Raw genomic sequence first — 57671 nt, 5'->3', positions numbered from 1 at the left:
ATCTTCACGAGAAAGAATGCGACCTGCATTTGAAGCCAACAACCACAATAAGTCATATTCAGCACTGGTAAAATCGACAAGTTCACCATTCAAAGTAACTGAACGTCCACCATTATCAATCACTAGATCATCAAATTCGATACGTTGTGCCACTTCATCTTCAGGTGCTTTGTCCGTACGACGTAATAAAGCACGAATACGTGCAAGTAAAACACGTGGCTGTACAGGTTTAGCGACATAGTCATCTGCACCCATTTCCAGACCAAGGACTTGATCCATATCTTCTGTACGTGCTGTTAACATCAAAATCGGTTGATGATAATGTGGACGCACTTCACGACAAACAGTTAAGCCATCGGCACCTGGTAACATTACATCAAGTACAACTAAATCTGGTTGTTCGGCAATGATTCGACGAATTGCACGATTACCATCAGGCTCTACCCCAACTTCCAATCCATTGCGAATTAAATATTCTTGAGTCAAGCGAGCCAGACGCTCATCATCTTCAACGATTAAAATTTTTGGTAACTTTTCTTCTTGGCTCATCTATTTGCCCCTGTATTTAATTACGGTATCTGCGTACAAATCTCGCAGATTCAACACACTATGTTTTGCAATATACACACGTTTACAATGTAAACAAGACCTCATTCACCAAACTGATACATGAGTGCATCAATTTGTTATATTTTTATTAATGATTGAATTATTGGCACTTTTCTTTTACAAACAGACATGCCGCTTAGATTCTTGTTTACATGCTTTAACCAGATAGTTTTTTAAACAAAATATTTCATTGTTCATATTATGTCTAAACAGTTTATCTCTTTTTGACTTATCCACACACTTATCTATAAGCACTCTTTGCGGACTTTGTTATGCTATGCCCTTGTCAAATAAGGCATATAACAAAAACGGTTCTTTTAGGAAGAAAGAAGCAAATAAAAATTTATTGTTTAGGGATAAAACATTCTTAAAATGTCAATATTGATCTACCTTAAAAATTACCGTATCTTGTGTTCTAAATTAAATTAAACCACTAAGTATTGTGTTTAGTCCTCAAACATCGTGATAATATTTTGTACAATATATCCGATTCAAATGGTCCATAAACATAACAATGATGACAATGGAGCTACGCTGACAATGAACGCCATTACAACCCCAGGTCAACTGCAAGTGATTAAACGCACTGGTGACGTTGCCGCTTTTGATGCAGATAAAATATCTGTAGCGATTGGTAAAGCTTTTTTAGCTGTTGAAGGCCAACAAAGTGCTGACTCAAGCCGAATTCATGACCGTATTACACAATTAACAGAAATGGTTATGAATACTTTTAATCGCCGTTTACCTTCGGGTGGAACAATTCACATTGAAGAAATTCAAGATCAAGTTGAATTGGCACTTATGCGTACTGGCGAACAAAAAGTTGCTCGTGCTTACGTGATTTACCGTGAGCAACGCTCTGAAGCACGTAAACAAACAGGTGCTCATCATCATCCAACCTTACAAATCTTAGATACGAATGGTCAGCTTCAGCCTCTAGATTTGGGTAAACTTCAAGCGACGATTGCAAAAGCAAGCGAAGGCTTAGAAGGGATTGACGTTCAAGCCATTGTCGATGAAACAGTTAAAAACTTATATAACGGTGTAAAACAGTCAGACATCTCAACTACGATGATGATGGCGACACGTACTCGTATCGAACAAGAACCTAACTACACTTATGTGACTGCACGTTTATTACGTGATGATTTGGTGGTAACTGGTCTTAAATTCTTAGGTTTGGCTGTTGATACCAATGAAGGTGATGCGCTTGAAACTTACCTGAAAAAAGGGATCGAGCTCGAACTTTTATCTCCTGAACTTTTAAACTTTGACCTTGCGAAATTGGCTGCTGCGATCAAACCTGAACGCTCAAATCAATTTACATATTTAGGTTTACAAACTTTATTTGACCGTTACTTTATTCATTCTAATGATGTGCGTTTCGAACTTCCGCAATTGTTCTTCATGCGTGTATCGATGGGTCTGGCTTTAAATGAAGACAACCGTGAAGAACGTGCAATTGAATTCTATGACTTATTGTCTAGCTTCGATTATATGGCGTCTACACCGACCTTATTTAACTCAGGTACATTACGTCCACAGTTGTCTAGCTGTTATTTAACGACAATCCAAGATGATCTTTATGACATCTATGGTGCGATGCGTGACAATGCGCTTCTTTCAAAATGGGCAGGTGGTTTAGGCAATGACTGGACGCCAGTTCGTGCATTGAATTCATACATCAAAGGAACCAATGGTAAATCACAAGGTGTTGTACCATTCCTTAAAGTTGCCAATGACACTGCTGTTGCGGTAAACCAAGGTGGTAAACGTAAAGGTGCAGTATGTGCATACCTTGAAACTTGGCACTTAGACATTGAAGAATTCCTAGAGCTTCGTAAAAACACCGGTGATGACCGTCGTCGTACCCATGACATGAATACTGCGAATTGGGTTCCAGACTTATTCATACAACGTGTTTTTGAAGATGCTGAATGGACATTATTCACACCATCTGAAACTCCTGACCTACATGATTTGACGGGTGTCGAATTCGCTGAACGCTATGCGTACTACGAAGGTATTGCCAAAGAAAGCAATATGCTTCATAAGAAAATCCGTGCGAAAGACTTATGGCGTAAAATGCTGTCTATGTTGTTTGAAACAGGCCATCCATGGATCACATTCAAAGACGTATGTAACTTACGTTCACCGCAACAACACGTCGGTGTCGTACATTCATCAAACTTATGTACTGAAATCACATTAAATACCAATAAAGATGAAATCGCAGTATGTAACTTAGGTTCGATCAACCTTGTTCAACACGTTCAAGGTGGTGCATTAGACCGTGAGAAATTGGCACGTACAGTGAAGACCGCTGTTCGTATGCTCGATAACGTGATTGACATTAACTACTATGCCGTTGAGCAAGCACGTAATTCAAACATGAAACACCGCCCAGTGGGTATGGGTATCATGGGCTTCCAAGATGCTTTATATGAATTGGGTATCGGTTATGGTTCAGATGAAGCTGTAGACTTTGCTGATGAATCTATGGAAGTGATTAGCTACTTCGCGATCCAAACTTCGAGTGATTTGGCTGTTGAGCGTGGTGTTTATTCAACATTTAAAGGTTCATTGTGGGATCAAGGGATTCTACCAATCGACTCTTTAGACATCGTTGCGAAATCTCGCCCTGAACGTATGTTTGAAGTTGACCGTACACAACGTTTGGATTGGGATACATTACGCAGCAAAGTTCAAAAAGACGGTATGCGTAACTCAAACGTGATGGCAATTGCACCAACAGCAACCATTTCGAATATTTGTGGCGTTTCTCAGTCAATCGAACCGACTTTCCAAAATCTTTATGTAAAATCAAACCTTTCTGGTGAATTTACAGTGATCAACCCGTACTTAGTACGTGCGTTGAAAGACCGTGGTCTTTGGGATTCAGTCATGGTCAATGACTTGAAACACTTTGAAGGTTCAGTACAAAAAATTGCACGTATTCCTGAAGAATTAAAAGCAATCTTTGCAACTGCATTTGAAGTGGATACACGCTGGATCGTAGACGCTGCTTCTCGTCGTCAAAAATGGATTGATCAAGCTCAGTCTCTTAACCTTTACATCTCGGGTGCAAATGGTAAGAAATTGGACATTACTTATAAAATGGCATGGTTACGTGGTCTTAAAACCACTTATTACCTCCGTGCATTAGGTGCAACATCTGCTGAGAAATCTACGATCAACACAGGTGCATTGAACGCTGTTAAACCGACAACTGTTGCTGCTCCAGTCGCTGCGGTAGCCCCAGAAGTTAAGGCTGAAGTTGCTGCTGAAGAAGATGGTTTCTCTCAAGCGGCTCCAGTACCAATGGCATGTTCAATCGACAATCCTGATTGCGAAGCTTGTCAGTAATTTTTTAATCCTCCCCTAACCCCTCCTAGAAGGAGGGGGACAAGGCTCATTTAAAACAGTGTTGAGTCCCCTCTCCTTTTTTAAAGGAGAGGGTTAGGGAGAGGTTTTCAAAGAGGCTAAGAAATGTTCAATTTAAGTCATAACTACGAGTTAGGCGTAATCGCACTGATCTTAGCCTTTTTAATTTTTTACGTGCCTGCGGTCTATGCGTTCTTTGCAATCCGTAAGCAGCAAAAGCGTAATCAAAATAAGTAGTGTAGATATCTGTTGTTTCGAACAAGAACAGCTCAGCGATCGGTAAAACTTAATTTTGCTTACACAGAATAAGCGTATAGTAGTGACATCTTCGTTTAAGAGATGTCAAACACAGATATTAACAACGAAGAGAGAACAACGATGTCTATCCTAAGTTGGGACGATTTTGAAGATGATGAACCGAAACAAGCTGCACAAGCTCACCAGCCTGCGCCCGTCGAACAGAAAAAAACGACTGATTCGCAGGTGGTATCTGATGCAAAGCAGCCATCGCAGAATTTGGCAGCTGCACAACCCACTGGAACCAGTGCAAGTCGAGCAACAAATCCAACCGATTCGTTGGCAAGAGCATCTCACGCCTTAGAAAGCTTAGATGTTGCACCAGGCTTAGAAGAACTTGAAATGGGTGCGCAACGTGTACAAGTTGATGATAAAGCAATGATCAACTGTCGTGCAGACTTAAACCAACTTGTACCATTTAAATATGAATGGGCTTGGCAAAAGTACCTAGACGGATGTGCAAATCACTGGATGCCACAAGAAGTCAACATGAACCATGACATCGCACTTTGGAAGTCTGAAAATGGCTTAACTGAAGATGAGCGTACCATTGTGATGCGTTCTTTAGGTTTCTTCTCAACTGCGGATTCATTGGTAGCCAATAACTTAGTACTGGCGATATACCGTCATATTACCAACCCTGAATGTCGCCAATATATTTTGCGTCAAGCATTTGAAGAAGCGATTCATACACATGCTTACCAATACTGTATCGAATCTTTAGGCATGGACGAAGGCGAAGTCTTCAATATGTATCGTGAAGTTCCATCGGTTGCGCGTAAGGCAGCTTGGGGCTTGAAGTATACTCAATCTTTAAGTGATCCTACTTTCAAAACAGGCACCCCTGAAAACGATCAAATCTTACTTCGTAACTTGATTGCTTTCTATTGTGTTCTTGAAGGTATCTTCTTCTATTGTGGTTTCAGTCAGATCTTGTCTATGGGCCGTCGTAATAAAATGAATGGTGTTGCTGAGCAATTCCAATATATTTTACGTGATGAATCTATGCACTTGAATTTTGGTATCGATATGATTAACCAAATCAAGATTGAAAACCCGAGCTTGTGGACTGCTGAGTTCCAAGAAGAAATCATTCAAATGATTCTTGAAGGGACAATGCTTGAAATCGAATATGCTCGAGACACGATGCCACGTGGTGTATTGGGTATGAATGCCGCGATGATGGAAGAATATTTGAAATTCATCTGTAACCGTCGTTTAGCTCAGTTAGGTTTACCTGAGCAGTTTGCTGGTGTAAACAATCCATTCCAATGGATGTCTGAAATGATGGACTTACGTAAAGAGAAGAATTTCTTCGAAACGCGTGTAACAGACTATCAAACTGGCGGTGCGCTGAGCTGGTAAGTTTTTTTAATCGTCACGTGACACATAAGTTGTCATTTGCGACACATAAGTTGGCAAAGAACGACACATAAGTTGTCATAGACGACCAAATGAAAAGGCTGCAATTCGCAGCCTTTTTTACTATCAATAATAAATTATATGATTCAAAACCCAATAACGACCGTTGAACGACATGACAGGTGTCATTTAAATTTGGATTTCTAAAATAAAATTAAATGGTGTTCTACAAGAACTTTCGCTAAATGACAGCGCTGAAAGACAATTGATGTGAGATTTTTCGCACATATTTCGAGATTGTTACAAATTTCATTAATTTCACGAAATCAAAAAAAATAGAGCCATTAGGCTCTATTTTTTAGTCTTTATAAGAGAAGATAATTTGTCTGGGGAGTTACTGTATTCCAACTTCAGTATCAGCACACATTTACATTTCCTCAATTCATGATTGGAGAAGCATTTAAACTAATGAGCACATTATCAAAAATTGTATTTCACCATAGTACTTAATCGACTATCTTTACCTTTTTCACCTGTAAAAGTCTCTCTTTCACCATATATGTATTCCACACCAAATGTTAAAGGTGCTATTGGCGAATACATCAAATTAATCCATGCTTGTTGTAATTCTTTATTCTGAGAGGTGTCTGCGTCATTCTTAGCTATCTCTGCAAACTTGTTACTATCATCCGAAAACATAGCACCATAAGCAATTGTACCCAGAAGCTTAGGATTAATTTGATAACTGAGGCCTACAGAAAATGCATCAAATTCATTCAAATTAATGGCATTTTGATTTTGCTCAGAGTTGTATGCAGCATTAGTGTATAAAAGAAAAGTAGAATCTCCTTTAACATGGGAATAGTCCGCATTGACTTCTAAATCATTGGTGATTTTATAATTTGCACCTATTCCGATACCCCAACTGAATTCAGTCGCATTATCGAGTTCACGTGATCGAACTTCTTGTGCTAATCCTCTAATAGAAGCAGATCCCTTATCATCTAAAAGACTATATTTTAATTTTGAAGTAAAGGAAGGTAGTCGATTGTCAGTTTGGCCTTGCTCTAAACCAAGGAAGAATTTAGTTTGGGCATTTAAGTTATCTGCATATCGGAGCATGGGTGTACGTTTAGTACCAATACCAAGGGGTGATCCAAAATCAAGCATGGCTGGATTATTATCGGTATCTAAGAAACTAGATGTAGTTTGACCAATCAAAAGATTTTTATAATTTAAATAGGCATGTCGAATTCTGACCGTATCATTATTTGATCCTCCTCGAAAGTCGATCTCTAACTTGCCTGAAACTGGTTGGTCTTTCTGTTCGCTCTTAAAATCCAACCCCAATCTACTCGTTGTAACGGTACTATAGAAACGATCTTCATTTTTATTGCTTCCTTCTAGTTCAACTTTATTTATACGGTTAAAAATTCCATTACCACCTTTGAATTGATAAGAAGCATCTCCGCGAATAAATCCATAAAGCTTTACACTAGATCCAGATTTTGTAACGAATACTGGTGCAGGAATTAATTTCTGTGTTTGTGTCGTATCAGCCTGTAATTTATCTGATTGTGTAGAAATCGTATCTATACTTTTCTTAGAATCAAAACTCTGCTGTTGCACGATTTTTTTTAATTCTAAGATTTCTGCTCTAAGCTCTTTGACTTCATCATCGATATTTTCTGCATGTACCATTACAGGAGAAAACACTAAAACACTTAAAAATACTTTTTTAAAATCATTCACAGATTTTTTGAACATGATTTTCATCATCAACTTTTCCTTGCTTTTTTAGTCATCCTGACTAATTTTTAGACGAGTTAGTACAACCCTATGAATCAATAGAGCAATACTTTTTTATTAAAAAGGCCGCCTTTAACTGAGAATTAGGATTAAAGGCGGTAAGGTAAAAGATTGAAAAAAAGAGTCGGAATTTATACCGATTCTCTTTTCATAAAGAAATTTAATACCAATGTCATGAATACTGCGAAGAACAAGATGCTACCCATTATCATGAAACCACTATTAAACGAGTTAGTTGCTGTTTTTAAATAACCCATTAAGAATGGTCCAACAAACCCACCGAATGCTCCAATTGAGTTAATTAAAGCAATACCTCCTGCTGCGGCTTGCCCTGATAAAAACTTGCCTGGAAGTGTATAAAAAATGGTTTTTGCAGAAATTGTACCGACTAATGCAATGGTAATACCGATCAATGCAGGGACTAGTCCTGACAAATTAACAGCCACTAATAATGCAATACCAGCCAATAAAAGTGCGATAACAAGGTTTTTGATTGGTTTACCTGTTTTATCAACATGTTTAGCCCAAAAAAGTAATCCAATAGTAGAAAAGAAGTACGGAATAGCCGCGATCCAACCAATTAAGCTTAATTCAACGCCCTGAGCTTTAAGCATTTGAGGTAACCAAATGCCAATGCCATAAGTACCTAAAGTGAAGCTAAAAGTGATCGATCCTAAAATCCAAACTCTTACATCTTTTAAAACTTCTTTAAAGTTATGCTTACTTGCACCAGCTTTCTTTTCGTTTGACAGGGAAGCTGTCAATGCTTGACGCTCTTCTTCAGTTAGCCATTTTGCTTCTGTTGGAGTATTTACTAACACTTTGTATGTAATTACCCCAAGAATACATGCTGGCAAACCTTCAACCAAAAACATCCATTGCCATCCCTCCAGCCCTAAATGACCATGAAAACCCAAAAGCCAAATAGAGAGTGGGCCACCTACCAAAAAGGATATTGGGGTAGCAATCGTGAACAGTGCAAGAATGTGAGTTCGATATTGTAGTGGGAACCAAATAGTTAAAAAGAAAATTACGCCAGGGAAAAAGCCCGCTTCAGCAACGCCCAACAGGAATCGCACAATATAAAAAGAATAGGGGCCAACAACAAAAGCCGTTGCCGCCGCTGCTATCCCCCATGTAATCATAATTCGGGCCATCCAAACTCTGGCCCCAAATTTATACATTGCTAAATTACTAGGAATCTCACATAAGCAATAACCAATAAACATGATTCCCGCACCCAGACCAAACTGAGCTGCTGTTAAACCAAGGGAATCAGTCATTTGCAGTGCAGCATAACCAACACTAGTACGATCTAGATAATTGAAAAAATAGGCTAATGCTAATAATGGAATAAAGCGTAAAGCCGCTTTTTTAATAGCTCGATCACAGGCATCTTGATGAGACGAATTACAATTATCAGGGAGTTTATTTAAAGTATTCATATATGCAATCCTTGCATAATACATAAATTAAATGGCCAACAATTAGCTACATTTAATAATGTCAGTTTCAGTTAAATGTTGTACTTCAGCAGCGTCATAACCTAAGGAAGTAAGAATCTCTACAGTATTCTCACCAACTTGAGGTACATTCTCTCGTACACCAAAACGGTGGCCATTCATTGTGAATGGGAGTAACGGCACTTTAACTTGCTTACCATTTTCAAGTTTGAGCTCGCCCATACCACCTGACTGATTTAGGTGATTATCGTGGAATAAGTCTTCTGGACGTTGAATTGGGGAAAATGGTAAACCAGCCTTTTCGCATAGCTCCATTACTTTTGACTTTTGAAGAGCGCCTAATGCATCTCGAATGATTGGTAAGATTACGTCTCTTGCTGTAACTCGTTGATTATTTAAAGCGTAATCAGGATTATTTTTGAGACCGTTCAAGTCAAAGGCTTCACAGAAAGCGACCCATTGTGAATCTGTAACAACTCCAATAAATACCTGTTCGTTCCCTTGCGTATTAAAAACATCGTATACAGCCCAAGCTGAAACACGATTTGGCATCGGCGCAACTGGCTGTTCAGTGATTGCTCGCTGCATCATATGCTGTGCTACTAAAAATGCAGAGTTCTCGAACAATCCGGTTTCAACGAATTGTCCTTCACCTGTCAACTGTCTTTGATATAGGGCTGCAAGAATTGAATACGCACAGAACATTCCACCCATAACATCATTAACGGAAGCACCTGCTCTTAAAGGCCGTCCCACAGGACCCGTCATATAGGCTAGACCTGTCATCATTTGAACCACTTCATCAAGTGCTGTTCGATGTTCATAAGGACCGGGTAAAAAGCCTTTCATTGAACCATAGATAATGTCAGGCTTAATGGCTTTTACACCTTCATAATCTAAGCCGAGTTTTTTCATTGCACCTGGCCGAAAATTTTCAATCACAATATCGGCTGTAGCAATCAACTCCTTGACAAGATTCATTCCTTTTTCAGTTTTAATATCAACTGAAAGGCTTTTCTTATTGCGATTATAGGTCATCCAATAGCCAGCACCTGACCCCATCAAACGACGTGTATTATCACCCTGAGGTAGCGGTTCGATCTTAATAACCTCTGCTCCAAGGTCTGCTAACATTAATCCGCATGCAGGTCCCATGACCATATGAACAAATTCAAGTACACGAATACCTGATAGCGGAAGACTGTTTTGTTTTTCAATACTCATTTCACATATCCTTTGCATATTTAAAAGCTTTACCGACACCTGCATCAGGGATAAATCCATATAGCGGTTCATTTGGTAATGCTTTTTTCAACCACTCTCTAGCGGCTACCAACTTTTCAATATCAATACCGGTGCGGAGTCCCATACTTTCAAGTAAGAAAACAAGATCCTCAGTCACAATATTTCCTGATGCACCAGGCGCATAAGGACATCCACCAATTCCACCTTGTGAAGCATCAAAAGTTGTTACCCCAACCTCATATGCCGCAAGTACATTCGCTAATCCTTGCCCTCGTGTATTATGAAAATGTGCACTACCCGCAATATTTCCTAATTCAATTTTCAGTTGCTTAAACAAGCTTTTAACTTGTAAAGGTGTGGCATATCCAACGGTGTCTGCTAAACCCACCTCATCAACACCTAGGGCAGCCATTTTGTTGGCCATGAATAAGCTTTCTTGTTCGGTCACCACCCCTTGGATCGTGCATCCAAATACCGTCGATAATCCTGCTTCAACCAAAACATTCGGATATTGCTCGTTTCGCAATGCAATGATGGATGCAACCTCTGAATACATCTGCTCGTGAGTTTTTCTTACATTTGACAATGAATGAGGTTCACTAACAGAAACAGGAATCGTTATTTTTTGAACACCAGATTTAAATGCGGATTCTGCACCACGTAAGTTTGGTACTAACGCAGTAACAAAGACATTTTCTAAAGTTAAGGCATGCTGAACTAGATCAGCACAATCGGCCATTTGCGGTAATAATTTTGGTGGTACGAACGATCCCACCTCAATTTCTCTCACTCCCGCTTCAGATAAAGCTGAAATCCACATTTTCTTCATATCAGTTGGCATAGTCTGCTTAATACTTTGCAAACCATCGCGAGGACCTACCTCACTAACCAAAATATCTATGTCCTTTTGACTGCTCATACCTTTTACCTACCAAGTAAAAACACTGGAAACCTAGAAATAGATTTCGCCTTGTTCTATCTAGTAGAACATCATTCTATTTTAAATGCAAATAAAAAATATCCACTAATCTGGTTTGACTTTGATCTAATAATTAGATTGAGAAAAAACTTGACTTTGATTAACTAATCATCAAACATAAATAAATAGAACATCGTTCTACTTAATAGAACGTAGATTCAAGGAAATATTGTTATGAGTCTTTTTAATCCTCCAAAAGAAATCTCTACGAAAATTTTCACTCAACTTCCTGAAAAATACAGGAAAGATGGAAATTCAGATTGGGTGAGAGCAAATAAACCTGGTCAGAAGGTTACTTCTTTTTTAGAAGGCCCATCTTTTGATCTTGAAGGAAATTTATATGTAACTGACATTCCCTATGGCCGTATTTTTAAAATTACACCAGCAGGAGAATGGCATCTTGTTACCGAATATGATGGATGGCCAAATGGTCTAAAAATTCATACCGATGGCATGATTTATATTGCTGATTATAAAAATGGAATAATGAAATTAGATCCTCAATCAGGAACGATCTCACCATTTTTAACTCATCGTAAAAGTGAAGGCTTTAAAGGTGTGAATGACCTATTTTTTGCGAAAAATGGAAAACTCTATTTTACTGATCAAGGGCAAACTGGAATGCATGATCCTACAGGACGTGTCTTCTGCTATGACTTAGAGTTAGATCAATTAGATTGTCTGATTAATAATGCACCTAGTCCAAATGGTCTTGTTATGGATTTGGAAGAAAAAGCATTATTTGTTGCTATGACAAGAGGTAATGCTATTTGGCGCTTACCACTATTAAAAGATGGTTCAACATCAAAAGTAGGCATATTCACATCTTTGGCAGGCGGTATCAGTGGTGCTGATGGGCTTGCTTTAGATAACGAAAGTAATCTCTATGTTTGCGATGCTGGTCATGCATGTGTCTGGGTTTTTAATAAATACGCTGAACCTCTCTACCGTATCAAAGCATGTACCGCAGGTAGAACAATTACCAACTTAGCTTTTGGCGGAAAGAACAATAATCAACTATTTATTATTGATTCATCAACTGGATCAATATTAACAACAGAATTAGAGCATTGCGGTAAACCAATGTTCTCGCATTCTTAAATCTCTCAATGTTTTGATAAATCAAGGACTGATTTATGTTAGTTTTTCTTAGCTATAGCATGATTGCTATATTTATGTATGCAGTGATGTCTAAACGTCTCTCTGCACTCACAGCTCTTGTCCTCATACCTGTCATTTTTTCAATCTTTACAGGTCATAGTGCTGAACTCAGTGACATGATGGTCGATGGGATTAAAAAGCTTGCACCAACAGGAATCATGATCACGTTTGCGATTTTGTATTTCTGCATGATGACTGATGCAGGTCTATTTAATCCTTTGATTAAGTTAATTGTAAAAATTGTGAAAGGTGATCCCCTCAAAATTGTTGTAGGTACTGGAATTTTAGGGATTTGTGTAGGCTTAGATGGTGATGGAGCGACCACATATATTATCGTTGCTACAGCACTATTACCTTTATATAAGAAGATTGGAATTCGCCCTCAGGTAATGGCAACAGTTCTACTATTATCTATTGGTGTAATGAATATCTTACCTTGGGCAGGACCTTTTTCCCGTGCCGCAAGTGCTTTAAAAATAGATCCTACAGAACTCTTTTTACAAATGATTCCTGTAATGGCTATTGGTTTAGTATGGGTTCTATTTGTTGCATTTTATCTTGGTCTAAAAGAACGCAAACGTTTAGGAATACACCAAATTGAACATGATGAAGAGTTAATCCACGAGGAACAAAATACTCCAAAATGGAAATCTTGGTTTAACTTAGCCTTAACAGCCTTGCTTATTTTTGTGATGATCAAAAATTATATTTCTTTGGCTCCTTTATTCATCCTAGCTTTCTGTATTGGTTTAGTCGTCAATTTCCCTCAACTTTCGGAACAAAAGAAATTAATTGGTAAATATGCCGATAGCGTCCTCGCAGTTTCAACATTAATTTTTGCTGCGGGTATTTTTGTCGGGATCATGTCTGGAACAGGAATGATTGATGCAATCGCACAACATCTAATATCTGTTATTCCTGAATCGTCAGGTAGTCACTTGGCTTCGATTACAGCTTTCATTAGTATGCCTTTTACCTACATTTTGACAAATGATGCATTTTATTTTGGCATATTACCTATTTTGGCTGAAACTGCATCACATTACGGTGTTGGAGCAAATGAAATGGCGATTGCAAGTCTAATTGGTCAACCAATTCATCTTCTTAGCCCAATGGTAGCTTCAACATATTTACTCTGTTCATTAACAAATGTTGACTATGCTGAAAATCAAAAAAACAGCATTCTTTGGTGTACAGGTACATGTGTAGTCATGTATGTGGCAGCTATTCTAATCGGACTAATTTAATAAACATGCACAAGGGATGATATATAAATGTATATCGTCCCTTTATTACTATAAAACTAAACAAGAATCTATTTGTCTTTTTAAATTAAAGCTATACTGCTACTTGTTGGTTTTATCGGAAGTATTTAGGTTTCTTTTCTATGACAAATTTATCAAATGAAGATTTAGGTTCAGATGACAAGCAGAACTCTGGTGTTGCTGCCGTAGACAGAGCTTTACTCATCTTAGCTTCATTCGATATCGAGAATCCAAGCCTATCTCTAGCAGAAATCTCAAGACGTACAAAACTATATAAAAGTACTATCCTTAGACTTCTTAATTCGTTAGAACGACATGGTTATATTCGTAAAAGTACTGATGGGCTCTACTCTTTAAGTATTATGCCTCTTAAGCTTGCTAGAATTTATCAAAACTCATTCAATTTAAAAGATATTATTTATCCTATCCTTGAGAAGATTTCGGAGGAAACAGGTGAAACCTCTTCTTTCTACATCTTGGATAATGAAAGCCGTGTAGTCTTGTTTCGTATTGAACCTGTTCGATCTGTAAAAGTTTCGATCTCTGAAGGTGATGTTTTCCCAGTTAATGTAGGTGCTTCTGGAAAAATATTGTCTGCATTTTCAAAAAAACAAATAGACGCTAAATTAGAGCCAATCAAAGAAAATTATTGGGCAAGTTCTTTTGGAGAGCGTGATCCAGAGACATCATCTCTATCTGTACCTGTTCTAGATGGAAGCCAACATCTACAAGGTGCTTTAACTATTTCAGGACCATCAGAGCGACTTACAAACGAAACAATTAATAGTTATATCCCTCATTTAATGAAGTATGGTATTACAATTTCAAAACAGTTAGGTGCTAATACGATGATGTATGAGGAAGCACACAAGAAGCTATCATAATTGGATAGATAGTAAATTCAAGTTTGACTAAATTTAGATGAGTTACAAACAAATAATTCTATATACACATGAAGATAAAGTGGCAAAGTACTTTACTTATAAGTTTTTAAAATACAGTACAAAGGTGAAGTCGGTTAACTTAATACAAAGGAAAGAACATGTGTTAAGTAATAACTATTTATATAACTAATACGTTCAATTTTAAAAATTGACAAAGGTTGTGTCGCTGATCATTGTCATCATGTGTCGCAATACTTCCTAAGTCATTGAAGTTAACAATCTAGAAATGACAAACAATGTGTGGCATGACGAATCCCGTCTTTCATGGCGGGATTTTTTATTTAGTTGAAGTTAAAAATAAAAACAATGGAAATCCATGAGAAATCTAAAAAAAGCTCAAGAATCCTATCAAATCCTAAAAAATAATGCCTATTTTTCTATAGCTTACACATTAATCATGTTGGCTATATTCATCGGTTTTGATATTTTTAATAGTTTAGACTTTACGGGGTTAGCTCCTTTTTTCTTTTTATTATTTTCAAGCTTGGTTATTTTTAAAAATAAAACGAAAGAAATAAGTGAAAAAAAAGAGTCTATCTTCCTCAATTGCATAATTATCATTGTAGCATTAGCCATTACCAATATGCCCTTTTTTGCAACGCTTTCAACCTTTAAAACCATCAAAGCATTACCTTTCGCAGAATTAACAGCAACTCATAAAGAAGCTGAAGGGAAGATTCATGTCCATAAATACCAAACGGGTTCAGGTCGAAGTAAAACTTATTACACAGATATTGAATTATTAGACCAACAAGGACAGCCTCAATTCAAAATTAGGTGCGATTTTCTGAAAGCTAAAAAAGGTTGCACACAATTAGAAAAATTTGAGCAACAATTTTCCCAAATTAAATATTTTTCTAATCCTCCTTATTTTTCAGACCAAAATGTTCTTCTACTCCATTTAAAAACTGCAACAGAAGAATTATCTTTTGCAGAACTTATGAAACAATATCAAAATCAAAAATATATAGGCTGGTTTTATTTCTTGATGGTACTGCTTACCAACGTGTTAATTATCAGAATACATATATTAAGTTATCGCTATGACAAAATTTTTCAAAAAACTTAAAACGAATAGCGTTGCAAAATAGCGAAGCAATAGTTAAATAGAGTGATGAAACCGAACCCGTCTATATTTTCAAAAATATTTTTCAACCACAGCATAAATTAAAAAAATCCCTATTTATTTTCAGGTTTTTATCGTTTTTTATGATTTAGCAATGTATTCCTACGTGCTTTTCCTTTAAAATAGGCTTACTATCTTTTTGTAATTCGTCTCCACCTCTCTCCAATGTCCATGTTTCATTGAGTGGCAGTACGATAAAACATGCCTTTGAAAATTCGCGTGGCTAATAAATTGTAATGACTCAAACATCACATGATTCTATGGAATTGGTTTCCCACATCCGAGTATTGGATGAATGGCATGAAACCATTCCAGAAGATTTGTATATTCCACCTGCTGCATTCGAAATCCTGCTGGAGCATTTCGAAGGACCACTCGACTTTTTAATTTATTTGATTCAAAAAAACGGTTTTGATTTATTACAACTCGATATTGCCCCAATTGCTGCTCAATATTTATCATACATGGACAATATGAAGTCCTTGAACATTGAGTTAACCGCAGACTATATGGTCATGGCAGCATTATTAGCAGATTTAAAATCACGTTTGTTATTGCCAAAACCTAAAACAGTAAATATTGAAAAAGATCCAAAACAAGAATTAATTGACCGTCTTGAAACCTATTTACGTATTAAGCAAGCTGCTGAACGTTTAGGGCAAATGCCTGTTTTAGATCGGGATACTTATATGACCAGTGTATCTATTGGTCATATTCCCAAAGTATACGAAGGCTATGAAGTGGAAATGCTCAGAGATGCCTTGTTCTGCATTTTCAATCGCCCTGAACCGATTACTCACAAAATCGAACAAGAACCTGTTTTACTTGAGGAGCGAATCGCCTATATTGAACTGATGGTTAAAACGGGCGAAGTACTCAATTTCCAAGAATTACTCAAGCCTAGCCAAGGTCGTATGGGCATGGTTGTTACTTTTATGGCTATTTTAGAATTAACACGTCAGCAAAAAGTTCAAATTATTTCTTCAGGTGTTGAAGCTCCGCTTTCGATTCAAGGAGCACATGCATGACGATTGATCAAAATAATGCATTCAATGTTGATGAGTTGCATCACGAAGTTTTAATGCAATTGGAAGCGATTATCTTTGCCAGCGATGCGCCCATATCATTGGCACGTTTAAAAGAAGCGTTCCAAGATCAATATTCTAAACAACAATTACGCCAACATTTGCAACAATTGTCGATTTTGCAACATGGCCGTTCGATTGAACTGGTTGAAACCGCTTTAGGCTATCGCTTTCAAGTTCGCGCAAAATATCGAAATGTGATTGCACAAGTTTGGCCTGATCGACCAACAAGATTATCGCCATCTCTGTTAGAAACAGTTGCAGTGATTGCGTATCATCAGCCTGTTACACGTGCTGATATTGAACAAATACGTGGAGTAACGAATAATAGTCAGATCCTCAGGACATTATTCGATTGGAACTGGATTAAGGAATCTGGTTTCCGAGAACTCCCAGGAAGACCTGCGTTGTTAGTCACAACGCCACAGTTTTTAAATGCTTTTGGTCTAATTTCTATAGATCAATTGCCTCCCCTACAGGACGCCAAGGAAGCTTTTATGGCTTTGGATGCGCAAGCTCCAAAGTCTTAAATAGGTGCACTGTTGATGATTATTGCTAAGGTTATGCTGTCATGAGTGAAAAATTGCAAAAGGTACTCGCACGAGTTGGTTTGGGCTCTCGCCGTTATATGGAAGAGGTCATTGCGGCTGGTCGTGTAAGTGTCAATGGGCAGGTTGCTCAAGTGGGTGAACGTATCGAACCAACTGATGAGCTTCGCATCGATGGTCGTAAAGTTCAATTCCAAATTGAAGATGAAATTCGTCGTCGTGTCTTGATTTATTACAAACCAGAAGGTGAAATCTGTTCACGTAATGATCCTGAGTCACGTCCAACTGTATTTGAACATCTTCCAACGATTGCCAATGACCGTTGGGTGATGGTGGGCCGTTTAGATATCAACTCTACAGGTTTACTGCTTTTTACAAATGACGGTGAACTTGCCAATCGTTTAATGCATCCATCGAATGAAATCGAACGTGAGTATGCTGTTCGTGTTATGGGTGAAGTAACACCACAGTTGAAAAACAACATGATTAAAGGTGTTGTTTTAGATGATGGTCCTGCAAAATTTGAATCTTTTACTGAAATTGGTGGTGAAGGGATCAACCGTTGGTACCAAGTTGTGGTAAAAGAAGGTCGTAACCGTGAAGTTCGCCGTATCTTTGAATCACAAGGTTTAAAGGTTAGCCGTTTGTTACGTACTCGCTATGGTACGGTTATTTTGCCACGTGAGTTGCGTACTGGTCGTTGGATGGAACTCGATAAGAATGATATCGACAACCTCACTAAAGCGGTTGAACTTAAGCCACGTCAAGGTACAGGTTTATTTGGTATGGCGAAACGTCGTACTGAACGTATGCAAGATAAACCAATGGCGGCACGTCGTGGTGGGTTCTTACGTCAACAACGCCGTGATACTGAAGGTGAAGTCGTTCATAGCAATCAACCAGAACAGCGTGATTATCAACCAACGACTAGCCAGTATGGTCAAAACCGTTCAGAAAATCGTTTTGATAGTCGCAATGAACGCTCTGAAAATCGCTTTAACAAAGCACGTTCAGGTGGCAATGGTTATAACAATCATCGTTCAGACAACCGTGGCAATAGTTATAATAACGACCGTTCTGAAAATCGTGGCAATAGCTATCATAATGATCGCTCTGAAAACCGCTATGGTCAAAACAGACGCACTGAAAGTCGCCCTAGCTTCAATGAACGTCGTGATTATGCAGACCGTGAAGAGCGCAGTGAACAGCCTGAAAAGAAAAAACCTTTTGTTGTAAATAAAGGATTCAAAAAGTTTTAATTCGTTAAAACTTTGAATCTGAATAAAAAGCCACTCATTTGAGTAATGCTGATCAGTTAAGTCTTTTTTAATCCTCCCCCTTGCGGAGCATACTCCTCACCTTTGATAAAGGAGGGAGTACCAAGAATCTAAAATTATTTTAAATTCTCAGTAGTTCCCCCTCTTTTTTAAAGAGGGGTTAGGGGAGATTCTTAGGATGAGTAACTACTGAATTACTGTTACTTGATCAACATTCACTCGTTTGAGTGGCTTTTTACCTGTCCCAAATTCAATAATCACTAACCAATATGCTCAATACTCCCTTGAGGAATAGCACTCAATAAACGTTTGGTGTACTCATGTTTCGGCGCTCGATATAATTCATCCGAGTTTTCAATTTCAACAATATCACCATGGTTCATTACCATAATTTGATCTGAAATATACTTTACAACAGATAAATCATGCGAAATGAAAATGTAGCTTAAGCCAAACTCATCTTGTAAATCTTGAAGTAAATTCAAAACTTGCGCTTGTACAGATACATCTAAAGCAGAAACTGATTCATCACAAATTAAAATTTCAGGCTTCAAAGTTAGGCAACGTGCAATCGCAATACGTTGGCGCTGACCACCTGAAAACTCATGCGGATAACGATCAAAAGCTTGTGCAGGCAAACTCACTCGCTCTAATAATTCAAGCGCCATTTTTTTACGCTCTGCATCATTTGCACCAATGTGATGAACTTGCATCGGCTCCATCAAAATTTGTCCCACTGTAAACCGTGGATTCAAAGATGCATATGGATTTTGGAAAATGATTTGAATTTTACGCTGATATTGAGCAAATTCTTTTTCAGACATTGCTAAAATATCTTTACCTTCAAATAATGCTTTTCCACCCGTTGATTCTTGTAAACGCATCAACAATAAACCAATCGTGGTCTTACCCGAGCCAGATTCACCAACTAAACCTAAAGTTTTACCCTTAGCCAGTTTAAAAGAAGCACCCTTTACCGCTTTAAACTCATCTTTTCCAAAAAGCCCTTTACGACTATAAAATGACTTCTTGAGGTCTTGGACTTCAAGAATAATCTCTTCATCGCCGACCAAACCACGACTACGTTCAGCCCGATTTGCCTCAGATAAATTCTGCGCCTCTACCCATTGGTCGCCTTCTCGCTTCATAAAGTCACTGATCATCGGTAAACGATATGGTCGATGTGACAGTTGAGGACGACACATAAGCAATGCTTTGGTATAAGCATCTTTAGGATGCTCCAAAACATCTTTGGCTAAACCTTGTTCACGAATTTCGCCATGACGCATCACAATCACTTCATCTGCAATTTCACTCACCAAGGCTAAATCATGGGTAATAAACAGCATCGACATCTGACGGCGTTTACGTAGGTCTTCAAGCAAATCCAAAATTTGTTTTTGAATGGTGACATCTAATGCCGTCGTTGGTTCATCCGCAATCAATAACTTAGGCTCACAAGCAATCGCCATAGCAATCATGACACGTTGCTGTTGACCACCTGAAAGTTGACTTGGGAATGCATCAATTTTAGTTTCAGGTGAAGGAATACCGACTTCCTTTAATAATTCTAAAGCACGTTGTCTTGCTTGTTTACGCCCCATATTAAGATGTAAGCGCAAAATCTCAGCAATTTGATCGCCTACCGTAAAAACGGGGTTCAATGAAGACATTGGCTCCTGAAAAATCATGGCAATTTCTTTACCACACATTTCTCGCATCTTCTTAGGCGGTAAACTGAGTAAGTCTATACCTTCAAAAATGATTTTACTTTGTTCTGCAATTCGAGACTGCCCTACAGGTAACAACCCCATTGTTGCAAGTGAAGTTACCGATTTACCACTCCCCGACTCGCCCACGAGTGCAACCGTCGTATTCGGCGGAATTTCAAAAGAAATTCCCTTCACTGTTTCAATAAATTGTTTATTTTCACCTTTAAAGCTAACACTTAAATTTTCTACACGAAGCAGCGCAGAAGTTGTAGTTTGTTGTTCTGACATTCTGACGCTCCTTATTTGAGTTTAGGGTCTAATGCATCGCGCAATGCATCTGTAAACATTGAAAATGCTGTTACTAATATTGCCATTGCGACTGAAGCTGCAACCAATTGCCACCATTTTCCTAAAATCAATTCACTTTGCGCTTCATTCAACATACTTCCCCATGACACTACACCAACAGGAACACCAAAACCTAAGAAGCTTAAAATAACTTCTGATTTAATGAATGCAACCACAAGAATCGACATTTGCACCAAAGCAATATGACTTACATTCGGGAAAATGTGTACGAACATACGCCGATAGTTACTTACCCCAATCGCCTTGGCTGCGAGTACATACTCACGAGAAGTATGCTTCATATATTCTGCGCGAATTAAACGAAACACCCCTGTCCAACCTGTTAGCCCGAGAATCAGGACGATGGAAAGAATCCCTTTTTGTTGTAATACCGCTGCAATTGCGAGAACCAACAATAAATAAGGAATTGATGTGAAAATATTGTAAAACCAGTTCAGAACATCATCGACCCAACCACCAAAATAACCGGCAATTGCCCCAAGAATTGTCCCAATCACAACAGCAACTAAGGCTGCAACGACGCCCACAATAATTGAAGTTTCAGCGCCTTTAATGGTTTTAAGCAGAACATCCTGCCCCCATTTGTCCGCACCAAAAGGTAGAGTTTGCTTTAATTCAGTTTGCTGGTCGAGTAAATGCCCACCTAATTGTTGATCAATGGCTTGCATATCTTCAGCCAAAGGGTCTTGCACCCCATAGTAATCAATCACGCCACCAGTAGTTTGCTCAGTCGCAATTTGAGTATTTAACTCTTTAATCACATCTTTTAAAGGGTCGACAGGATTTTCAGGCAATGCTTCAACAACAGCTGCCTTTTTAGCAGGATCAGTAGTGTTTTGCTCCGCACCTATAAATGTAGGCGGTGCATAGCTGACAGCCACTTCCTTATTCCAGTTTGATGCAATTAACCCAGACATCGACAGAATAAGCATCACGAAATAACACAGCACAACAAAGAGCGAAACCATCGCAATTCGATCTGCTTTTAAACGACGCATGGCTAAACGCCATAACCCAGGAGAAGCTGAATGATCTTGAGCTTCAGCTTTGCTTTTTAATAAAGTTCCAAGCATGGCTCACCTACTTCAACTGTACACGTGGATCAATCACTTTATAAATCAAGTCAGCGATCAAGTTAAAAATCATGGTTGCCGCAGCGACATAAACCGTAATGGCTTTAATAACTGGGAAATCACTACGCTCTACTGCAATAATGACTTCTCGCCCAATGCCCGGAATACCAAAGAAACGTTCAATTAAAAATGCACCAATCAACAATGCTGGTAAACTCGCCATCACATCTGTAACAATCGGAATCGAAGCATTACGCAATACATGTATGCCAAGAATACGGCTTTCACCGACACCTTTTGCACGTGCAGTACGCACATAATCTTGATTGACTTCATCTAAAACAAAGCTACGGTATAAACGTAAAGTCGGTGCAATACTCACGACTAACATGATGAGAATAGGCAATAATGAGTATTTAAACAGGTTCTCACTCAGACTATCACTCCAGCCTTGTACTGGGAACCAACCGAGCTTGTATGCCAAACCGTATTGAAAAACAATGATATACACCAAAATACTGATCGACATACCAATCGTACATAGCATCATCACCATACGATCAGTCAAAGAACCTCGTACTGCTGCAACGGCTAAAGCAAGGATAATAGAAACCACAGTTTGTAAAATAACCAATGGAATCAATATGGTGAGTGAAGGCCCTAAGCGAGTCAGGATAATGTCAGATACTGACTCCCCTGTACTCCAACTAAAACCATAATCAAAAGTGACGATTTGTTTGATAAATATCCATAACTGGATGTAATAAGGTTGATCTACCCCCAATTGTTGACGGATATTTTCAATTTGTTCTGGATTCGCCATTTTCCCTGCAAGAATATAAGCTGGATCGCCTCCGACCCAGTTAAATAGGAAAAATATAAGCAAAACAACCCCCAACATCGTGGGTATCATTTGCCAAATACGGCGTATGATATATGCCAACATAGTATTAATTCCTTTTAATCACGTTGACCAGTAATTTCATCAAAGAAAGCTTTGTTATCAGGTTCACGACCTAAGAAATCCACCACCAATTGCGATGCTTTCTTTTGACCGCCTTGAGATAAAATCGTTTGACGATAACGTTGCCCGACTTCTGGATTGTTTAAGTTATTTCCAAACGCAGACAACATATCTAAAGCCATCACCTCAGACCACATATAACCATAATAGCCGACTTGGTAACCGCCCATGATATGTCCAAACTGACCTGGGAATTCTGTGGTTGGTACATAACCTAAAGCTGTAACGCCTTCAAGTTTTTTCCAAACATCTAAAGGTTGAGTTTTTAGTGCGTCTGCTGTGTGTAATGCCATATCAAATTGTGCATATAAAGTTTGACGCGAATAGAACAGACCACGACCATAATTATTCACTGCTTTGAGTTTGGCAATCAACTCATCATCGATCCGTGGGCAAGCAGGTTTACAATAATCAGCCAGTTTAGATAAGCTCTCTTTACGACGCGCCCATTCTTCATACATTTGAGAAGGTGCTTCAACAAAATCACGCTCTACTGCAGTTCCTGATTGAGAGGTATAACGCGTATTCGACAAGATACCATGCAGTGCATGTCCAAACTCATGTACAAAAGTTTCCAACTCATCACTGTTTAAACCTTTACGGTTAAAATTCGTCACCAGTGCCGAAATCGGTTTACGCTGTGTCAGTGTACTGCCGCCTTTTACACCCCAAACCGCAGCATGGCCATATTTCCCTTCACGAGGGAATTTGTCCATATACAAGCCACCGAGCAATTGACCCGTTTTTTTATCTGTTACGTCATAATATTCCACTTCATCTTGCCAAACATCCACTTTGGCAGGCTTAAACTCAATACCATATAAATCAGATGAAATCGCAAATAACCAGTCTTGAGATGCTTGGGTTGGGAAATATTCACGCATTTTTTCTTGATCAATCTTATATTTAGCTTGGCGTAATTTCTCGCTCCAATAGCCTTCACTCCAACGATCAATTTCTGCTTTTTCTACAGGAATTTTTAAGGTTTCAGCTTTAAACTCACGTAATGCTTGTACTTCTTTTTTCTCTAAAGGTGCAACGGTACTGTGTACTTCATTTAAGAACTTATTCACAGTTTCAGGGTTTTTCGCCATACGGTTTCTAAGCGCCCAATCTGCATAGCTTGCCTGACCGAATAATTGTGCAAGCTCATAACGTAAGTCCATAGCTTGTTTTAATAAAACTAAATTCTTTTCTGTACCACGACGCGTATAGGCGATTTGATAACGCTTACGCGCATCATCATTATCCGCCAATTCCATAAATGGACGATATTCTGGATAATCAAAACCCAGTAAATAGTTCCCTTTATCATTTTTCTTTAAAGCAGCAATATAGCTGTCAGGTAATCCTTTGAGCTCTGCTGGTGTAAATTCTAATTTTTCAGGATTATCACGAATATTACGTGCATATTCTTGTTGAATCTTGGTCAGTTCATCCAAGATAACTTTTAAACGTGCTTGTTTTTTCGCAGGAAGTTGTACCCCTGTATCTTCAAATCCATCTAAAATATCTTGACGGTATTTAGCATCTATATCATTGCTGGCTTTAGTTTTTTTGATTTGTTGATAGAGCTTTGAGTTTTGATAAACTTCAGTTTGGAATTGGCTGATCTTCACTTCACAATCTTCAGCAGCCTTACGTAAGTCTGCACTCGGATCTACATTACTATATAAATTGATTGGCCCATAAAAATCTTCAAACTCAGCAAAAATCTGATCCCATTTGGCTAAAATTGGCCCTGCCTCTGCATGCTTCTTTAACTTAATTTTTTCAAAATCAGTCAGTTGTTTTTTGGTCTTTGCAATGGTCGCATCACACTGAGCGGGAATATCTTTAGTCTGAAACTTAGGTAAAGTACTACGTACAGTATCAGCGAATGCAACTTGGCTAATCCCCATGCTTAACATACAGAGTGTCGTCAGTTTAAAGGCTTGAGTTTTCATGTTTTCTCCAATTTTCAATTTATTCATTTTTCTACATCATTCAATTTTGCTTACTTTTTAATGTCGAAATACATCCACTCAGAAGGAATAATTGGATGTTTTTTAAATCCAATCACACGAGGTTGGGCGAGTGCATTTCTATAACGGGTCGATTCCATCTGAACAGGCATATACACTTCAAGAATACGTGCCATTTTGCGATAAAGTGCATCACGTTCAGGCCCAGGATTCATTTTCTGGGTTTGTTCGTATAAACGGTCAAATTCAGGAATTTTCATACAGCCATTATTGGTGACATGAATATTTTTGCTGTAGAACAACTGCATAAAGTTGTCTGCATCAGGATAGTCGGCAATCCAAGCGGAGCCTTTAAACATGGTTTTACATTGTTTTTCGGCTTTGAGAGCTTCAGCAAAAGGCATCGACTTGGTGGTCATTTTGATTTTGATATTGTCTAAAGTCTTTTTCCAAAACTCAGCACCTTGTTGGCTCTTCAAGGTATTGCCTGACAATGTCATTTCAATCACAAGTGGTTTGCCGTTTGGCAATGTTCGCCAACCATCTGCACCGACTTTATAGTTATAACGGTCTAACAATAAATTAGCTGCTTTAACTGAATAAGGAATGCTGGTTTTATAATTTGGATCGTGACCCACAATGCCATAAGGAATTGGGTATTGCAGTTTCTGTGCATCCCCTTTTAACAAAATTTTAATTTGATTATCTGCCGAATACGCCATCGCCATTGCTCGACGCAAAGCGATCTTATCTTTGGTCAATCCACCCACTACAGGGTTTTGCATATTCCAATAATGATAATCAATTGATGGATCAACAATACGAGAAAGTTGAATGCCCTTTTTAGCTAACTCAGGTTTCAATTTACCATCCTGAATTGCTTGAACAGTGAGTTCACCATCTAAAACAAAAAGGTCTGTTTCATCTTTACTGAAAGATAACCAACGAGACTGCCCTTCTTCCATCACTTGAATATCAACAACACCGATTTGAGGCATTTTTTTGCCTTTCATCGCATTGACGATTTTCTGATCTTCAGGTGAAGAGGCTTTAAAATCCCAAACATAACCACGAAAGTCTGGATTTGCTTTGAGAATAATACGTGAACCCGGCGTCCATTTAGCAAGTACATAAGGTCCTGTCCCGACAGGATTTGCCATCGCAAAACCTGCTTTATCACGATAATGCTCAATCACTTCTCTTGCCACAGCACCCGCGGGTTGATGTGCCAATAACATTGGGAAGTTTTGATCCGGTTGTTTGAGTTTGATCACTAAAGTATAGCGATCTGGGGCATATAAACCTTCAACAGGCATATCATAATTGAACTTGCCTGTTTTTTTAGCTTGCGCAAGGACTTTATCCATCCCTACGATTTTGTCATCAAGTAACCAACTGTTTGGTGAACGTAAACTTGGATCAAGTAAACGTTTATAAGAATAGACATAATCTTGTGCCGTTAACTCACGCGATTTGCCTTTAAATACAGGATCTTTGGCAAAATAAATCCCTTTTTGAATTTTAAAAGTATAGGTCAAACCATCTTTACTGACCTCAGGCATCGCCACGGCTGTACGCGTTGTTAACTTTGCAGGAGATGCTAAGTAGTCGTAAGTATATAAGCCTTCAAAAATAGAGTTATGCACATGCGCAGAATACAAATCATGTGTTCCCGCAGGATCAAAACCTGTTTCAGCAACAGGGAAAACATAACGTAAAACTTTATTTGGATCGGCTGGACTTTTTGCAAATACATTCATCGTGCCCGTGAGAAACAGACTTCCCAACAAAACACTCACCCCGATTTGCTTCAATTTCCGATTGAGATTGTCCTTCATCATTTTCATCAACTTAAATATGGTTATTTTTTGACAGGTTGTACATCAAGATATTGCCACGTGGTATTCATCATTGGATGAGCTTTATAACCTTGCACTTGAGGGTGAATTAACCAATTTCGAACACGTGTGGTATGAACAATCCACGGATTATCCGCTTCTATTTGACGGTTCATTTGTTCATAGAAAGGTAATCGTTTTTCAGGTAATAAGACCATCGCCTTATCATAAAGTGCATCATAAGCTTTTGACTGATAACAACTTAAATTACCACGCGCAGAATTTGGTCCATACAATAACTGTGCGAAGTTTTCTCCTTCAGGATAATCTGCAATCCATGCACCGCCCCACATCATATATTTACATTGCATGGCTTCTTTCATGTTGTCGGCAAAGTTACTGACTTTGAATTCAACACGAACCCCAATGGCATCTAGGTTTTTCTTCCAAAGCTCAGAATGAATAATTGAACTTGAGCTATTTTCAGTGTTGTATCTAAGCGTTAAAGGTTGGCCATTCGGTAAAGTACGATAGCCATCTTTGCCTTTTTTATAACCAAAACGATCGAGCAACTTATTTGCCAACAAGGGGTTATAACCCACGCTGCTTCTATATTTTGGATTATTACCTTGTACACCATCTGGAATAAACATTTCAGCCTTAACCGCCTGACCTTTATAAAGCTGTTTTATCGCTTCAGTTTGGTTATAAGACATGCTAATGGCACGACGTAAAGCAATCTTATCTAAGCTAAAGCCACCAACAATCGGATCTTTCATGTTGAACATGGTGTAGGTGATTTCAGCATCCTTATTGGGAAAATGTTGAATACCTTGTTTTTGTAATTCTGGTTTAAGTTGATTACCGTTGAGAGCTTGCGGAACCGCATTTGAGGTCAATTTATCAAAATCCAATTGTCCAGATTTAAAGGCTAACCAACGAGACTGCTCTTCTTCGATAATACTGACCGTGACTTTACCGACTTGAGGCATTTTTTTGCCTGACATTTGTTTGACTAACTTGTTATCCCAAGCCGTACCAGTCGATTTAAAATCCCAAACAAAACCACGATATTCAGGGTTTGCAACCAATTCAATTTTACTACGAGGCACATATTTACTGAGTTGGTATGGCCCTGTTCCTACAGGATGTTGACCCACACGATCACCATAAAACTCAACAACTTCCCTAGCAGTCCCACTAAAGGCGACATAAGCAAGAATGTATTGAAAATTATAATCTGGACGAGTCAAAGTGAATTGCAAAGTATAACGATCTAAAGCTTTTAAGCCTGCGATCGGCGCATCGTAATCAAATTTCCCAGTTTTATTGGCATTGGCAACCGCTTGGTCCATACCTACGATTTTTCCATCAATAAAATTAAATGCAGGTGAACGGTTTTTAGGATCGCTAATACGTTGTATTGAATAAATATAATCTTGTGCAGTGAGCTCTCGGGCTTTGCCTTTAAAAGCAGGGTCAGCTGAAAAATAAATACCTGGTCGAATTTTAAAGGTATAGATTTTGCCTTCTTGTTCAATTTTTGGCATTGCTTGCGCTGTATTTGGAACCAGTACGACAGGACGAGCAAGGTAATCGTATTTCAATAACGGTTCAAAAATCACTTCAGCAATATTACCGCTATAAAAATTATAGGTTTTCACCATATCAAAACCATCATCTGGCGCTTCAAATGCCAAATTTAAGACTTTATTTGGCTGCGCTGGTGATTTTGCAATCGCCACTCCCCCACAACTCATTGCACAAGCCATCAGTGCAACGTGTAAACGTTTAAATTCCAAATTCGTACCTACATTTTTTATAAAATAAGATTATGTTTTGACAGAACTTTTTACTTTGTTTGTCATCCTGTAATTCACTACGTCTTGAATTTTGCTGCAGTGCTAATTTAACAATAGTGAAAAATTGGACAATAGAACAGTCCTAAATGCAAAGCTAATTTCATGCCACTACTCCTAATTGGGGCTAAATTTAATTTCCTTTTACCGTAAAATTACCACATTAATTAGTTATTTATCATGTATCGACATCCTATCGATTCCTATAGTTTTCACCTAAATATTAAATTCAGATAACCAATATCAAAACAATTCATAATGCACAATTAAAATACACTGATGTTTCAAAATTGCCCATTTATTTTATCAAAGACTATATTTTATACACACAATAGATTGATTATAAATAATTAATCAATTTACCGTAACACATAAAAATAAATTATGCATCGTATAAAATATATTAAACAAACCGATAAATGAATAAAAAATGCACTAAAATATAGCCAATTGATCATTTTTTAACCATTTCTTAATACTGCTTTAACATTCTTTTAAATTAATTCCAAACATTTTTTTCAACTATCAAGTCACGAATGAATAAGGATATTCAACACTAATAACGTAAATTTTTATCAATATATTGTATATTTTTAAAACATATAATTATATAGTTGGCACTTGAATTGCTAGAAGGCAATGCAGCAATATCGCTAAGTACAACAAAAAAGGATGTTTCAAAATATGAAAATGAACAACGCTGTTCGTTCTTTGGGATCGCCAACGATTGGCAAATCGTTACTTAAATTAAGCGCGCTTAGTTTAAGTATGATGTGTCTGTCGCTAGCTCACGCTGCGGAAGCAGAAGAAACAAATCAACCAACAAAAGTCGCAAAAGTGACTGTAACGGGGTCGTCAATTAAAGGGGTCGCAGCTCAAAGTGCATCACCGATCACCATTTTAAAGGGTGAAGATTTAGCGAAACAAGGGATTACCACTGTTGAAGAAGCACTGACGAAAGTCAGTGCAAACCAAGCAGGTTTCACAACTTCACAAAACGTAGGGGCAAGTAATACTGAAGGTTCATCCGCAAACTTACGTGCTTTAGGTACAGATAAAACTTTGGTTTTACTCAATGGCCGCCGTTTAGCATATAGTCCTTTCAGTACATCAACCACTAACCTCAATATCATTCCAATGGCAATGGTAGAGCGTGTTGAAATCTTACGTGATGGCGCATCTGCTGTTTACGGTGCTGATGCGATTGCTGGGGTAATCAACTTTATCACCAAGAAATCTTTTGAAGGATTAAGTATCAGTGCTGGTGCTCTTCAACCTGAAGAATCTGGTGGAGATCAACAAGATATTTCAATCTTTGGTGGTTATGGTGACCTTGACGAACAAGGTTTCAATATCTACGGTGTTGTTGATTATCGTAGAACAAACAATATCATGGCAAAAGACCGTAAAGTCAGCCGTCGTGGTGGTGTCCTTCCAGAACTTGGCTTAGATGCAAGTTCTGCAAATGGTTTCCCTGCAAACTTTTACGATCCAAATGGTGGCCCTCTAGATAAAGATGGCAAACCTACTGGTCTTCTTGCCAATCCTTATGGCGACAGTAATTGTAATAACGCACCAAATGTCGTCGCAGATGGTGGATTGTGTTACTTAAATACTCAAGCACTGATTGGTATTACACCTAAAACTGAGACTGTTTCTGCTTTAGGTCGTGGTACATTCAAACTATCTGATACGTTCAATCTTGTTGGCGAATATATTTTCTCGCGCAATAAAGTAGCGACCTCAATTGCACCTGATGTTTACAGCCGTTCAGTATCACTTCCATCTTCAAGCCAATACTATCCTGGTCAAGGCATCACACCTGGTGTAGATGGAATTAGCGGAAAGCCTATTCAACTTTATCTACGTTCTCAAGCGGGCAACCGTATGAGCGAAACCACTACCGACTCACACCGTATTTTTGCAGGTGTTGAGGGGGAAGCGTACGGTTGGGATATGAATGGTGGCGTAACTTATGCGCAAAGTGAAGCAACTGATAGTTTTGCTGGTGGTTATCTAAACCGCTCAAACCTTCAAGCTGCACTCAATGATGGTTCAATCAACCCATTCGGTGCTTCAGCTGATTCAAATCTTTGGAAGTCTTTTGAAGTTAATGGTGACACCAATAAAGGTAAACTAAAATCAACAACTGCTGATTTTACTGTATCTCGTCCTATTTACACCCTGCCAGCGGGTGAGGTTGGTTTTGCGTTTGGTGGTAGCTTCACTAAACAAGAATGGGATCAAAAAGTTAATTCAGCAATTGTTAGCCAAGTGCCAAGTAGCGGTATTGACCCAAATAAACCGATCAGTGAAGGTGATCGTGATATCTCAGCGCTATTCACTGAGTTCCATATTCCGATCTTAGCGAATTTGGAAGCCCAACTTGCTGCACGTTATGATGATTACAGCGACTTTGGTGATACTTTTAACCCGAAAATTGCGTTCCGTTGGGAACCAATGAAAGAGTTGATGTTCCGTACTTCATATAGTACTGGTTTCCGTGCACCAAGCTTATATGACATCAATGCACCACAGAGCGAAACTTATACAGGTTCTAAATATAATGACCCTGTGCTCTGCCCAGGTGGTACAGCGACTTCCCCACAATACCAAACTGAATGTAATGTTCAATTCAAACGTATGCAAGGCGGTTCACCTGATTTGCAACCTGAAGAATCAACATCATATACAGCTGGTTTTGTTTTAGAGCCAATCAAAAACCTAGTATTCACTGCAGATTATTACAATATTGAAGTAGATAACCTGATTTCTACAATCAGCGACGCTATGATTTTTGATGATCCAGACAAATATTCAGATCGTTTCATTCGTGATACCGATGGTCGTATTAAGTATGTAAACACCACATTAGTGAATATGGGTGGCATCAAAACTGAAGGTGTAGATTTAAGTCTAAACTATCTTGCTCCAACAACTAAAACAGGTCGTTTTGGTTTTGGCATCGATGGTACATACATCATGAAGTATGATCGCCAAGATGAAAAAGGTGGAAAATGGGAAGGTATTGTTGGTACTTATGATGACCCAGCAATCGTTCGATGGAAACATGTTGCGAATGTAAATTGGAGCTATGAAAACTGGAAAATGGTTTTTGAACAACAATTTACGCGTGGCTATAAAGACCAAAACACAACAGGTGATGAGAAATATGACAATCACCGTGTAAGTGATTACACCCTATACAACATTTCTGGTACGTATAGTGGATTTAAAAATCTTGAAGTGACTGCAGGCATCAAAAACATCTTTGATGAAGAACCTTCAGCGTCTAACGTAACAGATAATTTCCAATACGGTTATGACCCTCGCTATACAGATCCAGTAGGACGTGCGTATTTCGTAAGAGGTACTTACAAGTTCTAAATGGGAGTTTTGCAAACATCGCCTAAATATCTAGGTGGTGTTTGCAAGATTTAAATACTTCACTTAAGCCAAACAACAGAATTGAAATAACAATTTTTTAAATAGTCTCACTTTTACTATTGATTGTTTGTCTCTCATTTCAGGAGTAACAATGGGCACGAATTTTTCAGATTTAGAAAATAACTCTGCCAAACGCCTGATTGGTATTGGAGTAGTAATATTACTGCATCTAATCGTTCTCTATGGGTTAATTACAGGCTTAGCTAAAAATGGTGAAAAACCAGTAGAACAGCCTGTTGAATTACTGATTATTCAGGACAAAAAACCTGAGCCACCCAAACCAAAACCAATCGAAACTCCACCTGAGCCACCAAAGCTTGTCGATAAAGTACTGCAAACACCTGATCCAAAACCTGTTATAAAACAGGTGGAAAAAACTCAAACAACACAACCTGTCAAAGCAACTCAACAAGTTGTATCTGATAGTCCAAACCCTATTCAGAATACAGATCCTGCACCTGTGAAAAAGGCTGACCCTGAACCAGTTAAACCGGCTGGTGAAACACGTGGTGTATCTGGCGGTGAAGCTGGATGCAAAAGACCTGACTACCCTCGCGAAGCATTACAGAATGAGGAACAAGGTGAAGTGTTGATCTCAGTTTACGTAGGTACTGACGGTAAAGTGAAAGAAGCTAAAGTTAAAAAACAAAGTGGTGCAAAATCTCTCGATAAAGCAGCATTAAAAGCATTTAGCTTATGTACTTTCAAACCTGCAATGAAAAATGGTGAACCTCAAGAATCTTGGTATGACATTCCTTATGAATTTGTACTGAATTAATGAATTGCATAAAAAATTTTGGAGATTATGAATGAATAAAATGATGAAACCTGCTCAACTATTTGCTTCAGCAACAATTTTAGCTGCGAGTACATTACTTCCAATTCATTCAGCTTTTGCTGAAGAATCAGCAGCAACACCTGCGACTGCACCTGCAGCAACAACAAATAGTGAAATACACACGCCACCACCAAAACCTGCGGCAGCACCTACCCATAACCCTTATGGTTTAGAAGCATTGTGGCGTGAAGGTGACATCGTTGCAAAGTCTACCTTATTTATTTTGGTACTTATGTCGATTGGTACTTGGTACATTATGGTGACTAAGTTTATTCAACAAGCAAAAATTAAACGCCAAGGTAAAGAAGCTGAAGCAAAATTTTGGGAAGCAGCTTCTATTGACAGTGCTGCTGAAACGCTCGCAGAAGAAAGTGCTTATCGTTTCATTGCTGAAAAAGGCATTAATTCAACCAAAAAACATGGTGGTAATTTACTAGAACGTATTGATTTCAATACTTGGGTAACGATTTCTATTCAACGTGCGATTGATAAAATCCAAAGTCATTTAAGCGGTGGTTTAGCATTCTTAGCAACAGTAGGTTCAACTGCACCATTCGTTGGATTATTCGGTACTGTTTGGGGTATTTATCATGCCTTAACTGCAATTGGTATTTCAGGTCAAGCATCTATCGATAAAGTGGCTGGCCCTGTAGGTGAAGCTTTAATTATGACAGCAATTGGTCTTGCAGTCGCTGTTCCAGCGGTACTGGGTTACAACTGGTTAACGCGTCGTAACAAAGCTGTATTAGATAATGTTCGTACTTTTGGTTCTGATTTACATACTGTTTTATTAAGCGGTGAAATCAAAAACGATAGCACTAAAAATAACGAAATTAAATAAGCGAGGCATCAGCCATGGGAATGATGATCAATTCAGATGGTGACGAAGATGATGTAATTTCAGCCATTAATACCACACCATTGGTTGATATTATGTTGGTATTGCTGATTATCTTTTTAATTACGGTACCTGTTGCGATTCATACAGTTCCAGTCAAGTTACCTGAGGAAAAAAACGTTCCTTATGTAACCAAGCCGATCAATATTCAAATCGCTGTGAATAAGGCTGGAGATATTTTTTGGAATGAAAAATATATCGCAGATAAAAGTACATTGATTAGTCGTTTACAGGTCGAGGCGCAAAAACGCCCACAACCTGAGGTTCATATTCGTGGTGACCAAGTCACCAAATATGAAGCGATTGATGAAGTCATCAGTGCAACTCAACAGGCGGGTATTGGCAAAATTGCATTTGTCACTACACCTGTTGCTGCACCATAATCGGATAAGAAGGAACAACTTATGGGTATGAATGTAGGTTCCAATAAAGACGATGATGATGTGATGTTAGACGTCAATATGACTCCTCTTATTGACGTGATGTTGGTATTGTTGATCATGTTTATTATCACCATTCCAATTCCGAATAACTCAATTAATATTGATTTACCTAACGGAGCACCACCACCGCCAACCAATGAGAAACCACCTGAACCCATTACATTACGTATTGATGCGCAAGGTAAACTCTTTTGGAATGGCCAGCCTGTTGAAAACAAACAAGCTTTAGAAGTTTTATTTGCAGGTGTTGCACAAAAATCTGATCAAGATCAAATTAAAGTACAACCTGATAAAATGTCTGAATATAAAGATGTTGCAATGGTCATGGCCGCTGCTCAACGCTTAAATGTGAAAAAGATTGGTATCGCAGCCAATGAAAATTAAGCTGCAATGAGCAAATAAAAACGCTAACAATTCAGTTTGTTAGCGTTTTTTATTATCAGATTATTTTTCAAAACCAAATTCATACTTTGTTTTTAAATAAATTTTATCACTTTAGAAATAACATCAAATATTCCAAAAATATGCTTCATTACAGAAATTACGACTTTTAAACTGAATACATACAGAACAAAGCCTGATAAAACTTGCATTCAAAACTCACTATTTTTATAGTGATTATTTATTAACCAAAAATAAAGAAGATGAATAAAAGATATTTTATATTGATTCCACTGCTACTTATTTGGTTAGCAGTATGTGCTTATATTGCTTATCAAGGTCAATTTCCTACGCAAGAACAGATTGATAATGCTGAAATATTGTCTTTACAAATACACAATAACTATCCAATGTCTGAAATTCTACAAGCTTGTTTTATTTATAGTATTTGGATGGCAAGCTACGCTTTCTTATTCTGTTCAAAATATTCAGCAAAACATCCTTTTATCAGTTTTGCCTTTTGTTCAATTTTACCGATTCTGTTACCACTACTCAGTTTTGTTTGGGCAATTGATGTACCACCATACATCGCAGCACTGATTATCATCACTTGGATAACCAGTTTAATTCATTTCTTATTACTACCGATTCTTCTACCCATCTATCGTAAATACATCTACCCAAAACAATCATTTTGATCAATGCTTATTTTAAAACAGGAATATCAATCCACAGCGTATCTGGAAAATGTTTTGCTAAATATGACTTTAAAAACTGAGCCGTATCTTGCGAAATCAGTGCATCTTGCGATTCATCATTTAAATTATAGGCCAAAGCATACAATGCTAAACCACGACTCTTTAAAGCTTCCAAACTTAAAATAGTATGGTTAATGCTTCCCAATCTGCCTGAACTGACAAGAATGACAGGAAACTTTTTTTCTACAATATAATCAATGGTTAATAAGTCAGTTGTCAGTGGAACCATTAATCCACCCGCTCCTTCCAGCAAAACAACTTGATATTTTTCAGCGAGTTGTTGCGTCGCATTTTCAATTTTTTGAAAATCAATTTCACGACCATCGATTTTGGTCGCCAAATGCGGAGAAGCTGGATAAGTAAAAATTTCAGGCATGGTCAGTTTAGTTTCATCTTCAGGAAACCACCCCATTCCCATAATTTGACGATGTTGTTCAATATCTTCTGAAATATCAATATTGCCCGTTTGAATCAACTTTTGGGTGATGGTTTTCTTCCCCTGCTCATTCCACAACTTGGCTAAATACCCCGTGGTATAGGTCTTACCAATTCCAGTATCGATCCCACTAATAAAATAAATGGATGCGGTCATGGTGTTCTCCGAGCGATACAATAAATTGGATGATAAGTCAGTGAATAAAAAGTTTCTCCAGACTTATCTTGATGCATAAATTTTTGATAATTCGAATAAAAATCTTGTAGCGTTTGTTTTGTCCAACGGAAGTTTGAAGCTGTTGCTGTAACACCCGTCGCCTTTAAATGCTGTAAAACTTGTTTGGGATACTGAAAGTTTAAATGCTCTACTTGCTCTGACAAATATAAGACCTCAAAACCACTATTCCGTAATTTTTCTTGAATCGTTTCAATTGATAAATAAGTCAAACCTTGTCCAGTTAAGGCCTTAATTTCCTGTAAATTTTTTTGTCCAAAGGTCGAAAAACACAAATATCCATCAGGATTTAAACTGTGATAAGATTTTTGAAAAATTGCCTCTAGATCATCGATCCATTGCAATGCAGAACTCGAAACAATCAAATCCAAATACTGTGGAAAGTCTTGTTGTTCAATATCCCCAATGCACCACTCTAATTTTTGATCTGTTGAAAAATGTTGCTGTACTTGCACATATAAATCATTGAGAACCAAATGTTGAATATTTAGATTTTGCATCAAAAGATGGGTTAAGTTTCCTGAACCACAACCGATTTCAAACACAGACTTGATATGGGTTTTGGAGTAAAATTTTACAATTAAATTAAATAACTGTAGTGCAATCTGCTTTTGCACTACAGCATGCTGAGTATAACTTTTTCCCGCTTGGGCAAAACGCAAAGCCACTTGTGATTTATCAATATCCATCGTATTAACCTGCCCTCACAATAAAGTCACAAGTTGATCAATGTCAGCATGTAAAATTTGCGTTGTTAAGGAAATACGCAGACGTGAACGATGTTGTGGCACAGTTGGTGGCCGTACTGGCATGATGTAAAAACCCGCTTTTTGCAAGGCTTTGGCCTTTTCAACAGTTTTGCTCGATTCACCAATAATCACAGGTACGATATGTGAAGTCGATGGACAATCAAAACCTTTCTTTTGAACAGCTTGTTGTAAGGACTGACTCATTTGCTGTAAATGCTGACGTTGCGAATTTAAAGCCTGTACTTTTTGAAAAATAAAATCTGTCCATGCCATACAAATCGGTGGTTGAGCTGTACTAAAAATCAAGGGACGCATACGATTAATCAAGTAATCACGGATAACGCTATGGCAAATTAAATAACCACCAATCGATGCCATTGCTTTACCTAAAGCACCCACTAAAAAATCAATATCATCAATCACTGCATACTGTTCAGCGCAACCTAAGCCCTGAACACCGCGAACCCCAATTGCATGTGCTTCATCAACATATAACATGACTTTAGAAAATTGTTTTTTTATCTGAACCAATGCAGCCAAATCAGTTTCATCACCATCCATACTAAAAATTGATTCAGTTACCACGATCATTCGCTCAAATTCAGCATCATCATGATATTGCTGTAAAAGTTGAGTGAGATGAGCCAAATCATTATGACGATAACGTATATATTTGGCTTTCGATAAACGAATCCCATCAATCATACTGGCATGAATCAATTTATCTGCAAGAATCAAGGTTTTACTGTCTGCTAATGCAGGTAAAATACCAATATTCATGTGATAACCACTATTAAATAGCAGTGCTGCTCGCCCATGAAAAGCTTGACTTAAACGTGCTTCTAATTGCTCATATTCAGGAAAATTTCCAGTCAGCAAGCGAGATGAAGACGAACTCATCCTTCGCTGAGCATTCGGTGTTTCATCAAAGAATTGTTCACGCAACTGAGCATCCGCAGCTAAACCTAAATAATCATTAGAAGCTAAATTCAGCATTTGATGATGATCAATAGTGATAAAACGTTGCTGCTGAATATTGGTCGTAAATTGACGCAAATTGCCTTGCTGTTTTAATTCATCTATTTGTTGCGAAAAATGTTCAAGATGTGAATTCACGCCACTCATGCAACCTGCTCCTGCATGCCATTCACAACCTCAACCAGTTGTTCTAACAATATTTTTAATTGTTGTTCTGAAATCACATAGGGTGGCATAACGTAGACTAACTTGCCAAATGGACGAATCCAGATTCCCCTTTTCACAAATTCTTGCTGTAAGCTGTTCATATCTACATTAAAGCTTAACTCCACCACGCCAATTGCACCTAATACACGTACATCCTGAACATATTCAAGATCTTGTAATGGCGTTAAAACCTGTCGAAGATGATTTTCAATACGATGAATATTGGTTTGCCAATCCTGCGAAACCAGCAATTGAGTACTTTTTACAGCCACAGCACATGCCAATGGATTTGCCATAAACGTTGGCCCATGCATAAACACGCCCGCTTCGCCTCGACTGATGGTTTCTGCGACATGCTTGCTGGTTAAGGTTGCAGAAAGTGTCATATAGCCTCCCGTCAAACCTTTACCGATGCACATAATGTCAGGTTCAACTTGTGCATGTTCCCATGCAAACAGCTTGCCAGTTCGACCAAAACCCGTCGCTATTTCATCAAAAATCAATAAAATATTGTATTTTTCACAAAGTAATTTCGCTTGGCGTAAATACTCTGGATGATAAAAGCGCATTCCCCCTGCACCTTGTACAATCGGCTCCAGAATTAACGCTGCAACTGTTGCATGATGTTCGGCTAAGGTTTTTTCGAGTTCGAGAATGTCACTTTGATCCCATTGATCATAAAAACCAACTTGTGGAGCAGGAACAAAAATACGATTGGGTAAGCTTGAACCAAAAATCTGATGCATTCCTGTGACAGGATCACACACCGACATCGCATTCCACGTATCACCGTGATACCCCGAACGAGGGGTAACAAAATTAGTTTTTTGAATATTTCCCTGAGCAGACCAAAACTGTACAGCCATTTTCAAAGCAACTTCAACAGCCACTGAACCTGAGTCAGCGTAGAAAATTTTATCTAAACTGGGTGGCGTAATTTCGAGTAATAATTTTCCTAGTTGTATTGCAGGATCATGAGTAAAACCACCAAACATGATATGCGACATATTTTGTAATTGATCAATGACTGCCTGATTCAGCTCAGGGTGATTATAACCATGTATCGCACACCACCATGATGACATACCATCAATCAATTGGCGACCATCTTCAAGTTCTATCGTTGCGCCATAAGCCTTTTTGACTTTAAACGTCGGTAATGGATGGGTCATTGACGTATAAGGATGCCAAATATGTGCATGATCAAATTGTTGATCATTTAATTCAGCCATCAAATCAATCATCCCAAACTCCATGTACACGTATCAGTTACAACAAAACAATTTAATGATCTTAAACCTGTGTGGATCAAAAAGAAATTGCGATATTCACCACTCATCTACAGATTTAATTCAATTTTTGTAAATATTGGCAGATTTTGTCAGTTATTTCCTCAGATTTAAAAATGGCAAAGCCATGCGAGCCACTGATTAATTCAGTTTGTAAAAACTTTGCAGCTAATTGCTGTAAGTTTTCACATACTTTGTAGCTAACTAAATAATCTTGTTTGGCGAATAAATGATATTGGTATCCTGAATAATTTTTTAGGATACTCACAAGATTTAAATTTTCTAAAAGCTTTAAACCCGCTTGGAGCAACTCAATTTTTTGTGGTTGTATTAAACTTTGCAAAGTCAGAAAATCAGCTTTTGTCGTTTCTACACCTTGGCAAACCATATAACCAAATTTCTTTAATGTTAAAATTGCATCATTTTCAAAGGATTGTTTAAAGCTTTGAAATGTCAATTGATCCATGGCGATTTGCCATTCAGAATTGGCAACAAAACAAGGGTTCGATGCCAATGTAATTAGAATTTTTTTCTCAGAATATTTTTTTTCGACTTGATCGACCAATAAAGTTGCGAGCTGCCCACCCAATGACCAGCCGATGATTACATCAACTGTTTTAGCCTTTTCAACATATTGACTTAATACTTCCTCATCTAAAGCATTGAATATATTGATCAGTTCAACATCATAGTTTCTGTGTTGTAAAGCATGTTGAAGTGAATTGAGCAGTTTCGTTCCACCGCCCCAGCCTGTGATGAGTAAAATACGTTGATTCAATTTAAACTCTAAACGATGATTGAGTATTTTAAAGTATAAGGCTTGGCTGTTTTTTAAATCTAGGGCATTTTAAACTCAAATTGCTTTTTTTAAATCTTATTGAATCTTGGTTGTTTTCTAAATCGAGTAATAACTTTGCAGGAATCACTTTCAACCAATGACGTTTAAATTGCTGATGTACTTGGTCGATTGGGAAATGGCTATTACGTGCCACTGCATGTGCTTTTTCAATATCCTCTGCCCGAGTATAGGCCAATAAATAATTGTTTCCCTCTAATTCTAAATAAAACCATGATTCAACCCTAACACCTTCTGCTTTTAACGTTTCAATTGCTTCATCTTTACGTGCATTGAGTTCTGCTTGCCATGCATCAACATGGGTCAAAACATTAGGTTTAAGCTGTATTAAAACTGCACCAATATCCATTAGCTACTCTTGATCATTATTCTCAGATGAATACTCATTAATAACATGACCAGTCACAAAATCATCCATATGTTTGGAATAAATACCAACAATTTATTATCAACGATGATGCTTAAAATTTGCTAAGATCGAAATAGAATTCATTTAGGAAAGTATGCAATATGAAATCATTAAAATTCGTCAGTATTGGCTTACTTTCTATTTCTGCCTTACTCATAAACAGTACATTCAGTCATGCTGAAAATTCAATCTTGTCTAAATTTGATTCAGATCAAAAACAATGGGTAGGAAAACCTGCCCCAAAATTTAAATTACAAGACCAAAATTCAAAATGGCATGAATTGAGCCAATACAAAGGTAAATGGGTTGTCCTGTATTTTTATCCTAAAGATGATTCTCCAGGATGTACACAAGAAGCCAATCAATTCAAAACTTTATACCCACAATTCATCAAAAACAATGCGGTAGTGCTTGGGGTAAGTTTGGATGATGTCAAATCACATCAAAAATTCTCAGAAAAACTTGGATTGAATTTTCCAATTTTGGCGGATAATAATCACCAACTTGCAAGCCAGTTTGGCATAGTTCGAAATTTAGGCATCGCAAAAATTGCCAAACGAGAAACTTTTTTAATAGATCCACAAGGTAATATTGTTTACCACTACAGCAGTGTGAACACACAGACGCATGCAGCACAAGTTTTGGCAGATGTTCAAAAGTTTGCGAAGAAGAAGTAAACATTCAATAGAATTATCGATTGTAATACTCAAACAGACCAAGGATTCACTTAATTAGGTCATATAAAAAAGCCTTTAGATTTGCATCTAAAGGCTTTTCCAGTTTGTAAAATAAAATCTTACATTTGAGATTGGATATAATTCTGTAAACCAATCAATTCGATCAAACGAAGCTGTTTTTCCAGCCAATAGGTATGATCTTCTTCAGTATCATTCATTTGCTGACGTAACATATCACGTGTTACATAGTCGCCTTTCTCTTCACAAAGTTTTACACCCTGCGCCAACTTTTCACGTACATGATACTCAAGTGCTAAATCTGCTTTTAAGCAAGTCACTACATCTTCGCCAGTCACAATATCATCACGATTCATATTTGGTGTGCCTTCAAGGAACAATACACGGCGAATCAAAGCGTCTGCATGTGATGCTTCTTCTTGCATTTCATGGTCAATACGTTCGAAAATTTTGCTTAAGCCCCAATCTTCGTACATACGAGAATGGATTAAATATTGATCACGAGCAGCCAGTTCACCACCGATCAACATATTTAGATAGTCTACAACTTCTGGATTGCCACGCATTTCAAAAACTCCATACCCTTTTCAGCTATTATGGACAAATTTTATAAATTTTGCAAAACATAATATTCGTAAGTTTATGATTTTTATAAAATTAAAATGAGAAACATACGCATTTGCAATTCATATTCTTCATTTTCCATATAAAAAATAACCTCTTGCAAAAACTCATCGATCATTAAAGGCATTTTTTATTTGAAAATATGATCTGATTCATTTTGTAACCATTAAAAATGCTTCTTATTTCGGAGGCTCTATTGCACATTTCTATGTTTCGTAATGTGCTGTCATTCCTGCCAACTGATTACGTTTCTATTGATGGTAATATTTGAAGACATTATCAAATTTAATATTTATGATATTGAATATTAAAAATTAGAAGGAAAAAAATGATGTCCCAAGAAAATACATCAGCCCCAATTCTTGTTACTGGTGCGACTGGCTATATTGCAAGTTGGGTGATTCGCAAACTGCTCGAACAAGGTTATACCGTTCACGCTACAGTTCGTGATTTAAATAAAAAACAAAGCTTTGCACATTTAGAAAAAATTGCACAAGAAAACTCAGGCATATTGAAATTATTTAAAGCGAACTTGCTCGAAAATGGTTCTTTTGATGAGGCCATGCAAGACTGTGAAATCGTGCTACACATGGCGTCTCCATTTGTTGTCACGAATTATAAAGATGCAGTGAAAGACATTATTGAACCTGCAGTTTTAGGAACGGAAAATGTGCTCAACAGTGTCAATAAAACAGAGTCTGTGAAGCGTGTCATTGTGACTTCAAGTATTGCATCTACTTATGGTGATGCGATTGATATCTTGGAAACTCAAGCAAATCAATTTGATGAATCACACTGGAATACGACCAGTTCTACAACCCATCAACCTTATCCATATTCTAAAGTCATGGCTGAACGTAAAGCTTGGGAAATGGCAGATGCACAAGACCGTTGGACTTTGGTCTGTGTTAACCCTGCTTTAGTTCTCGGCCCTTCACTGACTGCAAGTACACAATCAGGTAGTGTTGAAGTTCTTGAACAATTTGCCAATGGTATGACTTTGTTTGGCGTCCCACCTATGTGGAATGGTATCGTCGATGTGCGTGATGTTGCAGATGCACATATCCTTGCTGCTTTTAATGAAAATGCATCGGGGCGTTATATCATTAGTGGTGGTTCACTCAGTCTACTGGAAATGGGGAAAATTTTACGTCAGCATTTTGGTCAAAAATTCCCATTCCCACGTAACCAAGTACCGAAAAAAATCTTTAAGTTATTCGGACCAACTTTTGGTTATTCACGTGATTTTATTGAAAAGAATATGGGCTACCCTGTTGTTTTTAATGCAGATAAAAGTAAACGAGAACTCGGTATCACTTATCGTAATATTGAAAACAGCTTAGTTGAACACTTCCAACAGCTTTTAGATGACGGCGTAGTGAAAAAATATATTTAAGACATTTGCATTATTTTCAAATCTATTTCGATAAATTTTAGCTGAATAGTCTAAATTTGAGCGTTGAAACAAACTTGAATAATGCACAAAAATAAAAAAGCAAAGACTCAATGTCTTTGCTTTTTTTTTTAAAGGTATTGAATTGTATTCAATAGAAAGATCGCTTAGATCTGCCCATATTGCTTCATCAATTCTAAGAAAGCCTGCTCATCGAGTACAGGAACCCCCAATTTCTCCGCTTTTTCAAGCTTAGAACCAGCCTTTTCACCTGCAACCACACATTTTGTTTTACTTGAAACACTCCCGCTTACACGTGCACCAAGCGCTTGTAACATCTGCGTAGCATCATCACGCCCCATTGTCGCCAATGTTCCTGTAATGACCCAACTTTCACCGTTTAATGGCTGACGAGTCGGTGCAATCGGTGCATCCCAGTGAATTCCCGCAGCAAGTAAACGATCAATCACCTCAAGATTATGTGGTGCTTGGAAAAAGTCTACAATCCACTCAGCGGTAATATCACCCACATCTGGAGTTTTCTTCAATGCATCTAAATCCGCATGACGGATCGCATCGAGTGTTTGAAATGTGTTGGCGAGCATACGTGCTGTTGTTTCACCAACGCCTCGAATACCTAAAGCATAGATAAATGCAGCCAAAGTGGTTTTTTTACTATTTTCAATTGCATCAAATAGGTTTTGAACTGATTTCTCACCCATTTTCTCAATCGTTAATAACTGATCACGATGCTCATGTAGATGATAAATATCAGCCACATCCTTGAGTAAATCTAAATGTAAGAGTGACTCTACCCAACGATCTCCCAAGCCTTCAATATCCAAAGCTTTACGTGAAACAAAGTGGCGAATCGCTTCAATCCGTTGCGCTGAACAATATAAACCGCCTGAACAACGTGCCAATGCCTCACCCTCAGGCATGACCACAGGTGAAGAACAGACTGGGCAGTTTTCAGGTAAATGTACTTCAACCACATCTGTTGGACGGAACTCTAGCCAAACCTTTTCGACCTTTGGAATCACGTCACCACTACGATATACACTGACAGTATCACCGATTCGAACGTCTAAACGGTGAATTTCGCCAATATTGTGCAGAGTCACATTCGAAACAGTTACACCACCAACAGCGACTGGGTTTAAACGTGCGACTGGGGTTAGAGTCCCTGTACGTCCAACTTGCCAGTCGATATTTTCTACAATCGTTAATGCTGCAACTGCTGGGAATTTATAAGCGGTTGCCCAACGTGGTTCACGACTTAAAAAACCTAACTTTTGTTGTTGTTGTAAATCGTCAACTTTAACCACCATGCCATCAATTTCAACAGCTAAGTCAGGGCGCTCTCGATTGATTTGCTCATATTTTTCTTGAACATCTTGAATACTATCGCAAATAAAATGACGCTCACCGACAGCAAAACCAAATTGGGTTAACCATTCTAAACTTGCCGACATCGAAGTAATGCCATGATTGGGCTCACACTGTGCGATGCCATAAGCATAGAATGCCAAAGGACGTGAAGCGGCAATATTTGGATCTAATTGTCGTAAGCTGCCTGCGGCTGCATTACGTGGATTCGCAAAAGTCTTTTCGCCTTTGGCCTCATTTTCAAGGTTAAGTTTTTCAAAACCAGCTTTCGGCATTAGCACTTCACCACGTACTTCTAATAAACGTGGTACTTCAACTTTGTCTGAAGATAAAACTTTAGGTAAATTACGAATGGTTCTGACATTTTGAGTAATCACCTCACCTGTTTCACCATCACCACGGGTCACACCACGAACCAATTCACCATTTTCATACCAGAGTGAAATGGCCAAGCCATCAAATTTAAGCTCAACATCATATTCAATTTTTTGATTGGGTAAGCGTTCTTCAATACGGCGCGCAAAAGCAAATAATTCTTCTTGGTTAAACACATTTCCCAAAGACAGCATCGGCACTGTATGGGTAATGGTTTCAAACTTGGATAATGCTTTTCCACCGACTTTATGGGTTGGTGTATCGGCTTGTACTAAATCTGGGTATTGCTGTTCTAAAGCTTTGAGTTGATGAAATAACTGATCGTATTCACTGTCTTCAATTGTGGGTTGATCCATCACATAATAGGCATGATTATGCTTTGCAATCAGTTGAATCAATTGGCGCATCTGCGCCACGACAGCATTATTTTCCATAAATCATTTCACCATATAAAAGGGCGGAAAATCCGCCCAAAATTCATCATCACAATTATAGTACTTTCAGAAAATTTGTATCATCACTAAAAATAAAAAAAAGATAGCTTTCGTTGAAGTTTTACATCTAACATTTAAATTTAGGGTTTAGCCTTCGGCTCGACCTGAGAGGTACTACCTCGCAAGGCTTTCGGAAAAATGAAAAGCGAAGCTTTGCAAGAAAACCACCTTGCGGAGCTTTGCTCCTCACCGCAAAACTCGACAACTACCAAATTTTAGACCATTTCATCGCAGAAACATTAATTTTCATAATGTAGTCTGTCTCAAACACGTTGCGGATGACGTTTCCGCATATCCATTTACAGATCAAAACGAATACGCTTTTAATGATTGAAATTATAAAGCAAATACGCCTTGAGCTTAATACTAAGCCTCTTGACCTGAGCGATAATCAATCGCTGTATGACGCCAATGTTCTTTTAACTGAGGTGTAAATTCAAGATTGTTTTCATCATAAACTGTTCCATCAATTTCACGTGCAATTAAGCCTGCAATACTCACCATGGTATCAAAGCCTTTTTGCACATTTGGATGTGGTAAAGCGAGGAAAAAGGCTAAGCCTTGAACTTGTTCGGTCGATAATGATTCTAAATCAAACCCCTCAGGGCCATTTTCAGTTACACGCAACACCGAAAATAAAAGTGGGCTTTCCTCTTCTGGGTTTTCATAACGATGAAAACACATCAACTCACCAAAACGTAATCCATATTTTAACAACACTTTTAAAGTTTTATCACCTGATAAAGCTTTACGAGGATTTGGATAAACATTCAACGCAATGATACTTTCTGCATTGGATAATACACTTTCATCATCATGACGTTGTTGTTGGTTTAAATGTACATCCAAGATGCTACTTTCTTCATCAAATTCTTTGATTTCAGCAGTTTCCACATGTTCATTTAGCTGAAACACTTCAACTTGAGCAACAGGTTTAGCATCTTCAACGTGAGCAGTTGACTGCTCATTTTCAGAAATAACAGCAGACGTATCTGTTGTAAGAGAATTTGATGTTTCAACTGTTTGCTCTGTTTGAGCATCAATATGTAATTCTGATTGTGTTTCTGAATCACTTACAACAGCAATTTTCAGGTCTTTTTCTGATGAATCAAAAGCATTAAGTTCAGTCTTAACTTGATCCATATCTGTCGATTGAACAGTCAGCTGTTGCGATTTTTCTTCTGCCACTTCAACAGAATCAAGCGCACTTAAACTCGGTTCAACACGTGCTTTGTCTTCAGGCAATCGATCCGCTTGTAATTGGTCACGTACATGACGTGGAATGACAGGCTGATTACACTCTTGATTGATATGCAATTCAGATTCTAACGATGGTGCAGCATCATTTGGTTTTCGTAGCACCATTCTTAAACCCACTAAGATGATGATTACTGCAACAACAATCCCAACAATTGTGGTGACTTCCATACTACGACTCCGCGGCTAAACCGTATTCTCTTGCCTCTTCCAAATTCACAGTGACGAGTTTTGATGTTCCTGGTTCTGGCATCGTCACGCCCAGCAAATCGGTTGCCATCGTCATTGCAACTTTATTATGTGTAATGTAAATGAATTGAACCTGATCAGAAAGCTCTTTTACCAAATTACAAAACCGACCGACGTTGGCATCGTCTAAAGGTGCATCAACTTCATCCAAAACGCAGAATGGTGCAGGATTTAAACGGAAGATTGCAAAAACCAATGCCAAAGCAGTCAGTGCTTTTTCTCCACCCGATAATAACGCCAATGAGCTATTTTTCTTTCCTGGTGGACGAGCCATCAATTTAACACCAGACTGCCAATCATCCTCAAGACTTAAACTTGCTTCACCACCATCGAAAACTTTAGGGAATAAAATTTTGAGTTCATTATTAACCCGATCAAAAGTTCCCATAAATAGTTTTTTGGTTTCTTGGTCAATACTCTTCATCGCATCTTTGAGTTGCTCAACCGTATTTTCCAAATCCTGCATCTGATGAGTTAATTCATCAAAACGTTTAGATACTTCTTCATATTCTTCAGAAGCCGCTAAATTCACAGCACCGAGTTTTTCAAATTGACGTTGCGCTTTTTCAAACTTTTCTTGATGTACAGGTAAATCAATCAGCACACCTTGCTTAATCGTCGCATTCATCTCTTTGAGTTGATCTGAATAATGCTGTAAATCAGACTTTGCTGACTGCCATGCTAAACGTTTCTCTTCCAATTTGGTGCGTAATTGCTCATCATTTTGCTGATGTAAATGACGCATTTCGGTCAGTTTTTGCTGCTTAGATTGAATATTATTCAATTCAACTTGCCATTCTTGCCAAGTTTTTTGCAATTTTTCAGTTTGTAGTGCTTGCTCAGAATATTGTGATTCTAAACTTGGCAATTCCAATTGGATGGGATCTACAAACTTTTTAGCTTGTTCCATTTGCGCCAATATTTGTTGATATTGCGCTTTGGTAAATGTGACATCTTTTTCAAGCAATTCGATTTGTTGCTTATTCTGTTCTGCTAAACGACGAGTCGTTTCAAAATCTTGCTGTTTGAGTTGCAACTGTTGTTGCTGTTCCTCAACCTGCTCATTTAACTCATCCAATTTATATTGTAGTGTTTTAAATTCAGGTAGATTTTGTTCAAGCTTGAGAATGACAGAATGCATGTCAATTTCAAGATCGTCCTTTTGCATTGCATCTTCTTCAAGCTGCTCGTCTAACTGTTGTAACTGACTATTTAATTGAACTTTTTGTAGTTCAAATGCCTGAGCAGCACTTTGTTGTTTGGCAATTTGTACATCAAACTGCTGTAATATTTTTTGCTGATTTTTTAAAGCGTCTTGGTCAATTTGGATCTGTTTTTGTAAATCACTGATTTGCTGATTAAAGTTTGGCAATAAAGCTTCGGCTTCAATCAATTTAGGTTGTAAATCAGCGAGTTGTTGTTGAATTTCGTCTAAACGAATCCGATGACTGAGTGCACCTTGTGCTGCTTGACTAGATTCATCAAAGAATAGACCGATCACCCAATCCTGTCCAAGATGATATCCATCTAATGTGAGAATACTTTGCCCATTGCTTAACTGGTTTTGTAACGTTAATGCATGACTCAGTGTTTCAGCGATCGCTACTTGATTCCACAATGAGTATTGTGGTGAATCAATCCAATCAGCCAAACATGGCAGTTGATTGAATTGAATTTTATCCAAAGAAGTAGACACTTTAAGCTGACGTGCAATGCTTTCCGCAAAGTCTGAATGCTCATCGACAAGTTGAGCAGAGAGCCATTTGGCTAAAAACTTTTCGACTAAATGTGCATGTGTTTTACCATGTTCATTCAGTTTAAGCACTTGCATCAATTGAGTTGTATTGTGATCTGTTTTTACTGCACTTTTCGCCATCAATTGGTTTAAGTTTTTCTGTTCAGATTGCAACACTTGCAGTTCAGCTTTCAAATTGGAAATCTGAACTTTTTGTTGACTCATTTGCTCTTGAACTTGCTCCAGTTCGGATTTTGATTCAATCAGTTTTTGTTCTAGCTGAGCAATCGTCTCGTGAGCCGAAGCTTTATTCTGTTCCAACTGCGTTAAATCTTCAGTTTGGAACTGACTTTGGATCTGTGTTGCCTGTGTTTTTAAGGTATCTTTTTGCTGCTCAATTCGTGCTACATTTTTTGCAAGCTGCTCAATCTGCGCCTGCATCTGTGCTTTTTGTTGCTGCTGCTTTTCAACTTGCACTTTAACCTGTTCATACTGTTGCTGTGCTTGCAGTTGTTGCGCTTTAATATCACTAAAAGCTTGACCACGTTGTTGCGTATCCGCTTCTGAACGCTGTAGGTGTTCAGACTGCTGTTCCAATTGCGTTTGCAATGTTTCCAATTGCAATTCCATCAATTGAATTTTCTCTTTATTCTGAATTTTTTGCTGTTCTAATTGTCCTAAAGCTTCAGAGTTTTGTTGAAACAATGTTTGCTTCTGTTCCAAAGTCATTTGTAATTCAGAAAGTTTCTTTTCAGCTTGTTGCCATTCATTTTGCAAAGGCGTCGATTGTTGAATCAAACGCTGAAATAACTCATTGGTCGAGGTTAAATCATGTTCCAAAGTACTCATATCTGAGCGAACGAGTTTAAAATGCTCTCCCAGTTGATCCATTTCAACCGTATATTCTTCTTGCAAACGACTACTGCGTTCACATTGGAAAGAAAGAATTTCAATTTTTAAAGTACGAATTTCAGTTTCTAAGGTTTTATATTGAACCGCTGTTTCAGACTGACGCTTTAAGGTTTTAAGCTGCGATTTTAATTCCGAAGCAATATCTTCAAGACGATCTAAATTTTGAGTGGTATGTTCGAGATGTTGTAGAGTCTCACGACGACGCGCTTGATAGCGTGACACGCCTGCGGCTTCTTCAATGAATACACGCATTTCTTCAGGTTTTGCATCAACCAAACGGTTAATCATCCCCTGTTCAATAATCGCGTATGAACGTGGTCCTAAACCTGTCCCAAGAAAAATATCGGTAATATCACGACGGCGACACTTGGTTCCATTCAGAAAATATTCAGATTTTCCATCACGGTTAACCTGACGGCGTACTGCGAGTTCAGCATAAGCATTGTATGCTCCCCCCAATTTGCCATAAGTATTTTCAAAGCGCAGTTCTACACTTGCCATTCCCACAGGTTTACGTTTTGCCGTTCCTGTAAAAATAACATCTTGCATGCTCCCACCACGTAACTGGCGAGCGCTAGACTCTCCCATTACCCAACGAATAGCGTCAATCACATTGGATTTACCGCAACCATTCGGGCCCACTACCGCTGTGCGGTTATCTTTGAATTGTAATGTTGTACTATCGGCAAAAGATTTAAAGCCAGAAAGTTTTAAGCTGCTTAAACGCATAATGTCCTAATTACTTATCAACGCCACTTAACGGCGCGATCTCCGCGCCCAAGCAAGTTCGATTTGTTTCATTCGTGTCAGAGATTCCAACACTAAGTTACGCAAGTGTCGACAAAAATCTTCCATAAATAAAGTAGCTTGTTGTGATTTTCGGATTAAAATTGCATCAATCACTAACTTCAACAATTCTAAAGCTTCTTGAAGCTCACGTCTTGAAGTATTTAAGGTTAAAAAATAACTTCTTCGTAATGATGGTAACAATTCTTTATAAAATTTCATCAAGTATGGATTGCCCACCATTGCTTGCTGTTCAGATAAGAATTGAAACACACCATCATAAAATTTTTCAGTATTGCCTTGTTTGACTTGTTCAACCAAATGATTGAGAAGTTGTTGAATCGCTTCAGCCTCATGGTTACGCCAAGTTTCGCTCATACGTTGTACGATTTGCCCCAATAATAATGCACTGGTATCAAACAAAGCACGGACTTGCTGGGCCGACATTTCAGAAACAATTGCACCACGGCGAGGAAAAATTTCGATTAAATGAGTTCTTTCTAAAAGCAACAGTGCTTCACGCACCGAGCCTCGACTGACATCCAGTTCTTTGGCGATACGTAGCTCTTGTATTCGTTCCCCTTCAACCAATTCCCCGCTAATGATCTGTTCACTAATATGCTTGGCAATTTGTTCTGAAAGGCTTTCTACTTCTTCCAAATGCATATTCCTATCTCGGCGTTATTATTTTTGGACAATGTCAATTTTGATTGTTTTCACTTTTAACTGATTTTCAGCGTTAAATTCTATGACATTGTCCGACAATTTTAATGCTTTTTAAGTCAACTCAGGTTTCATACACAGTACCGTTGATCGGATACTATTTTGTAATCCCCTGATAAATAAAATAAAGACCAACTGTAGTCAATAAACATGCAAAACATTTTTTTAACATCGCTGGAGATAATGCATGCGCCACTTTTGCACCAACTTTGGCTGTAATAAAACTCATGATACTAATTCCAATGAATGCATAAATATGTACATAACCGATCGCATTTTTAATTTCAGTCTGTTCTTGTGCACCAAAGAACATAAAACCTAAAGCCCCTGCTATTGCAATCGGTAAACCACAAGCAGCTGAAGTCGCTACTGCTTTCTGCATCACTACCCCATTTTTATTTAAATAAGGCACGGTCAAACTTCCACCGCCGATACCAAAGATTGCTGAAGCAACCCCGATTCCGCCACCTGCAAGCATTTGCTTCGATGCCGATGGTAATTGTTTAGACGAATCAACTTGTACATTGGCACCTCTAAACATTTTAAATGCCACCCAAATTGCAAATGCACCAATAATCAACTGCAAATGTTGTCCTGATAAAATATCGGCAATTCCTGCACCTAAGAAAGCGCCAATCACTAAACCGGGTGCTAAATTTTTAAATACATTCCAAAGCACTGCGCCCTTTTTATGATGTGCTGTCACTGAACTAATGGAAGTCACAATAATCGTCGCCAATGAAGTTCCCAGTGCCATATGCATAATGACAGATGGGTCATAGCCCATTTGAGTAAAAACAACGTATAGGATTGGTACAATTATTAACCCACCACCTACACCAAATAGGCCTGCGGTAAATCCTGCGATTGCACCAATAGCTAAATATATGATTAACTCCACAAATGTTCCTCCATTTTCTCAGATTCAACATGGATTTAGAGACTCGTCATCTTAGACAACTCCTGACACAAGCAAATCAGCTCCCCGAAGTGCTGCTTTTGAAACAGACCACCACATCGACCAATGATGATGTGCGAGAAATTGCGCTGAGTGGAGTAAAGACAGTTTTGGTCTGTAGTGAAACACAGACTCAAGGGCGAGGCCAGCATCAAAGGGAATGGATATCCCCTAACGGTAATATTTATTTAAGCACATTGCTTGAGACACGAACACCCTTAGATGGTCGTTTAGCACTTGAAATTGCTTTAAATATCTTGCAAATGCCAACTTTTAAAAGCTTAGCCAACCTGCAAATCAAATGGCCAAATGATTTGTATAGTGCTCAAGGTAAATGGGGCGGGATTTTGGTAGAACCTATTTCAGCAACTCAGGCGATTATTGGGGTTGGAATTAATCTTTTACCGATTCCAAAACAACAAATTACGCAACAAGCAACCTCTGTGGTTCAACTTGGTGTTGAATATCCAAATCGGATTCAAATGATCAGTGAGTTATATTTAGCCATTCAACAGGCTGGACAATGGTTTAACCATGGTTGTTATAATCTTGCAGCACGTTTTAATCATTATGCAGCGTTTATGGATCAGAACGTCCATTTCGAACAAATCAATGATTCGATTGAAGGCATTTTCAAAGGCATCCATGAGGATGGTTCTGTAAATTTGTTGACACAGCAAGGTTTTGTAAATGTCTATCAAGGTAGGTTACGTTTAGTGGCTGAATAAATGATACAGCACAAATAAATTAGGCAAGGCAATGAAAGCACTTTGGTTAGATATTGGAAATACTCGTCTTAAATATTGGATCACACAAGATGATCAGATCATTGAACAGGCAGCAGAATTACATCTTCAATCGCCTTCCGATCTTTTGCTCGGTTTAATTCAGCACTTCCGTAGTTTAGGGCTAGATAAAGTAGGCATTTCATCTGTTCAAGATAAAACCAATAATGAACGTATTGTCAAAATACTTAAAATGCTTGATGTGCCTGTGAGTTTTGCCAAAGTCCATGCTGAATATGCAGGTTTACGCTGTGGTTATGACCACATTGAACAATTGGGGATAGATCGTTGGTTACAAGTTTTAGCTGTTGCAAAAGCACAGGAAGATTTGTGTGTCGTCAGTTGTGGCACAGCACTCACTATTGATTTAACACAAGGTTTACAACATCTTGGTGGCTATATTCTCCCAAACTTGTACCTACAACGGGACTCACTCATTCAAAAAACCAAAGGGATTAAAATCCCAGATGCTGCTTTTGCAGAGTTAACACCTGGGCGCAACACCATTGACGCAGTGCATCATGGCATTTTACTTGGATTACTCAGCACCATCCGTCAAGTCATGCAACAATCCCCTCGAAAATTAGTGCTAACTGGCGGCGATGCACCTTTATTTGCACAATTTCTTGAAGAATTTGATCCTATCATTTGCCCTGATTTACTTTTACAAGGATTAAAAATTTATTTAGATCAAGAAAAAGTATCATTCTGAATGGCTCAATAATGAATACATCACTCATACCTCGATCAAGAAATCACTAGAATAAAGAAGAAGCCTGCACAAATTTCGCCCGTGTAGGCTTTAATAAAATTTCAACTTTTTCCCATAACTGTGGAAACTCTTTAAATCCATCTTGAGCACGGAATTGTCCAGCTTGTTTTACCTCAAACATTTGTGCATTCAATAAATGTCCCAATTGAATACTGACAGGTGCAGGAATATCTAAATCATTATTCGATAAAAACAAAAACCGTTGCTCGATATTGCTTCTAATAATTTCATCAACAATATCAATTTTTTGGATAAATTGATGATATTCAGGTTTAGCATTTAACATTTTGTTAAACGCAGAAATAACAAAAAGAGCTTTAACTTGTTGTCCTTGCTGTAAATGTGCCGAAAGCAAATCTAATGTTGATAACACACCAAACTCATGTGCAATGAAAATACTCTCTTCATCACACTGAACTTGATGATTTATCAAGGTTTGTTTGCATTGGACATAATCTGGATTTTCAGGATTAGGCAAAGCGATATGCGTACACTCAGCACCACATGCAGTGATTTTATCTGCTAACCATGCATACCAGTGATCGTGAGAAGACGAGGTCTTTCCATAAATTATGTATACTTTCATTATTTTCTTCTTATCAATATCAAAAAATTGGATTCATCCATTGATGAATTTATTAAGTTAAATTAAATATAGATACCATTTTATTTGCAAATAAATTAACATTTATCACACAATACACTTATAAAATCACAATAAAAAATTATTATATTCATTTTTTCTACACAATAAAAAAGATGCCGAAGCATCTTTTTTATTTATAAATCATATCGATCTATTATTTTTTATCATTGTTTCCAAACAATGGGCCCATACCACCGCCACCGCCGAATTGTTTTTGCATACCGCTCAATGAACGCATCATTTTCGCCATACCCGATGGATTGGCAAACTTTTTCATCATTTTCGCCATTTGCGCATGTTGTTTGATGAGTTTATTCACCTCTACAACATCCATACCACAACCCGCTGCAATACGTTTTTTACGGCTAGGGTTCATCAAATCTGGGTTACGGCGTTCTTTAATGGTCATCGATTGGATAATCGCTTCCATTTTTTTCACTTGTTTTTCAGGATTCGCTTGCGCAATCGCATCTTGAATACCTGAATTACTCATGCCAGGCAATTTATCCAAGAAGCCCATCATGCCACCCATCTTATTCATTTGTTCAAATTGCATCAGCATATCTTCAAAGTTGAAGCTACCGCCTTTTTGCAATTTTTTCGCCATTTTTTCAGCTTTTTCTTTGTCGATCTTACGTTCAACTTCTTCGACTAAAGAAAGGACATCACCCATACCCAAAATACGTTGTGCAACACGCTCAGGATGGAATGGCTCTAAGGCATCAAGCTTTTCGCCCATACCTAAGAATTTGATTGGTTTACCTGTGATCGCACGTACAGAAAGTGCCGCACCACCACGTGCATCACCATCAGTTTTGGTGAGAATCACACCTGTCAGCGGTAATGCATCATTAAATGCTTTTGCAGTATTTGCCGCATCTTGACCTGTCATCGCATCGACAACAAATAAAGTTTCAGTTGGATTAATCGCAGCATGTAATGCTTTGATTTCGTCCATCATGTCATCATCGACATGTAAACGACCTGCTGTATCGACAATCAAAACATCATTGAAGTTGATCTTCGCTTGACCAATCGCACGTTGCGCAATTTTGATTGGGTCTTCTGAAGCCTCAGATTCGATAAAATCAACACCAACTTCTGCTGCAACGGTTTGTAGTTGTTTGATCGCTGCTGGACGGTAAACGTCGGCAGATACCATAGCTACTTTTTTCTTTTGACGCTCTTTTAAAAAGCGAGCAAGCTTTGCAGCAGTGGTGGTTTTACCCGCACCTTGCAAACCTGCTAAAAGCACAACAACTGGAGGTTTTGCAGCCAAATCAAGACTTTCATTCGCCGCACCCATCATCTTTGTGAGTTCGTCATACACGATTTTCACAAAAGCCTGACCAGGTGATAGCTGTGTCATCACTTCTTGACCTAATGCCTCTTCCTTAACTTTCGCAATAAACTCACGAGTTACAGGTAAGGCAACATCTGCTTCAAGAAGTGCCATACGTACTTCACGTAACGTATCTTTAATATTGTCTTCGGTTAGCTGCCCTGAGCCAGTAACATTTCTTAAACTCTGCGTGAGTCGTTCTGTTAAGGTATCAAACATTGCAAAATCCGCTTAAAATAGCTAGTAGCAAAAAAATCTTTCTTAAAATAGAAAATTTATGCCCAAGATGCTATAGGATACTGTAGTTCACATGGAATTTATATCTTATAACATGAATATTCATCATCCTGAAAAAGGTTTGACATGATTAGCCTGCCCTTGGTTTATACGATTTTAGCATTAATTGCCTATACCTCTTCATTTTGGTATCTGTTTATGCACTTAATGTCTAAACGTCCTGCAAATCCTTGGTTTATTGGCATCGTGTCAGGTTTAGGACTGATCTTACACGCAAGTGTACTGTATAACGATGTCGTTACACCACTAGGGATTAACTATGACGTTTTTAATTTGATGTCATTTACCTCTGGTTTAATGTTATTACTGAGTATGCTCTACAGTACTTATCGTCCTGTATTGTCGTTAAATTTGATTGGGATTCCTGTCGCTGCATTTGGTCTGATTTTAGGTTTTTGTTTTAGTAAACCTGATCAATTCATGGAACAACATTCTTTTGGTTTAGATATTCATATTATTTTATCATTATCCGCCTATGCGGTTTTACTCATGGCAACCATACAAGCCGTTTTGATTTGGTTTCAAAACCGTGAACTGAAAAAGAAACAAAAAAAACGTATTTGGGTCAATTTCTTACCTGCTTATCAAGCAATGGAATCATTATTGTTTGATATGTTAATGACAGGTTTTTTACTGCTTACCATCGCTTTAGGTTTTGGTTTCTTCACGATTGATAACTTCTTTGCTCAACACTTAGCACATAAAACAGCCTTCAGTATTGTATCTTGGTTTGTGTATGGTGCATTGCTAATTGGTCATTATAAATTTGGTTGGCGTGGTCAAAAAGCTATTCGCTTTACCATCATTGGATTCTTCTTATTGGCAATTGGATTTATTGGTTCTAAATTTGTATTGGAAATGATTTTGCATCGGTAAGCTGATTGAGCTAGGCTAATCAAAATAGCAGAACAATGGTTAAAACAAAGAGATGAGGTGGGGAAAATCCATAAAAAGCCTCTGCTTGCGTAAGTTAGGCTTTTTTATGGATTACAACTTATTGAAATAAAACAATTAACGTAAATGATTTCGCATAAGGCGTATTATGTTAATTTTAGAAATATCTATACATAATCAGTATTTATTACCACACACATCCAAAATACATTTCCTTAAAAGTATCTTCTGCAATTTCTTTAATTCTTGGATCTAAATTTGGAGAGCAGAAAAATCCATATTCACTAATTTTAAATCCCCAATCATCACCTTCAATTTTTTCAACATCCCGATATTCATGAAAAAAATTTCGTCTTAATGCTGTTCTTGTTAGCCAATCCAATTCAACCATTTCATTTTCTAATGGATGTGGACCCTTAACTAAAACTTCTTTTGAAAACTCAAGTAAATTTGATTTTAATAAAAGAGAGCAGTGATAAGCTATATAATCAGCTAGTTGTATTCCTGACGTTATTTTTGAATCTTGGTTATGTTCTATGATAAGTTCATCATCATATATTTTTAAACCATGAATGCCTTCATCAATAAAAACTGATTGAGGCGTTTTCAATTTGTTATTTCGAATAATTAGCCGACTACAATCTTCAATATGCTTTAAAAGCTCTCTTCTTTCGTCACTAGAAGCAATATAAATTCCTATTTTACAGTGTTCAATTACAATCGCTGATATAGCTTCTCGTAATTGATGCCTAGCAGCAGAATCAGAACCATTCATTTTATAACTACTTTTATATTCATCTTGACTGGGATTAAAACCTGCTTCTATTAACGCATTTTTAACTAGTAGAGCTGGATCAGCTTCACAAAAAGCAAAACCTATACAAATATACCCCAAGTCACTTTGAATACTTTCATCAACATACAGCATTATTCTAACCTTTAATCAGCCAAGGATACTTATAGCAAATTCACACTGAAAGTTGAATCAGATAGTCCATTTAACATAATGGGCGTTATGCGAAATAAAAA

The 57671-nt window shown here is 37.9% G+C and carries 46 protein-coding genes and 1 pseudogene (1 of these 47 running past the window's edge); 21 read left to right on the top strand and 26 right to left on the bottom strand.

Annotated elements, in window-relative coordinates:
* A protein-coding gene (gene bfmR, locus D7V20_RS08645; RefSeq protein WP_120383902.1) for a response regulator transcription factor BfmR crosses the window boundary here: on the bottom strand, nucleotides 1–549 show its 5' portion. Its footprint begins 168 nt before the window's first position; 549 of the gene's 717 nt are visible here — the first part of the coding sequence; the start codon lies at nucleotides 547–549; its stop codon lies beyond the left edge, outside the window.
* A 555-nt stretch (nucleotides 550–1104) separates the two neighbouring features.
* On the opposite strand from bfmR, the gene D7V20_RS08640 reads away from it, so the two are divergent.
* The 3 genes from D7V20_RS08640 (at nucleotide 1105) to D7V20_RS08630 (ending at nucleotide 5655) form a co-directional block, all read left to right on the top strand.
* Nucleotides 1105–3975: a ribonucleoside-diphosphate reductase subunit alpha gene (locus D7V20_RS08640; RefSeq protein ID WP_120383901.1), complete on the top strand. Its 2871-nt coding sequence runs from the start codon at nucleotides 1105–1107 to the stop codon at nucleotides 3973–3975.
* A 123-nt stretch (nucleotides 3976–4098) separates the two neighbouring features.
* A complete protein-coding gene (locus D7V20_RS08635) occupies nucleotides 4099–4230 on the top strand; it encodes a preprotein translocase subunit YajC (protein ID WP_120383900.1) in 132 nt (43 codons plus the stop codon).
* Between the two features lie 141 nt (nucleotides 4231–4371).
* The gene (locus tag D7V20_RS08630; protein WP_120383899.1) at nucleotides 4372–5655 is read left to right on the top strand and encodes a ribonucleotide-diphosphate reductase subunit beta; all 1284 of its coding nucleotides are present in this window, start codon (nucleotides 4372–4374) and stop codon (nucleotides 5653–5655) included.
* A gap of 477 nt (nucleotides 5656–6132) precedes the next feature.
* Here the strand turns inward: D7V20_RS08630 and D7V20_RS08625 are convergent, their stop codons facing one another.
* The 4 genes from D7V20_RS08625 to D7V20_RS08610 all read right to left on the bottom strand — a co-directional run bounded on the left by D7V20_RS08625 (nucleotide 6133) and on the right by D7V20_RS08610 (nucleotide 11088).
* Nucleotides 6133–7431: a DcaP family trimeric outer membrane transporter gene (locus tag D7V20_RS08625; RefSeq protein ID WP_120383898.1), complete on the bottom strand. Its 1299-nt coding sequence runs from the start codon at nucleotides 7429–7431 to the stop codon at nucleotides 6133–6135.
* Between the two features lie 161 nt (nucleotides 7432–7592).
* Nucleotides 7593–8906: an MFS transporter gene (locus tag D7V20_RS08620; RefSeq protein ID WP_120383897.1), complete on the bottom strand. Its 1314-nt coding sequence runs from the start codon at nucleotides 8904–8906 to the stop codon at nucleotides 7593–7595.
* 42 nt (nucleotides 8907–8948) lie between these two features.
* Entirely contained in the window at nucleotides 8949–10148 is a 1200-nt protein-coding gene (locus D7V20_RS08615) for a CaiB/BaiF CoA transferase family protein (RefSeq protein ID WP_120383896.1), read from the bottom strand.
* A gap of 1 nt (nucleotide 10149) precedes the next feature.
* Nucleotides 10150–11088, bottom strand: coding sequence for a hydroxymethylglutaryl-CoA lyase (locus D7V20_RS08610; RefSeq protein ID WP_120383895.1), 939 nt, complete (start codon nucleotides 11086–11088; stop codon nucleotides 10150–10152).
* A gap of 234 nt (nucleotides 11089–11322) precedes the next feature.
* On the opposite strand from D7V20_RS08610, the gene D7V20_RS08605 reads away from it, so the two are divergent.
* The 7 genes and pseudogenes from D7V20_RS08605 to rluB form a co-directional block, all read left to right on the top strand.
* Nucleotides 11323–12249, top strand: a complete 927-nt coding sequence (locus D7V20_RS08605) for an SMP-30/gluconolactonase/LRE family protein (protein ID WP_120383894.1) — start codon at nucleotides 11323–11325, stop codon at nucleotides 12247–12249.
* 35 nt (nucleotides 12250–12284) lie between these two features.
* Nucleotides 12285–13556, top strand: coding sequence for a CitMHS family transporter (locus tag D7V20_RS08600; RefSeq protein WP_120383893.1), 1272 nt, complete (start codon nucleotides 12285–12287; stop codon nucleotides 13554–13556).
* A 140-nt stretch (nucleotides 13557–13696) separates the two neighbouring features.
* Nucleotides 13697–14458 (top strand): IclR family transcriptional regulator, encoded by a 762-nt coding sequence (locus D7V20_RS08595; RefSeq protein WP_120383892.1) that lies wholly within the window; start codon nucleotides 13697–13699, stop codon nucleotides 14456–14458.
* Nucleotides 14459–14834: 376 nt separating this feature from the next.
* Nucleotides 14835–15587, top strand: a complete 753-nt coding sequence (locus D7V20_RS08590) for a hypothetical protein (RefSeq protein ID WP_120383891.1) — start codon at nucleotides 14835–14837, stop codon at nucleotides 15585–15587.
* A 293-nt stretch (nucleotides 15588–15880) separates the two neighbouring features.
* Nucleotides 15881–16672: a segregation and condensation protein A gene (locus tag D7V20_RS08585; protein WP_120383890.1), complete on the top strand. Its 792-nt coding sequence runs from the start codon at nucleotides 15881–15883 to the stop codon at nucleotides 16670–16672.
* Nucleotides 16669–17259, top strand: coding sequence for an SMC-Scp complex subunit ScpB (scpB, locus tag D7V20_RS08580; protein ID WP_120383889.1), 591 nt, complete (start codon nucleotides 16669–16671; stop codon nucleotides 17257–17259). The genes D7V20_RS08585 and scpB overlap by 4 nt, the downstream gene beginning before the upstream one ends.
* 41 nt (nucleotides 17260–17300) lie before the next feature.
* Nucleotides 17301–18158, top strand: a pseudogene (gene rluB, locus D7V20_RS08575) (23S rRNA pseudouridine(2605) synthase RluB); the annotation flags it as partial.
* Nucleotides 18159–18814: 656 nt separating this feature from the next.
* Here rluB and D7V20_RS08570 read toward each other — a convergent pair.
* Genes D7V20_RS08570 through D7V20_RS08545 form a run of 6 tightly spaced genes read right to left on the bottom strand, consistent with a single transcriptional unit; the run spans nucleotide 18815 to nucleotide 28306 of the window.
* Nucleotides 18815–20554, bottom strand: coding sequence for an ABC transporter ATP-binding protein (locus D7V20_RS08570; RefSeq protein WP_120383887.1), 1740 nt, complete (start codon nucleotides 20552–20554; stop codon nucleotides 18815–18817).
* 11 nt (nucleotides 20555–20565) lie between these two features.
* Nucleotides 20566–21708: an ABC transporter permease gene (locus D7V20_RS08565; RefSeq protein ID WP_120383886.1), complete on the bottom strand. Its 1143-nt coding sequence runs from the start codon at nucleotides 21706–21708 to the stop codon at nucleotides 20566–20568.
* Nucleotides 21709–21715: 7 nt separating this feature from the next.
* Complete coding sequence (locus tag D7V20_RS08560) at nucleotides 21716–22654, bottom strand: ABC transporter permease (RefSeq protein ID WP_120383885.1); 939 nt, start codon at nucleotides 22652–22654, stop codon at nucleotides 21716–21718.
* A gap of 14 nt (nucleotides 22655–22668) precedes the next feature.
* The gene (locus D7V20_RS08555) at nucleotides 22669–24705 is read right to left on the bottom strand and encodes a M3 family metallopeptidase (RefSeq protein ID WP_171407785.1); all 2037 of its coding nucleotides are present in this window, start codon (nucleotides 24703–24705) and stop codon (nucleotides 22669–22671) included.
* A gap of 23 nt (nucleotides 24706–24728) precedes the next feature.
* On the bottom strand, nucleotides 24729–26534 hold the full coding sequence (locus tag D7V20_RS08550) for an ABC transporter substrate-binding protein (protein WP_120383884.1): 1806 nt from the start codon (nucleotides 26532–26534) through the stop codon (nucleotides 24729–24731).
* Between the two features lie 23 nt (nucleotides 26535–26557).
* Entirely contained in the window at nucleotides 26558–28306 is a 1749-nt protein-coding gene (locus D7V20_RS08545; protein ID WP_120383920.1) for an ABC transporter substrate-binding protein, read from the bottom strand.
* A 771-nt stretch (nucleotides 28307–29077) separates the two neighbouring features.
* Between D7V20_RS08545 and D7V20_RS08540 the strand changes: the two genes are divergently transcribed.
* The 6 genes from D7V20_RS08540 to D7V20_RS08515 all read left to right on the top strand — a co-directional run bounded on the left by D7V20_RS08540 (nucleotide 29078) and on the right by D7V20_RS08515 (nucleotide 35098).
* Nucleotides 29078–31780, top strand: a complete 2703-nt coding sequence (locus D7V20_RS08540) for a TonB-dependent receptor (RefSeq protein WP_120383883.1) — start codon at nucleotides 29078–29080, stop codon at nucleotides 31778–31780.
* Between the two features lie 151 nt (nucleotides 31781–31931).
* Complete coding sequence (locus tag D7V20_RS08535; RefSeq protein ID WP_120383882.1) at nucleotides 31932–32618, top strand: energy transducer TonB; 687 nt, start codon at nucleotides 31932–31934, stop codon at nucleotides 32616–32618.
* A 31-nt stretch (nucleotides 32619–32649) separates the two neighbouring features.
* A complete protein-coding gene (locus tag D7V20_RS08530) occupies nucleotides 32650–33519 on the top strand; it encodes a MotA/TolQ/ExbB proton channel family protein (RefSeq protein WP_120383881.1) in 870 nt (289 codons plus the stop codon).
* Between the two features lie 14 nt (nucleotides 33520–33533).
* Complete coding sequence (locus D7V20_RS08525; protein ID WP_120383880.1) at nucleotides 33534–33959, top strand: ExbD/TolR family protein; 426 nt, start codon at nucleotides 33534–33536, stop codon at nucleotides 33957–33959.
* Nucleotides 33960–33980: 21 nt separating this feature from the next.
* Nucleotides 33981–34403 carry an ExbD/TolR family protein gene (locus tag D7V20_RS08520; protein WP_120383879.1) on the top strand — a complete coding sequence of 141 codons (423 nt, stop codon included), beginning with the start codon at nucleotides 33981–33983 and terminating at the stop codon, nucleotides 34401–34403.
* Between the two features lie 260 nt (nucleotides 34404–34663).
* On the top strand, nucleotides 34664–35098 hold the full coding sequence (locus D7V20_RS08515; protein ID WP_120383878.1) for a hypothetical protein: 435 nt from the start codon (nucleotides 34664–34666) through the stop codon (nucleotides 35096–35098).
* A gap of 7 nt (nucleotides 35099–35105) precedes the next feature.
* Here the strand turns inward: D7V20_RS08515 and bioD are convergent, their stop codons facing one another.
* The 6 genes from bioD to D7V20_RS08485 form a co-directional block, all read right to left on the bottom strand.
* Nucleotides 35106–35750 (bottom strand): dethiobiotin synthase, encoded by a 645-nt coding sequence (gene bioD, locus D7V20_RS08510; protein ID WP_120383877.1) that lies wholly within the window; start codon nucleotides 35748–35750, stop codon nucleotides 35106–35108.
* A complete protein-coding gene (gene bioC, locus D7V20_RS08505) occupies nucleotides 35747–36517 on the bottom strand; it encodes a malonyl-ACP O-methyltransferase BioC (RefSeq protein ID WP_120383876.1) in 771 nt (256 codons plus the stop codon). Before bioC ends, bioD begins: the two co-directional genes overlap by 4 nt.
* Nucleotides 36518–36532: 15 nt before the next feature.
* Nucleotides 36533–37702: an 8-amino-7-oxononanoate synthase gene (locus D7V20_RS08500; RefSeq protein WP_120383875.1), complete on the bottom strand. Its 1170-nt coding sequence runs from the start codon at nucleotides 37700–37702 to the stop codon at nucleotides 36533–36535.
* Nucleotides 37699–38994, bottom strand: a complete 1296-nt coding sequence (gene bioA / locus D7V20_RS08495) for an adenosylmethionine--8-amino-7-oxononanoate transaminase (protein WP_171407787.1) — start codon at nucleotides 38992–38994, stop codon at nucleotides 37699–37701. Before bioA ends, D7V20_RS08500 begins: the two co-directional genes overlap by 4 nt.
* A gap of 115 nt (nucleotides 38995–39109) precedes the next feature.
* Nucleotides 39110–39829 (bottom strand): alpha/beta hydrolase family protein, encoded by a 720-nt coding sequence (locus tag D7V20_RS08490; protein WP_120383873.1) that lies wholly within the window; start codon nucleotides 39827–39829, stop codon nucleotides 39110–39112.
* Nucleotides 39830–39857: 28 nt separating this feature from the next.
* A complete protein-coding gene (locus D7V20_RS08485) occupies nucleotides 39858–40256 on the bottom strand; it encodes a DUF6176 family protein (RefSeq protein WP_235831613.1) in 399 nt (132 codons plus the stop codon).
* A gap of 161 nt (nucleotides 40257–40417) precedes the next feature.
* Here D7V20_RS08485 and D7V20_RS08480 point away from each other — a divergent pair, with 161 nt between their 5' ends.
* Nucleotides 40418–40993, top strand: a complete 576-nt coding sequence (locus tag D7V20_RS08480; protein ID WP_120383872.1) for a peroxiredoxin — start codon at nucleotides 40418–40420, stop codon at nucleotides 40991–40993.
* A 119-nt stretch (nucleotides 40994–41112) separates the two neighbouring features.
* On the opposite strand, the gene ftn is transcribed toward D7V20_RS08480, so the two are convergent.
* A complete protein-coding gene (ftn, locus tag D7V20_RS08475; protein WP_010116029.1) occupies nucleotides 41113–41577 on the bottom strand; it encodes a heteropolymeric bacterioferritin subunit Ftn in 465 nt (154 codons plus the stop codon).
* A gap of 389 nt (nucleotides 41578–41966) precedes the next feature.
* On the opposite strand from ftn, the gene D7V20_RS08470 reads away from it, so the two are divergent.
* Nucleotides 41967–43031: an SDR family oxidoreductase gene (locus D7V20_RS08470; RefSeq protein ID WP_120383871.1), complete on the top strand. Its 1065-nt coding sequence runs from the start codon at nucleotides 41967–41969 to the stop codon at nucleotides 43029–43031.
* 164 nt (nucleotides 43032–43195) lie between these two features.
* Here the strand turns inward: D7V20_RS08470 and ligA are convergent, their stop codons facing one another.
* The 5 genes from ligA to D7V20_RS08445 form a co-directional block, all read right to left on the bottom strand.
* The gene (ligA, locus tag D7V20_RS08465) at nucleotides 43196–45226 is read right to left on the bottom strand and encodes an NAD-dependent DNA ligase LigA (protein WP_120383870.1); all 2031 of its coding nucleotides are present in this window, start codon (nucleotides 45224–45226) and stop codon (nucleotides 43196–43198) included.
* A 426-nt stretch (nucleotides 45227–45652) separates the two neighbouring features.
* The gene (locus D7V20_RS08460; RefSeq protein WP_120383869.1) at nucleotides 45653–46714 is read right to left on the bottom strand and encodes a cell division protein ZipA C-terminal FtsZ-binding domain-containing protein; all 1062 of its coding nucleotides are present in this window, start codon (nucleotides 46712–46714) and stop codon (nucleotides 45653–45655) included.
* 1 nt (nucleotide 46715) lies between these two features.
* Entirely contained in the window at nucleotides 46716–50168 is a 3453-nt protein-coding gene (gene smc / locus D7V20_RS08455; RefSeq protein ID WP_120383868.1) for a chromosome segregation protein SMC, read from the bottom strand.
* A gap of 27 nt (nucleotides 50169–50195) precedes the next feature.
* Entirely contained in the window at nucleotides 50196–50891 is a 696-nt protein-coding gene (locus tag D7V20_RS08450; RefSeq protein ID WP_120383867.1) for a GntR family transcriptional regulator, read from the bottom strand.
* Nucleotides 50892–51045: 154 nt separating this feature from the next.
* Nucleotides 51046–51849 carry a sulfite exporter TauE/SafE family protein gene (locus D7V20_RS08445; RefSeq protein WP_120383866.1) on the bottom strand — a complete coding sequence of 268 codons (804 nt, stop codon included), beginning with the start codon at nucleotides 51847–51849 and terminating at the stop codon, nucleotides 51046–51048.
* A 29-nt stretch (nucleotides 51850–51878) separates the two neighbouring features.
* On the opposite strand from D7V20_RS08445, the gene D7V20_RS08440 reads away from it, so the two are divergent.
* Together D7V20_RS08440 and D7V20_RS08435 are read left to right on the top strand one after the other, a co-directional pair.
* On the top strand, nucleotides 51879–52634 hold the full coding sequence (locus tag D7V20_RS08440) for a biotin--[acetyl-CoA-carboxylase] ligase (protein WP_120383865.1): 756 nt from the start codon (nucleotides 51879–51881) through the stop codon (nucleotides 52632–52634).
* Between the two features lie 31 nt (nucleotides 52635–52665).
* Nucleotides 52666–53403, top strand: coding sequence for a type III pantothenate kinase (locus D7V20_RS08435; protein ID WP_120383864.1), 738 nt, complete (start codon nucleotides 52666–52668; stop codon nucleotides 53401–53403).
* Between the two features lie 46 nt (nucleotides 53404–53449).
* Here D7V20_RS08435 and D7V20_RS08430 read toward each other — a convergent pair whose 3' ends face one another.
* Together D7V20_RS08430 and ffh are read right to left on the bottom strand one after the other, a co-directional pair.
* The gene (locus tag D7V20_RS08430) at nucleotides 53450–54049 is read right to left on the bottom strand and encodes an alpha/beta hydrolase (protein WP_120383863.1); all 600 of its coding nucleotides are present in this window, start codon (nucleotides 54047–54049) and stop codon (nucleotides 53450–53452) included.
* Nucleotides 54050–54263: 214 nt separating this feature from the next.
* Complete coding sequence (gene ffh, locus D7V20_RS08425; protein ID WP_120383862.1) at nucleotides 54264–55670, bottom strand: signal recognition particle protein; 1407 nt, start codon at nucleotides 55668–55670, stop codon at nucleotides 54264–54266.
* Between the two features lie 144 nt (nucleotides 55671–55814).
* On the opposite strand from ffh, the gene D7V20_RS08420 reads away from it, so the two are divergent.
* Nucleotides 55815–56624: a cytochrome C assembly family protein gene (locus tag D7V20_RS08420; protein ID WP_120383861.1), complete on the top strand. Its 810-nt coding sequence runs from the start codon at nucleotides 55815–55817 to the stop codon at nucleotides 56622–56624.
* Nucleotides 56625–56829: 205 nt separating this feature from the next.
* Here D7V20_RS08420 and D7V20_RS08415 read toward each other — a convergent pair whose 3' ends face one another.
* Nucleotides 56830–57570, bottom strand: coding sequence for a DUF3800 domain-containing protein (locus D7V20_RS08415; RefSeq protein WP_120383860.1), 741 nt, complete (start codon nucleotides 57568–57570; stop codon nucleotides 56830–56832).
* Between the last annotated feature and the right edge of the window lie 101 nt (nucleotides 57571–57671).

It is taken from the genome of Acinetobacter rongchengensis (assembly GCF_003611475.1).
GTDB classification, from domain to species: domain Bacteria; phylum Pseudomonadota; class Gammaproteobacteria; order Pseudomonadales; family Moraxellaceae; genus Acinetobacter; species Acinetobacter rongchengensis.
Note: the sequence above shows the minus strand (reverse complement) of the source record. Positions and strands in the feature narration are given on the sequence as shown.

Excerpts from the sequence above, each read along its gene's own strand:
- D7V20_RS08640 (WP_120383901.1), top strand. The coding sequence starts at position 1,105 with ATGGTCCATAAACATAACAATGATGACAATGGAGCTACGCTGACAATG.
- D7V20_RS08635 (WP_120383900.1), top strand. The coding sequence starts at position 4,099 with ATGTTCAATTTAAGTCATAACTACGAGTTAGGCGTAATCGCACTGATC.
- D7V20_RS08630 (WP_120383899.1), top strand. The coding sequence starts at position 4,372 with ATGTCTATCCTAAGTTGGGACGATTTTGAAGATGATGAACCGAAACAA.
- D7V20_RS08625 (WP_120383898.1), bottom strand. The coding sequence starts at position 7,431 with ATGATGAAAATCATGTTCAAAAAATCTGTGAATGATTTTAAAAAAGTA.
- D7V20_RS08620 (WP_120383897.1), bottom strand. The coding sequence starts at position 8,906 with ATGAATACTTTAAATAAACTCCCTGATAATTGTAATTCGTCTCATCAA.
- D7V20_RS08615 (WP_120383896.1), bottom strand. The coding sequence starts at position 10,148 with ATGAGTATTGAAAAACAAAACAGTCTTCCGCTATCAGGTATTCGTGTA.
- D7V20_RS08610 (WP_120383895.1), bottom strand. The coding sequence starts at position 11,088 with ATGAGCAGTCAAAAGGACATAGATATTTTGGTTAGTGAGGTAGGTCCT.
- D7V20_RS08605 (WP_120383894.1), top strand. The coding sequence starts at position 11,323 with ATGAGTCTTTTTAATCCTCCAAAAGAAATCTCTACGAAAATTTTCACT.
- D7V20_RS08600 (WP_120383893.1), top strand. The coding sequence starts at position 12,285 with ATGTTAGTTTTTCTTAGCTATAGCATGATTGCTATATTTATGTATGCA.
- D7V20_RS08595 (WP_120383892.1), top strand. The coding sequence starts at position 13,697 with ATGACAAATTTATCAAATGAAGATTTAGGTTCAGATGACAAGCAGAAC.
- D7V20_RS08590 (WP_120383891.1), top strand. The coding sequence starts at position 14,835 with ATGAGAAATCTAAAAAAAGCTCAAGAATCCTATCAAATCCTAAAAAAT.
- D7V20_RS08585 (WP_120383890.1), top strand. The coding sequence starts at position 15,881 with ATGACTCAAACATCACATGATTCTATGGAATTGGTTTCCCACATCCGA.
- scpB (WP_120383889.1), top strand. The coding sequence starts at position 16,669 with ATGACGATTGATCAAAATAATGCATTCAATGTTGATGAGTTGCATCAC.
- D7V20_RS08570 (WP_120383887.1), bottom strand. The coding sequence starts at position 20,554 with ATGTCAGAACAACAAACTACAACTTCTGCGCTGCTTCGTGTAGAAAAT.
- D7V20_RS08565 (WP_120383886.1), bottom strand. The coding sequence starts at position 21,708 with ATGCTTGGAACTTTATTAAAAAGCAAAGCTGAAGCTCAAGATCATTCA.
- D7V20_RS08560 (WP_120383885.1), bottom strand. The coding sequence starts at position 22,654 with ATGTTGGCATATATCATACGCCGTATTTGGCAAATGATACCCACGATG.
- D7V20_RS08555 (WP_171407785.1), bottom strand. The coding sequence starts at position 24,705 with ATGAATAAATTGAAAATTGGAGAAAACATGAAAACTCAAGCCTTTAAA.
- D7V20_RS08550 (WP_120383884.1), bottom strand. The coding sequence starts at position 26,534 with ATGAAGGACAATCTCAATCGGAAATTGAAGCAAATCGGGGTGAGTGTT.
- D7V20_RS08545 (WP_120383920.1), bottom strand. The coding sequence starts at position 28,306 with ATGGCTTGTGCAATGAGTTGTGGGGGAGTGGCGATTGCAAAATCACCA.
- D7V20_RS08540 (WP_120383883.1), top strand. The coding sequence starts at position 29,078 with ATGAAAATGAACAACGCTGTTCGTTCTTTGGGATCGCCAACGATTGGC.
- D7V20_RS08535 (WP_120383882.1), top strand. The coding sequence starts at position 31,932 with ATGGGCACGAATTTTTCAGATTTAGAAAATAACTCTGCCAAACGCCTG.
- D7V20_RS08530 (WP_120383881.1), top strand. The coding sequence starts at position 32,650 with ATGAATAAAATGATGAAACCTGCTCAACTATTTGCTTCAGCAACAATT.
- D7V20_RS08525 (WP_120383880.1), top strand. The coding sequence starts at position 33,534 with ATGGGAATGATGATCAATTCAGATGGTGACGAAGATGATGTAATTTCA.
- D7V20_RS08520 (WP_120383879.1), top strand. The coding sequence starts at position 33,981 with ATGGGTATGAATGTAGGTTCCAATAAAGACGATGATGATGTGATGTTA.
- D7V20_RS08515 (WP_120383878.1), top strand. The coding sequence starts at position 34,664 with ATGAATAAAAGATATTTTATATTGATTCCACTGCTACTTATTTGGTTA.
- bioD (WP_120383877.1), bottom strand. The coding sequence starts at position 35,750 with ATGACCGCATCCATTTATTTTATTAGTGGGATCGATACTGGAATTGGT.
- bioC (WP_120383876.1), bottom strand. The coding sequence starts at position 36,517 with ATGGATATTGATAAATCACAAGTGGCTTTGCGTTTTGCCCAAGCGGGA.
- D7V20_RS08500 (WP_120383875.1), bottom strand. The coding sequence starts at position 37,702 with ATGAGTGGCGTGAATTCACATCTTGAACATTTTTCGCAACAAATAGAT.
- bioA (WP_171407787.1), bottom strand. The coding sequence starts at position 38,994 with ATGGCTGAATTAAATGATCAACAATTTGATCATGCACATATTTGGCAT.
- D7V20_RS08485 (WP_235831613.1), bottom strand. The coding sequence starts at position 40,256 with ATGGATATTGGTGCAGTTTTAATACAGCTTAAACCTAATGTTTTGACC.
- D7V20_RS08480 (WP_120383872.1), top strand. The coding sequence starts at position 40,418 with ATGAAATCATTAAAATTCGTCAGTATTGGCTTACTTTCTATTTCTGCC.
- ftn (WP_010116029.1), bottom strand. The coding sequence starts at position 41,577 with ATGCGTGGCAATCCAGAAGTTGTAGACTATCTAAATATGTTGATCGGT.
- D7V20_RS08470 (WP_120383871.1), top strand. The coding sequence starts at position 41,967 with ATGTCCCAAGAAAATACATCAGCCCCAATTCTTGTTACTGGTGCGACT.
- ligA (WP_120383870.1), bottom strand. The coding sequence starts at position 45,226 with ATGGAAAATAATGCTGTCGTGGCGCAGATGCGCCAATTGATTCAACTG.
- D7V20_RS08460 (WP_120383869.1), bottom strand. The coding sequence starts at position 46,714 with ATGGAAGTCACCACAATTGTTGGGATTGTTGTTGCAGTAATCATCATC.
- smc (WP_120383868.1), bottom strand. The coding sequence starts at position 50,168 with ATGCGTTTAAGCAGCTTAAAACTTTCTGGCTTTAAATCTTTTGCCGAT.
- D7V20_RS08450 (WP_120383867.1), bottom strand. The coding sequence starts at position 50,891 with ATGCATTTGGAAGAAGTAGAAAGCCTTTCAGAACAAATTGCCAAGCAT.
- D7V20_RS08440 (WP_120383865.1), top strand. The coding sequence starts at position 51,879 with ATGGATTTAGAGACTCGTCATCTTAGACAACTCCTGACACAAGCAAAT.
- D7V20_RS08435 (WP_120383864.1), top strand. The coding sequence starts at position 52,666 with ATGAAAGCACTTTGGTTAGATATTGGAAATACTCGTCTTAAATATTGG.
- D7V20_RS08430 (WP_120383863.1), bottom strand. The coding sequence starts at position 54,049 with ATGAAAGTATACATAATTTATGGAAAGACCTCGTCTTCTCACGATCAC.
- ffh (WP_120383862.1), bottom strand. The coding sequence starts at position 55,670 with ATGTTTGATACCTTAACAGAACGACTCACGCAGAGTTTAAGAAATGTT.
- D7V20_RS08420 (WP_120383861.1), top strand. The coding sequence starts at position 55,815 with ATGATTAGCCTGCCCTTGGTTTATACGATTTTAGCATTAATTGCCTAT.
- D7V20_RS08415 (WP_120383860.1), bottom strand. The coding sequence starts at position 57,570 with ATGCTGTATGTTGATGAAAGTATTCAAAGTGACTTGGGGTATATTTGT.